Annotated in this window: 46 protein-coding genes (2 of these 46 only partly in view); 21 read left to right on the top strand and 25 right to left on the bottom strand. The window is 62.1% G+C overall.

Going from position 1 to position 57,671, the window contains the following annotated elements; translation table 11 throughout:
- The 6 genes from ACWNZ1_RS01945 to ACWNZ1_RS01970 form a co-directional block, all read right to left on the bottom strand.
- Window positions 1–1,699, bottom strand: partial view of a transporter substrate-binding domain-containing protein gene (locus ACWNZ1_RS01945; protein WP_256452400.1) — the beginning only. The gene continues 1,922 nt to the left of window position 1, outside the view; 1,699 of the gene's 3,621 nt are visible here — the first part of the coding sequence; its start codon is at window positions 1,697–1,699; the stop codon falls past the left edge of the window.
- An 11-nt stretch (window positions 1,700–1,710) separates the two neighbouring features.
- Window positions 1,711–2,337 carry a response regulator transcription factor gene (locus ACWNZ1_RS01950; protein ID WP_014337291.1) on the bottom strand — a complete coding sequence of 209 codons (627 nt, stop codon included), beginning with the start codon at window positions 2,335–2,337 and terminating at the stop codon, window positions 1,711–1,713.
- A 427-nt stretch (window positions 2,338–2,764) separates the two neighbouring features.
- A complete protein-coding gene (locus ACWNZ1_RS01955; RefSeq protein ID WP_135844435.1) occupies window positions 2,765–4,093 on the bottom strand; it encodes a deoxyguanosinetriphosphate triphosphohydrolase in 1,329 nt (442 codons plus the stop codon).
- Window positions 4,094–4,307: 214 nt separating this feature from the next.
- Window positions 4,308–4,643 (bottom strand): hypothetical protein, encoded by a 336-nt coding sequence (locus ACWNZ1_RS01960; protein WP_135844436.1) that lies wholly within the window; start codon window positions 4,641–4,643, stop codon window positions 4,308–4,310.
- Window positions 4,640–5,029 (bottom strand): phage holin family protein, encoded by a 390-nt coding sequence (locus ACWNZ1_RS01965; protein WP_135844437.1) that lies wholly within the window; start codon window positions 5,027–5,029, stop codon window positions 4,640–4,642. Before ACWNZ1_RS01965 ends, ACWNZ1_RS01960 begins: the two co-directional genes overlap by 4 nt.
- Window positions 5,030–5,031: 2 nt before the next feature.
- Window positions 5,032–5,346 carry a DUF883 family protein gene (locus ACWNZ1_RS01970; protein WP_135844438.1) on the bottom strand — a complete coding sequence of 105 codons (315 nt, stop codon included), beginning with the start codon at window positions 5,344–5,346 and terminating at the stop codon, window positions 5,032–5,034.
- Between the two features lie 339 nt (window positions 5,347–5,685).
- Between ACWNZ1_RS01970 and ACWNZ1_RS01975 the strand changes: the two genes are divergently transcribed.
- The gene (locus ACWNZ1_RS01975) at window positions 5,686–6,894 is read left to right on the top strand and encodes an ammonium transporter (RefSeq protein WP_265072839.1); all 1,209 of its coding nucleotides are present in this window, start codon (window positions 5,686–5,688) and stop codon (window positions 6,892–6,894) included.
- On the opposite strand, the gene ACWNZ1_RS01980 is transcribed toward ACWNZ1_RS01975, so the two are convergent.
- Window positions 6,891–8,603 carry a cation:proton antiporter gene (locus ACWNZ1_RS01980; protein ID WP_135844440.1) on the bottom strand — a complete coding sequence of 571 codons (1,713 nt, stop codon included), beginning with the start codon at window positions 8,601–8,603 and terminating at the stop codon, window positions 6,891–6,893. The two genes, ACWNZ1_RS01975 and ACWNZ1_RS01980, sit on opposite strands and share 4 nt — an antisense overlap.
- 188 nt (window positions 8,604–8,791) lie before the next feature.
- On the opposite strand from ACWNZ1_RS01980, the gene ACWNZ1_RS01985 reads away from it, so the two are divergent.
- From ACWNZ1_RS01985 to ACWNZ1_RS01995, 3 genes are all read left to right on the top strand, one after another.
- On the top strand, window positions 8,792–9,028 hold the full coding sequence (locus ACWNZ1_RS01985) for a glutaredoxin family protein (protein ID WP_135844441.1): 237 nt from the start codon (window positions 8,792–8,794) through the stop codon (window positions 9,026–9,028).
- A gap of 94 nt (window positions 9,029–9,122) precedes the next feature.
- On the top strand, window positions 9,123–9,443 hold the full coding sequence (locus ACWNZ1_RS01990) for a transcriptional regulator (protein WP_135844442.1): 321 nt from the start codon (window positions 9,123–9,125) through the stop codon (window positions 9,441–9,443).
- 71 nt (window positions 9,444–9,514) lie between these two features.
- On the top strand, window positions 9,515–10,405 hold the full coding sequence (locus tag ACWNZ1_RS01995) for a pseudouridine synthase (protein WP_256452402.1): 891 nt from the start codon (window positions 9,515–9,517) through the stop codon (window positions 10,403–10,405).
- Between the two features lie 78 nt (window positions 10,406–10,483).
- On the opposite strand, the gene ACWNZ1_RS02000 is transcribed toward ACWNZ1_RS01995, so the two are convergent.
- Window positions 10,484–10,705 (bottom strand): YgdI/YgdR family lipoprotein, encoded by a 222-nt coding sequence (locus ACWNZ1_RS02000; RefSeq protein ID WP_003183689.1) that lies wholly within the window; start codon window positions 10,703–10,705, stop codon window positions 10,484–10,486.
- A 75-nt stretch (window positions 10,706–10,780) separates the two neighbouring features.
- The gene (mobA, locus tag ACWNZ1_RS02005; RefSeq protein ID WP_256452403.1) at window positions 10,781–11,383 is read right to left on the bottom strand and encodes a molybdenum cofactor guanylyltransferase MobA; all 603 of its coding nucleotides are present in this window, start codon (window positions 11,381–11,383) and stop codon (window positions 10,781–10,783) included.
- A gap of 78 nt (window positions 11,384–11,461) precedes the next feature.
- On the opposite strand from mobA, the gene moaB reads away from it, so the two are divergent.
- The gene (moaB, locus tag ACWNZ1_RS02010; protein ID WP_210643570.1) at window positions 11,462–12,001 is read left to right on the top strand and encodes a molybdenum cofactor biosynthesis protein B; all 540 of its coding nucleotides are present in this window, start codon (window positions 11,462–11,464) and stop codon (window positions 11,999–12,001) included.
- Window positions 11,985–13,211 (top strand): molybdopterin molybdotransferase MoeA, encoded by a 1,227-nt coding sequence (locus ACWNZ1_RS02015; RefSeq protein ID WP_265072840.1) that lies wholly within the window; start codon window positions 11,985–11,987, stop codon window positions 13,209–13,211. The genes moaB and ACWNZ1_RS02015 overlap by 17 nt, the downstream gene beginning before the upstream one ends.
- A gap of 60 nt (window positions 13,212–13,271) precedes the next feature.
- Here ACWNZ1_RS02015 and ACWNZ1_RS02020 read toward each other — a convergent pair whose 3' ends face one another.
- Window positions 13,272–13,580, bottom strand: coding sequence for a hypothetical protein (locus ACWNZ1_RS02020; RefSeq protein WP_238346720.1), 309 nt, complete (start codon window positions 13,578–13,580; stop codon window positions 13,272–13,274).
- A 342-nt stretch (window positions 13,581–13,922) separates the two neighbouring features.
- Between ACWNZ1_RS02020 and yegS the strand changes: the two genes are divergently transcribed.
- The gene (gene yegS, locus ACWNZ1_RS02025; RefSeq protein ID WP_256452405.1) at window positions 13,923–14,840 is read left to right on the top strand and encodes a lipid kinase YegS; all 918 of its coding nucleotides are present in this window, start codon (window positions 13,923–13,925) and stop codon (window positions 14,838–14,840) included.
- Here yegS and ACWNZ1_RS02030 read toward each other — a convergent pair.
- The 3 genes from ACWNZ1_RS02030 to ACWNZ1_RS02040 all read right to left on the bottom strand — a co-directional run bounded on the left by ACWNZ1_RS02030 (window position 14,824) and on the right by ACWNZ1_RS02040 (window position 17,079).
- Window positions 14,824–15,483, bottom strand: coding sequence for a response regulator (locus tag ACWNZ1_RS02030; protein ID WP_135844448.1), 660 nt, complete (start codon window positions 15,481–15,483; stop codon window positions 14,824–14,826). The two genes, yegS and ACWNZ1_RS02030, sit on opposite strands and share 17 nt — an antisense overlap.
- Window positions 15,480–16,373, bottom strand: a complete 894-nt coding sequence (locus tag ACWNZ1_RS02035; RefSeq protein WP_135847965.1) for a sensor histidine kinase — start codon at window positions 16,371–16,373, stop codon at window positions 15,480–15,482. The genes ACWNZ1_RS02030 and ACWNZ1_RS02035 overlap by 4 nt, the downstream gene beginning before the upstream one ends.
- Window positions 16,374–16,605: 232 nt before the next feature.
- Window positions 16,606–17,079, bottom strand: a complete 474-nt coding sequence (locus ACWNZ1_RS02040) for a hypothetical protein (protein ID WP_135844449.1) — start codon at window positions 17,077–17,079, stop codon at window positions 16,606–16,608.
- 478 nt (window positions 17,080–17,557) lie between these two features.
- Here ACWNZ1_RS02040 and ACWNZ1_RS02045 point away from each other — a divergent pair, with 478 nt between their 5' ends.
- Both ACWNZ1_RS02045 and ACWNZ1_RS02050 read left to right on the top strand, forming a co-directional pair.
- Window positions 17,558–18,481 (top strand): chemotaxis protein CheV, encoded by a 924-nt coding sequence (locus ACWNZ1_RS02045; protein ID WP_135844450.1) that lies wholly within the window; start codon window positions 17,558–17,560, stop codon window positions 18,479–18,481.
- A 71-nt stretch (window positions 18,482–18,552) separates the two neighbouring features.
- A complete protein-coding gene (locus ACWNZ1_RS02050) occupies window positions 18,553–19,362 on the top strand; it encodes an MOSC domain-containing protein (RefSeq protein WP_256452406.1) in 810 nt (269 codons plus the stop codon).
- Window positions 19,363–19,486: 124 nt separating this feature from the next.
- Here the strand turns inward: ACWNZ1_RS02050 and ppnP are convergent, their stop codons facing one another.
- The 6 genes from ppnP to ACWNZ1_RS02080 form a co-directional block, all read right to left on the bottom strand.
- Window positions 19,487–19,771, bottom strand: a complete 285-nt coding sequence (gene ppnP, locus ACWNZ1_RS02055) for a pyrimidine/purine nucleoside phosphorylase (RefSeq protein ID WP_135844452.1) — start codon at window positions 19,769–19,771, stop codon at window positions 19,487–19,489.
- 94 nt (window positions 19,772–19,865) lie between these two features.
- A complete protein-coding gene (locus ACWNZ1_RS02060; protein ID WP_135844453.1) occupies window positions 19,866–20,408 on the bottom strand; it encodes an exonuclease domain-containing protein in 543 nt (180 codons plus the stop codon).
- A 62-nt stretch (window positions 20,409–20,470) separates the two neighbouring features.
- Window positions 20,471–22,441 (bottom strand): acetyl/propionyl/methylcrotonyl-CoA carboxylase subunit alpha, encoded by a 1,971-nt coding sequence (locus ACWNZ1_RS02065; RefSeq protein ID WP_265072841.1) that lies wholly within the window; start codon window positions 22,439–22,441, stop codon window positions 20,471–20,473.
- A gap of 134 nt (window positions 22,442–22,575) precedes the next feature.
- On the bottom strand, window positions 22,576–23,733 hold the full coding sequence (gene atuD, locus ACWNZ1_RS02070; protein WP_135844455.1) for a citronellyl-CoA dehydrogenase: 1,158 nt from the start codon (window positions 23,731–23,733) through the stop codon (window positions 22,576–22,578).
- A 33-nt stretch (window positions 23,734–23,766) separates the two neighbouring features.
- A complete protein-coding gene (gene atuC, locus ACWNZ1_RS02075) occupies window positions 23,767–25,383 on the bottom strand; it encodes a geranyl-CoA carboxylase subunit beta (protein WP_135844456.1) in 1,617 nt (538 codons plus the stop codon).
- 76 nt (window positions 25,384–25,459) lie between these two features.
- Complete coding sequence (locus ACWNZ1_RS02080) at window positions 25,460–27,250, bottom strand: acyclic terpene utilization AtuA family protein (RefSeq protein ID WP_135844457.1); 1,791 nt, start codon at window positions 27,248–27,250, stop codon at window positions 25,460–25,462.
- A 180-nt stretch (window positions 27,251–27,430) separates the two neighbouring features.
- Here ACWNZ1_RS02080 and ACWNZ1_RS02085 point away from each other — a divergent pair, with 180 nt between their 5' ends.
- The 3 genes from ACWNZ1_RS02085 (at window position 27,431) to ACWNZ1_RS02095 (ending at window position 30,031) form a co-directional block, all read left to right on the top strand.
- Window positions 27,431–28,057 carry a TetR/AcrR family transcriptional regulator gene (locus ACWNZ1_RS02085; protein WP_135844458.1) on the top strand — a complete coding sequence of 209 codons (627 nt, stop codon included), beginning with the start codon at window positions 27,431–27,433 and terminating at the stop codon, window positions 28,055–28,057.
- 113 nt (window positions 28,058–28,170) lie between these two features.
- Window positions 28,171–28,947, top strand: a complete 777-nt coding sequence (locus ACWNZ1_RS02090) for a substrate-binding periplasmic protein (protein WP_456027444.1) — start codon at window positions 28,171–28,173, stop codon at window positions 28,945–28,947.
- 70 nt (window positions 28,948–29,017) lie between these two features.
- Entirely contained in the window at window positions 29,018–30,031 is a 1,014-nt protein-coding gene (locus tag ACWNZ1_RS02095; RefSeq protein ID WP_456027317.1) for a GNAT family N-acetyltransferase, read from the top strand.
- Window positions 30,032–30,100: 69 nt separating this feature from the next.
- On the opposite strand, the gene ACWNZ1_RS02100 is transcribed toward ACWNZ1_RS02095, so the two are convergent.
- A complete protein-coding gene (locus tag ACWNZ1_RS02100; protein WP_024619408.1) occupies window positions 30,101–30,649 on the bottom strand; it encodes an RNA polymerase factor sigma-70 in 549 nt (182 codons plus the stop codon).
- Window positions 30,650–30,920: 271 nt separating this feature from the next.
- Between ACWNZ1_RS02100 and ACWNZ1_RS02105 the strand changes: the two genes are divergently transcribed.
- Together ACWNZ1_RS02105 and ACWNZ1_RS02110 are read left to right on the top strand one after the other, a co-directional pair.
- On the top strand, window positions 30,921–43,907 hold the full coding sequence (locus ACWNZ1_RS02105) for a non-ribosomal peptide synthetase (protein ID WP_456027318.1): 12,987 nt from the start codon (window positions 30,921–30,923) through the stop codon (window positions 43,905–43,907).
- Between the two features lie 198 nt (window positions 43,908–44,105).
- Entirely contained in the window at window positions 44,106–44,912 is an 807-nt protein-coding gene (locus tag ACWNZ1_RS02110) for an alpha/beta fold hydrolase (RefSeq protein ID WP_135844461.1), read from the top strand.
- 120 nt (window positions 44,913–45,032) lie between these two features.
- On the opposite strand, the gene dsbG is transcribed toward ACWNZ1_RS02110, so the two are convergent.
- From dsbG to dsbD, 3 genes are read right to left on the bottom strand one after another with little or no spacing between them, the layout of a single operon-like run.
- The gene (dsbG, locus tag ACWNZ1_RS02115; protein ID WP_256452411.1) at window positions 45,033–45,800 is read right to left on the bottom strand and encodes a thiol:disulfide interchange protein DsbG; all 768 of its coding nucleotides are present in this window, start codon (window positions 45,798–45,800) and stop codon (window positions 45,033–45,035) included.
- Complete coding sequence (locus ACWNZ1_RS02120) at window positions 45,776–46,645, bottom strand: prolipoprotein diacylglyceryl transferase family protein (RefSeq protein ID WP_456027319.1); 870 nt, start codon at window positions 46,643–46,645, stop codon at window positions 45,776–45,778. The genes dsbG and ACWNZ1_RS02120 overlap by 25 nt, the downstream gene beginning before the upstream one ends.
- Entirely contained in the window at window positions 46,645–48,375 is a 1,731-nt protein-coding gene (gene dsbD / locus ACWNZ1_RS02125; RefSeq protein ID WP_135844464.1) for a protein-disulfide reductase DsbD, read from the bottom strand. The genes ACWNZ1_RS02120 and dsbD overlap by 1 nt, the downstream gene beginning before the upstream one ends.
- 175 nt (window positions 48,376–48,550) lie before the next feature.
- On the opposite strand from dsbD, the gene ACWNZ1_RS02130 reads away from it, so the two are divergent.
- The 5 genes from ACWNZ1_RS02130 to ACWNZ1_RS02150 all read left to right on the top strand — a co-directional run bounded on the left by ACWNZ1_RS02130 (window position 48,551) and on the right by ACWNZ1_RS02150 (window position 53,042).
- A complete protein-coding gene (locus ACWNZ1_RS02130) occupies window positions 48,551–49,231 on the top strand; it encodes a response regulator (RefSeq protein ID WP_256452414.1) in 681 nt (226 codons plus the stop codon).
- Window positions 49,228–50,559: an ATP-binding protein gene (locus ACWNZ1_RS02135; RefSeq protein ID WP_256452415.1), complete on the top strand. Its 1,332-nt coding sequence runs from the start codon at window positions 49,228–49,230 to the stop codon at window positions 50,557–50,559. Before ACWNZ1_RS02130 ends, ACWNZ1_RS02135 begins: the two co-directional genes overlap by 4 nt.
- 135 nt (window positions 50,560–50,694) lie before the next feature.
- Complete coding sequence (locus ACWNZ1_RS02140) at window positions 50,695–51,216, top strand: GNAT family N-acetyltransferase (protein ID WP_135844467.1); 522 nt, start codon at window positions 50,695–50,697, stop codon at window positions 51,214–51,216.
- A 101-nt stretch (window positions 51,217–51,317) separates the two neighbouring features.
- Window positions 51,318–52,730 carry an aspartate aminotransferase family protein gene (locus ACWNZ1_RS02145; protein ID WP_135844468.1) on the top strand — a complete coding sequence of 471 codons (1,413 nt, stop codon included), beginning with the start codon at window positions 51,318–51,320 and terminating at the stop codon, window positions 52,728–52,730.
- A gap of 84 nt (window positions 52,731–52,814) precedes the next feature.
- Window positions 52,815–53,042, top strand: coding sequence for an MbtH family protein (locus ACWNZ1_RS02150; RefSeq protein WP_135844469.1), 228 nt, complete (start codon window positions 52,815–52,817; stop codon window positions 53,040–53,042).
- 129 nt (window positions 53,043–53,171) lie between these two features.
- Here the strand turns inward: ACWNZ1_RS02150 and ACWNZ1_RS02155 are convergent, their stop codons facing one another.
- Complete coding sequence (locus ACWNZ1_RS02155) at window positions 53,172–54,068, bottom strand: LysR family transcriptional regulator (protein ID WP_456027320.1); 897 nt, start codon at window positions 54,066–54,068, stop codon at window positions 53,172–53,174.
- Window positions 54,069–54,171: 103 nt separating this feature from the next.
- Here ACWNZ1_RS02155 and ACWNZ1_RS02160 point away from each other — a divergent pair, with 103 nt between their 5' ends.
- Entirely contained in the window at window positions 54,172–55,017 is an 846-nt protein-coding gene (locus ACWNZ1_RS02160; protein ID WP_135844471.1) for a type 1 glutamine amidotransferase domain-containing protein, read from the top strand.
- 124 nt (window positions 55,018–55,141) lie between these two features.
- Here ACWNZ1_RS02160 and ppsR read toward each other — a convergent pair whose 3' ends face one another.
- Window positions 55,142–55,960, bottom strand: coding sequence for a posphoenolpyruvate synthetase regulatory kinase/phosphorylase PpsR (ppsR, locus tag ACWNZ1_RS02165; protein ID WP_014337326.1), 819 nt, complete (start codon window positions 55,958–55,960; stop codon window positions 55,142–55,144).
- A gap of 176 nt (window positions 55,961–56,136) precedes the next feature.
- Here ppsR and ppsA point away from each other — a divergent pair, with 176 nt between their 5' ends.
- Window positions 56,137–57,671, top strand: the 5' portion of a protein-coding gene (gene ppsA / locus ACWNZ1_RS02170; RefSeq protein WP_135844473.1) for a phosphoenolpyruvate synthase. Its footprint extends 841 nt past the window's final position; the window shows 1,535 of its 2,376 coding nt (coding positions 1–1,535); its start codon is at window positions 56,137–56,139; its stop codon lies off the right edge, out of view.

The raw sequence follows: 57,671 nt of genomic DNA on the forward strand, positions 1-57,671 counted from the left end.
GCCTGATCTGGCGCTGCATGTAGGCATTCCATGCCAGCGACAGCAGCAGCAACAGGCCGACGCCTGCAACGATCTGGAAGAACAGGCGGTTATAGGTGCGCCAGGTGTGTTCCGATGCCGAGACGTAACCGCGCCAGCGGTTGTTGATGACCCCCAGGTCGTCGGGGTCGATGCTGATCAAGGCCTTGTCGAGAATGGAATTCAACTCTGGGGCATTTTTCCCGGTGGCCAGCGAGAACATGGCCTGCTGGGTGCCTACCGTGCTGCTGATTTGCAAGGTGTCTCGCTGCAAGTGAGACGAGATGAAGTAGTTGGCCATGACCAGGGAATGCACGCTGCCATCGACCTGGCCCTGGGCGAGGGTTTCAATGGCATGCAAGGGGTCGGTGGTTTCGATGATCTGGATACTCGGATACTGGTTGCGCAGCCATTCGATGATGGGGTTGCCCTTGTTGATCGCCAGGCTTCGGGCTCCGAACTGGTCGAGTGTCGCAGGTGTATCGGATTGCTTGCGGGTCAGTAGGACGAACGAGCTGTCGACATAGGGACGGCTGAATTTCAACTGTTGTTGTCGTTCGCTACTCGGCAGAAGTGCCGCGATCAGGTCGGCTTCACCCTTCAGGACCGCGGCAATCATTTCGTTGTCGTTCTGATACCGCTGGATGTCCAGGCGCAGGCCGGTATGCAGCCGGATCAACTCCAGCAGGTCTGCGCTGATCCCGTGGAAGTCGCCGTCCGAATCAAAAAAAGTGAAGGGGGCCGACGTTTCGTTCACCGCCACCCGAACCACCGGATGCCTGGCCAGCCACCGTTCTTCCCGGTCGGTCAGTTGTATCTTGTGCTCCATGAGAAACAGGTCACTGCCTGCGCTCCAGCGCTTGAAAATGGCCGCTTGCTCGGCGATGGAAATCTGGTTCAGCGTGGCATTGATGACTTCCAGCAGCCGGGGATCATTACGCCGCACCGCGAAGCCGAAGCCGTAGGACTCATGTTTGCCGAAGCTGGCCATGCGGATATTGTTCAGATAACCCTTGTTGATCATGTAATGGGTGGAAATCGTATCGCCGAGAAATACATCGGCCTGGCCGAAGGCGACGGCGTTTATGGCGTTCTGGTAGGAGGGATAGGTGGTGATGAGCGCTTCGGGGTACAGCTTTTCGATTTCCGCTGGCGGCAGGTAGTGATAGACCATGCTTAGCCGCAGGCCCTTGAGGTCTTCAGTCAAGGATCGGCTTTCATTCGCCCGAGTCACCAGAACGGGTTGGTCTACGGCGTACGGCATCGACAGGATGATACCGGGGGTGCGAGCTTCGAAACCGTTGGCGGTCCCCAGCATGTCGATTTGCCCATTCTGGAGCGCAGTGATGGCCGCCTCACGGGAAGCGAAGCGCAGGACCTTCATGGGCAGGCCGCTGGCTTTGGCGATGATGCCGGCGTAGTCGGCGCTCATGCCTTCGTAGTCGCGCCCGCTGGTGGAGAGATCGAAGGGCGGATAGTCCGGCGCGGAGGTTCCCAGAACCAATTCCTGTCGGTCCTCTAGCCAGGCACGGTGGGTGTCATCGAGCCTGACCTCGCTATGGGCCGGGGTCGAGCGTCCCAGAAGCGTGTAGGTCTCGGGCATGCCCGAGGCCGCGGCGAGCGCCCCTGCATATAACCCTGCGCTCAACAGCAAGAGCCATCCCTTTATGCATTTGAGCATCCTGTCCTGTCTCATACCAGCGCGTTGCGCTTCGCCATTTCAATCAGCTCTACCAAAGATTTGACTTTGAGTTTCTGCATGAGCCGTTTTTTGTAGGTGCTGACGGTTTTATTACTTAGAAACATGCCTTTGGCTATTTCTTTGTTGGTGCGGCCCTGGGCAAAAAGTTGCAATACCATCAGTTCCCGATCATTGACGCTCTTGAAAAGATCCAGCTCTATACTGCGCGGGTCATCCGGACGTACCGGATTCAGCGCCTGGCTGGGGAAATAGTTGTAGCCGGACAATACGGCTTTGATCGCGCTGACAAGTTCGCTGAGGTCTTCTTGTTTACATACGTAACCGGAGGCACCGGACTGCATGCATCGGATACCGAAGAGCGTTGGTGATTGTGCCGTTAGCACCAACGTTTTGAGGGGCGTGGTCATGGCATTGAAGCGCGAAAGGATTTCCAGCCCGTCAAGTTTGGGAATGCTGATGTCCAGGATGACCAGGTCGGGCATGCATTCGCGCACCATTTGCATCGCGTCGACGCCGTTGTCAGTTTCCCCTACGACCTTATAGCCCTCATGCTCCAGGAGCATGCGAACGGCGAGGCGGATGACCGGATGATCGTCGACAATGAAAACGGAATTCATGAATAAAGTATCCCTACGAGCTTAAATAAAGCGCGCACCTTAGCCCAGTTAAAGCTGGGGCCGTACGAGGAGAACGGCATGCTTCTTCAGTTTCAGATGTTTCCTACAAAAAAAGAGGCAAGGTACTACGTTGTAATTGGGTTTTTAGTAGGCGGATGAAATAGGAAGGGGGATTTGTCGGCAGTTTGTGAAAGGATGTTTCTTTGAATAAGTTGTTTGTTCAAACAAGTTGTGAAGGGTTTTGTTTATCAGGGCTGGAGTACATCTCATGTGAACTTGCGCGACGAGCCCATTGTGGGAGCGGGCTTGCTCGCGAAGGCGCAGGCTCATTCAGCATTGTCGCAGGCTGAACAACCGCTTTCGCGAGCAAGCCCGCTCCCACAGGTTTTGTGTCAGACACAGAACCCTGTCGCGCCGCCCACGCAGCTCACTGCCGGGTGCGGCCTGTCATCTCCTGGGCCATTTCGCTGGCGTAACTGTCGGTCATCCCGGCGATGAAATCGATCATGCGCAGAAAAGCGCTGTGCAGCGGGCCATTGGGATCGGGGGCGTTGTTGCCCAGCAGATCAAGGATGCGACGATTCTTGAACGAAGGCGTGCGGCCGCCGTGCTGCTCCAGAGCGGCTCCACAAAAGCCGTTGAGCAGGATTTCCAGCGTGGTGTAGGCACCGATCTCGTGCAGGGTCTTGCGCTTGTCCTGGAATATTTTCTTGCGGGCCATGTCCTTGGCATTCAGCACGCAGCGCTTGGCCGGACCATGCATGTGCTCCACCAGGTCGCCCGGCAGCGTGCCGGCCAGCAACGCCTCCTGCTGCTCGACGAATGCCCTCGCGGCGGCGTTGGTCAGGTGCTCGATGGCCTTGCCCCGCAGGATCGCCAGTTTGCGCCGCCGCGAATCCAGTGGCCCCAGTTGACGGTAGGTGTCTGGAAGATCGTCGCCCACCAGGTCCAGGAGCAGCGACTCCACCTGTGGGTATTCCAGAAGATCCATTTCCACGCCGTCTTCCAGGTCGATCAGCGCGTAGCAGATGTCATCGGCGGCTTCCATCAGGTACACCAGCGGATGCCGCGCCCAGCGTTGGTCCTCGATCTGTGGCAGGCCGAGTTTGTGGGCGATCTGCTCCAGCAATGGCAGTTCGCTCTGGTAGCAGCCGAACTTGTGTTTCTTGTAGCCCAGGGAGTCGGCGTGACGGGCGGTCCAAGGGTATTTCAGGTAGGTACCGAGGGTGGCATAGGTCAGCCGGGTGCCGCCGTCGAACTGATGGTATTCAAGTTGTGTCAGGACCCGGAACCCTTGGGCGTTACCTTCGAAATTGAGGAAATCGTTGCGCTCGGCTTCGCTCATGGCGTCAAGCCAACCGCGGCCTGCGGCTTGCTGGAACCAGTAGCGAATAGCGTCTTCGCCGGAATGGCCGAACGGCGGGTTACCAATGTCGTGGGCCAGGCAGGCCGATTGCACCACCATGCCCAGGTCACTGGGTTCGCACCAGTCGGGCAGGGCGCTGCGGATGGTTTCCCCCACGCGCATGCCCAGGGAGCGTCCGACGCAACTGACTTCCAGCGAATGGGTCAGGCGCGTGTGGATGTGGTCGTTGCTGGAGACCGGATGCACCTGCGTCTTGCGCCCGAGGCGACGGAAGGCTCCGGAAAAGATGATGCGGTCGTGGTCTTTGTGAAAAGGGCTACGGCCCAGTTCTTCCGGGCTGTGCAACGTTTTTCCGAGGCGTTCGCGAGTCAGCAGGGTATGCCAATCCAAGGCCGGTTACTCCGTTTGATGAGGACGATGCCCTAGCTTCCCGGTTCCCGGGGCGCCCTGCAAGGGCTATGGGGTCGTGCACAGAGGAGGATGGTCAAGCACAAAACCCTGTGGTGAGGGAGCCTGCTCGCGCCGGACTGCGCAGCAGGCCCATTCTTGTGAGTGCTTCGCACTTCAAGCGCGAGCAAGCTCCCTCGCCACGATGTGTGGTGCCTCAGGGCTTGCCCACGCTCTTGGCCAATTTGATCAACGGCAGCAGCGTCGTTGCCAAGCGGATCAGGCTTGTCACGCCGCCGGCGCCTCCGCTGCGACTGCGTTTGCCGGTGATGAAGCCGAGCAAGGTCACTGCGGCTACGCCCCAAAGCGGCGCATGTTTGATGCCGAATCCTTCATGCCAGCTTTGCGTCAAGCCGCGAACCCGTTGCAGGGGTTGCAACAACTGACGCGTTTCCTGGCGGATTTCCTGGCGGTGCATTTCCATACGCAGGCGCACCAGCGCCTTGCGCATTTCCTGGCGGGTCCGGGCTTGAGGAATATCAGGCAAGCTCATGGCAGCAGGCGCTCCCGATCATTGGCCAATTCTTCGAGGGTGGCATGGAAGGGGGACGATTCGTCAAAGATCGCTGCCTTGAGCCGAAGACCGCAGAACAGCGCCGCCAGTAGATAAAACAGACACAGGCCGATGATTCCCGCCAGCCGATAGGTGTCCCATACCAGGATCAGCACCAGTGCCGAAAGCCCGACCAGCAGCAGCAGACCGAACACCAGCGCAAGCCCGGCGAACAGCAGCAGGCTGACGGTACGGGCCTTTTGTTCCTGCAATTCGATGCCGAACAGTTCGACATGGCTGTGCAGCAGGCCAAGGAATGCCGCGCCCAGGCGGCGCGCCGTAGGTTGTGTGCCCGCTTCGGACGAGCCCGGTTGTTCGATACCCATGATCAGCGCCGTGTTGCCAGCAGACCAATCAAAAAGCCCACGCCTGCTGCAATGCCGACGGATTGCCAAGGGTTGGCCTGTACGTATTCTTCGGTGGCGGTTACTGCGGCCTGGCCCCGTTCGCGTACCGAGTCTTCGGTCAACTTGAGGGTTTCACGGGCGCGCAATAGCGTTTCGTGAATCTGGCTGCGCAATTCATCCGCCTGGTCACCTGCCAGCGTCGCGGTGTGATCCAGCAACCGTTCGGTGTCGCTGACTAGCGTCCGAAAATCTTCCATCAGGATTTCTTGAGCAGTCTTTGCCTGGGTTCTGGCCATGGGGTGAATCTCCGTAAGTGACGTCTGAAGCGTTCGAGTATGAGCCTTGTCGGAAGGTTCAGTGAAAGTGACTGGTACAACTTTTGCTCAGGCTTTGCCATGTACTGGTGCGACACCCTGCGCCGGTGCGCTGAAGCTGGGCACAACCCCGCGAAACCTTAACCCAAATAATCACAACCCGCGAAGCACCTCGAGCGGGACGTTGTTTTGCGCGGTCTCTCGCACCAAATCGGTTCGCAGGTCTTTGCCAGGCAAATGGGCTGTTTCAACTTGGTGCGCTGGCGGGGCGAGTGAACCGGCTTGGTGCTTTTTTCAACTTTTTTCAGGTCTGCCAACACCATGGAAAATATGCAAAGCGCTGTGGACAGTCTCGTCCACAGCTCCAATACGTTGTTCATCCTGCTGGGTGCGGTCATGGTTCTGGCGATGCACGCCGGTTTTGCGTTCCTTGAAGTGGGAACCGTCCGGCAAAAGAACCAAGTCAACGCACTGTCCAAGATCCTCAGCGATTTCGCCGTCTCGACCCTGGCCTATTTCTTTATAGGCTACTGGATTTCCTACGGCGTGACCTTCCTGCAACCGGCAGCGGTGCTCAGCGCCGATCATGGTTATAGCTTGGTGAAGTTCTTCTTCCTACTGACATTTGCCGCCGCGATCCCGGCGATCATCTCCGGTGGGATTGCCGAACGTGCCCGATTTGCGCCGCAGTTGTGCGCCACGGTACTGATCGTGGCATTTGTTTATCCGTTCTTCGAAGGCTTGGTCTGGAACGGCAATTTTGGCCTGCAAGCCTGGTTGCAAGCCAGGTTCGGGGCCAGTTTCCATGACTTCGCCGGCTCCGTGGTGGTGCATGCCATGGGTGGCTGGCTGGCGTTGGCCGCGGTGCTTTTGCTCGGGCCGCGTAACGGTCGCTACCGGGATGGCCGCCTGGTGGCGTTCGCGCCGTCGAGTATTCCGTTCCTGGCCCTGGGCTCGTGGATCCTGATTGTTGGCTGGTTCGGTTTCAACGTGATGAGTGCCCAGACTTTACCTGGAGTGAGCGGACTGGTGGCGGTCAATTCGTTGATGGCCATGGTCGGCGGTACCGTGGCGGCATTGATTGTCGGGCGCAATGACCCTGGCTTCCTGCACAACGGCCCATTGGCCGGGCTGGTGGCGGTCTGTGCCGGCTCCGACCTGATGCATCCGGTAGGCGCATTGGCCACCGGAGCCATTGCCGGTGCCTTGTTTGTCTGGTGTTTCACCGCGGCCCAGGGCAAATGGAAGATCGACGATGTGCTCGGGGTCTGGCCTCTGCATGGCCTGTGTGGCGTCTGGGGTGGTATTGCCTGTGGCATCTTTGGCCAGGGCGCTTTGGGCGGCCTGGGTGGGGTCAGCCTGGTCAGCCAATTGATCGGCACGGCGCTAGGGGTTGTCATCGCCCTGGCCGGCGGCTTCGCGGTCTACGGCGTGATCCGGGCTGTGCTGGGCCTGCGCCTGACCCAGGAAGAGGAGTACTACGGCGCCGACCTGTCGATTCACAAGATCGGCGCAGTCAGCCAGGACTAAGGCTCCTTGTCCTGATTGCCAGGGTAAAAGCCATGCAGCAGTCGATAGCGGTCGTGACGGACCTGATCCACATGATGCCGGACCTGCTGCTCGGGCAGGCCCAGCATGATCAGGGCGTGCGAAGCCAGCATCAGGCTTGACTCCAGCAGTTCCGGGACCACCTCGCTGGCCCCGGCAGCCTGCAACTCGGCCAGTTGACTGTCATCGCGGGTGCGCACCAGGATCGGCACCCGCGGGTTGAGCCGCCGGGCTTCCTTGAGCACGGTGATCGCGATGTCCGTCTTGTCGACCGCAATCACCAGCAACCGGGCACGGCTCAGGCCTACAGCGCCAAGCAGGTCGCCGCGTCGCGAGTCCCCATAATGCACGCAGTGTTCCCCGACGGTGGCTTCCTGGATGATCACCGGGTCGTCATCCAGGGCGACGAATGCCTGGCCTTCACGGCGCAGGAAGCGCCCGATGGATTGGCCGACGCGCCCGTATCCGCAAATGATTACATGGCCAGACAAGCCGGCGTTGAGCGCGATGATCTGCTCCAGCTGCGCCTCTTCGTTGGGTTTGCGATGCAGGCGGGCGGCGACGTGTGGCGCGGCGCGCAGCAACAGCGGGGTCAGTAACATGGAACAGAAGGTCGCCGCCAGCAGCAGGCCGCTGATGTCGGCGGGCATGAGGCGGTTCTGCTGCATCAGTGCCATCAGGGCAAAACAGAATTCGCCACCCTGGGCCAGGGCCAGGCCACTGCGCCAGGCGGTTTCACCGTCGCTGCCGCGCCATTTCACCAGCACGGCGACCACGCACCCCTTGATGAGCATCAACCCCAGGGTCAACCCCAGGATCAGCAAGCCGTCATCGAAGAACAGCTGCAGATCGATCAACATGCCGATACTGACGAAAAACAGCCCGAGCAGGATGTCGCGGAACGGACGGATATCGGCCTCGATCTGATGCCGGTAATGGCTTTCCCCCAGCAGCATGCCCGCCAGAAACGCCCCCAGGGCCGGTGACAGGCCGAGCAGATGGGTCAGCCATGCCGTCAGCAACACGATCACCAGGGCCAGCAGCACGAACAGTTCTGCGGACCGGGACGCGGCCACTTCATGGAACAGCCGGGGCAACAGCAGGCGGCTGGCCAGCAGCAGGCCACCGAACAACACCAGGGTCTTGCCCAGGGTCAAGGGCAGCGCCAAGTACCACGGGTGTTCGCTGCTGCCGGCGAATACCGGTACCAGGGTCAACAACAGCACTGCGACCACATCCTGGAACAGCAGCACACCGATGGCGTTCTGGCCATGGCTGCTGAAAATCTCCCCCAGGCTGGTCAACTCCTTGCTGACAATCGCGGTGGACGACAAGGCCAGCCCTGCGCCGAGCAACAGCGCGGCTATCACCGGTGCTCCGGAGAACGCGAGCAATGCCGCCAGGAGCGCGCCCGAACACAGCACCTGCAAGCTGCCGAGGCCGAACACGACCCGGCGCAGTTCGAGCATTTTCGACAGGGAGAACTCCAGCCCCAATGAGAACAGCAGGAAAACCACGCCGAACTCGGCCAGGTCTGGCAGTTCTTCGCTGTCGTTCACCCAGTCCAACGCAGTCGGTCCGACCGCGAGCCCGACGCAGAGGTAACCCAGCACCGGTGGCAGGCGCAGTCGCCTGAACAGGGCGATGACCACCAGGGACGAGGCAAGAATGATCAGTAGATTGGCAAACAAGGGGCACTCCGATTCAAGGCTCTGACACACAGCGTAGAGGGAAAAAAGCGTTAAGCATCGCCGGAAAAACTTTAGCGTTCAGTGATTTGCATCAGCGTTTTACCGAAACACCCCGAAGCGAGGCGGCGGCTCGACGGTTTCCCGGGGCGGGCCTAGAATGACCGTCTCTCTTTTGTGGGTCTACCGTCATGCCTCCTGAATGCCAGCTATTCGGCACCCTGGGTTGCCATCTCTGTGAAGTGGCCGAATCGGAGTTGATGCCTTTGGTTGAACATGGATTGTTGGTGGAGCTGGTGGATATCGCCGAGAGCGAAGCGACAGCTGAAACCTATGGGTTACGTATCCCGGTCCTGCGCAGAATCGATACTGGCGCAGAGCTGGACTGGCCTTTTGATACCGAACAGGTTGTAGCGTTTCTGCGCTGATAGGCTCTCCATTCATCGTATCCGCGCGCAGCCATTGGCGAAAATCGCAGTCTTCGGTTACTGTATGCCCATACAGCTATCTGGAGTGCATCCCTTGGTCAATGTCGAACAACTGAAAAACAGCGTGAACCGGATGTCCGTGGACGTTGTGCGCGAGGCCGTCCAGGAGTTACGCCTGGACGGGCTGGTGACCGAAGGCAAGACACCCTTCAACAAACTGCATTTCAATACCTGTTTCGCCGAGATCGAAGCGTTGTTCCAGCGTGCCGGCTATCACAAGCAGTTGGATGTGGTGGGTTACCAGGGCCTGTTGTACGCGTTGTACGATCCGGGTCGTTGGGAGGCGGTGGAGGTGCTGCGCTGGTTGAAGGAATTCACCGAAGCGGCGGCTAAGCCGACGTCAATCCCGGCCTGAAGCAATCATTGCTGGGCTGGCTTGCGCGACTGGCAGATAATGCTGCCCTGCAAAATGGCTAAGGGTCTTCAATGTCCGGTTCCTCGTTCTCCGCCGCCCATCATCAAGCCAGCACGTTGTATCTGCCGCCCGGCGCCTGGCAGACAGTGCTGGAATGCCTGTGTGAGCACTTCAGCGCCATCAGCCGCGAGCAGTGGCTGGACCGGATCGCCCGGGGCCGAGTGCTGGATGGGGAGGGCAAGGCCATTCGTGTCGACTTGCCTTACCGTGAAGGCCTGCGCATCCACTACTTCCGTGAAGTACCGGACGAGAAGCCCATCCCGGTGCTGGAGTCGATTCTGTACGCCGATGAGCACTTGGTGGTGGCAGACAAACCGCATTTTTTGCCCGTCACCCCGGCGGGCGAATATGTCGAGCAAACCTTGTTGCGACGGCTGATCCGGCGACTGGACAATCCCCATCTGGTGCCCTTGCACCGTATCGATCGGCACACGGCCGGACTGGTGCTGTTTTCCGCCAACCCGCACACCCGGTCGGCGTATCAGTCGCTGTTTCCGACGCGGCAGATCGAGAAGCGCTACCAGGCCATTGCCCGTGCCTTGCCTGAATTGACCTTTCCCCGGGTGCATAAAAGCCGAATGATCGATGGCGAACCGTTCTTCCGGATGCAGGAAGGCCCGGGCGAACCCAATACCGAAACGGCCATTGAGGTGCTGGAAAGAAACGGCGAGCTGTGGCGCTACGGCCTGTACCCGGTCACGGGCAAGAAGCATCAGTTGCGGGTTCATATGAACGCCCTTGGCGCAGCCATCTGTAACGATCCGTTTTACCCTGATGTGCTTCGGGATACGGCGGATGATTATGCCAATCCGCTTAAATTGCTGGCCCAAGGATTGCGTTTCATCGATCCCGTCACTGGCCTGCAACGTGTTTTCGAGAGCGACATCAGGTTGCAGTGGTAGCCCTTCCGACTTTCTGACAGGCATAAAAAAGCCCGCAAATATTGCGGGCTTTCCTGTATCAGGTCGCCACGTCGAAGATTACAAATCTTTAACGGTACGAACCTGATCCTTGTTCACGCGAGTCTGCTTGCCATCCAATTGCTCAAATTCGTAGAAGCCGCTTTCTTCGTCGTACTTGGGCGTGTCGACGGCTTGGATTTCGCGACCGTCATTCAAGGTGATCACTGTTGGCGATGCGCAACCGGCGAGAGTGGCAAGGCCCAGTGCGAGCATGAAAGTGGCGAGGGTCCGTTGAGTCATGGTGTTTCTCCGAAATGGATTCTTCAAGTTACTAACCTTCAGACGTATACATCGCATGCAAGTTCCTGGCTAGTGTCAATCTGACACGCCTTTGTGTGCGGCCAGTAGTTCCGGCGTATTCAGGTTGGCCAGCCGAGGATCGTTGGCCGGGCATTGCAATGCAACCGCATGGAGTCTGCGCATGATTCGGCCCGGGCTGCGTTCGCCTTCGCTCCAGGCCTGCTCGAAGGTCCCTGCCAGAGCCCGGGGAATGACGCACAGCAGCGGTTCCCAATGCTCGCCGTGACGCACCATGAGCGGCTTGTCGGGATGCAGGCTGGCCGTTTCGCGCATGCTGTCGAGCAGGCTGGAGTCGATTTGCGGAACGTCGCATGGCAGCACCAGCAGATACGCATGCCTTGCCGCCTTGAGGCCTGCGCGGATCCCCGCCAGCGGTCCGGGAAAGTCGCCTTCGTCGTCATGCACCAATTGATCGGCATATAACGCATAACGTTCCAGGTTGCGGTTGCAGGAGATAATCAGGTCATCGCTCATGGCCCGGGCCTGTCGATGGAGATGGGCAATCAACGGTTCGCCCTGCCACTCCACCAGGCCTTTGTCCTGGCCGCCCATGCGTTGCCCGCGCCCGCCGGCCAGGAGCAGAATGGAGCAGGGGGGCAAGGGCTTATTCGAGGTCATGGCGTGTCTCCGCACGGGCGAAAAAATGAAGCGCTGTGATATAACACCGGGCTGTTTCCCCTACAACTGGACGAGCCTATGAAAGCCAAGGCTGATGTACCTTTCGTGCCGCTCAATATCGCGGTGCTGACTGTCAGTGATACCCGTACCCTGGAAACCGACACGTCCGGGCAGGTTTTTGTCGACCGACTCACGGCAGCCGGCCACAACCTGGCGGCGCGGGTCCTGCTCAAAGATGATTTGTACAAGATTCGGGCACAAGTCGCGACCTGGATTGCCGAGGACGTGGTGCAAGTGGTGTTGATCACCGGTGGCACCGGTTTCACCGGTCGCGACAGCACCCCGGAAGCCGTTGCGTGCCTGCTGGACAAGCAGGTTGACGGTTTCGGTGAGTTGTTCCGGCAGATTTCCGTCGCTGATATCGGCACCTCCACGGTCCAGTCCCGGGCGCTGGCAGGCTTGGCCAATGGCACGCTGGTGTGCTGCTTGCCGGGCTCCACCAATGCGGTGCGCACCGGCTGGGACGGGATCCTCGCCGAGCAATTGGATGCACGGCATCGCCCGTGTAACTTCGTGCCCCATTTGAAACAGGCCGCTGCTTGTGAATCCCGTGGGTAAACCGGGTAAGGCCGGCGCCTTGATAGCCGTCGAGGTTGCGTTGGAGCGACTGCTCGAAATGGCAGCGGCCACGCCGATTGTCCAGCGCGAGCGTTTGCCCTTGGCTGCCGCACAAGGGCGGGTGCTCGCCGAGGATCTGGTATCGACCCTTGATTTGCCACCATGGCCTAACAGTGCGATGGACGGCTATGCCTTGCGATTGGCTGACTGGAACGGCGAGCCGTTGCAGGTCAGCCAGCGGATTTTCGCCGGGCAGGCCCCGGAGCCGCTGGCCGTCGGAACCTGTGCGCGGATATTCACTGGGGCACCAGTCCCTGCTGGCGCCGACTGCGTGGAGATGCAGGAAAACGTCGTGGTGGAAAGTGACCAGCGGGTACGGTTTATCGAATCGATGGTCAGCGGACAAAACATTCGTCCTCAAGGGCAGGAAACCACCGTTGGCGAGCAGGTCCTCTCAGCCGGGACTCGCCTGGGGCCCATCGAGCTGGGGTTGGCGGCGTCCTTGGGCTGTGCGTCGTTGGAAGTGGTGCGCAAGGTACGCGTTGCCGTCCTGTCCACCGGTGACGAACTGATCGAGCCCGGAAGTGTATTGGGGCCGGGCCAGATCTATAACAGTAATCGCGTGTTGCTCTGTGGTTGGTTGCAGCGCCTGGGCTGTGAAGTCGTGGATGCGGGTATCCTGCCTGACGACTTGCCGACTACCCGCGAACGCCTGGCGCAGTTGTCAGATGTCGACCTGATCCTGTCCACGGGTGGCGTATCGGTGGGGGAGGCGGACTTTTTGGGCATCGCGTTGCGCGAGGAAGGAGAGTTGGCACTTTGGAAGCTCGCCATCAAGCCTGGGAAACCGCTGACGTTCGGGCATTTCCGTGGCGTGCCTGTGATAGGCCTGCCTGGAAACCCCGCCTCGACACTGGTGACATTCGCACTGTTGGCGCGGCCTTACCTGCTACGGCGCCAAGGTGTCCAGTCGGTAGCGCCGCTCAAGTTCACAGTGCCGGCCGGGTTCACCTGGCCGAAGGCTGGCGGTCGACGAGAGTACTTGCGAGGCCGCATGGAGAATGGTCGCGCGATTATCTACCGAAACCAAAGCTCCGGTGTCCTGCGCAGCGCAGCCTGGGCTGAAGGACTGGTCGAAGTGCTCGAGGGGCAAACACTGGTCGAGGGTGACCAGGTAGGCTTTATCCCCCTGAGCGAAGTCCTGGGCTAGCGGTGGCGCGATAACGTGCTCCGGCCCGAGTGGAATACTTGGGCCTTCATGGCCGTGCCTTTATCGCGAGAGCAGCGTCACCAACTGATCGAAGCGACTGTTTGCAATCCACCCCAGCAGGCCGAGGACCACTGCCGCCGCGCCTGCCGAATAGGCTAGCCTGTGGCGGATCACCTTGACGTCAGTGCGAATTTCATCCATGTCTTTGCGGATGTATTTGAGGTGGGTTTCCAGTTCAACGACGCGCGGTTCCAAATCAATTCCTCCAGCGGGATTACTGCAACTTTTGCATTCGTTTTGGGTATCGGCCCGCTCGCTTCCAAAAGACGCGAATTGCCGGGGCGAAAGCCTGTATTCGTGGCTACGCATGGGATGCTCCATCCCTTTGGTCGTCAATGTTCGAACCACTGACCAGGCCCCTGCGGGCCCTGACATATCCATTCATGAGTGAGTACATCCTTGTGTAATGAGGGTTTTAAGGGTCCAGCACAACAGAATGCCAAGGTGTCTCAATACGGCTAGAGGGTCAATTGAGCGGATTCGCCAAGTCTTGTAGGAAAATTCTTCGAATGGAGACGTATCGATCGAGTGAGCTGCTTCGGCGTTTCCTCCTGGGGCGAGACGTGGTGTTTTTTTAAATTGAGTCGTGCCGGGCTTTTTCGGTCGAATGAGCGGTCCCATTCCCAGAACCTTCCAATGACGGAGAAAACGATGAGCAAGGGCAAGGCGCTGATGATTTTGCATGGCAAGCAAGCGCTCAACGACGAGGTTCGCGCTGCGGTGATGCTCAAGCGCAAGCAGGGCTGGGATCTGGCGGTACGGTTGACCTGGGAGGCCGGCGATGCCCGACGATGCGTTGATGAGGCACTGGACGCCGGTTACACGCGACTGATCGCCGGCGGCGGTGACGGGACCTTGCGTGATATCACCGAGGCTATCGTCCATAAGTCGAGTGACGCCAGCCTGGTGTTGCTGCCGCTGGGCACTGCCAATGATTTTGCCCGGGCCGCCGGTGTCCCGCTGGAGCCGGCCCAGGCTCTGGACTTGCTGGATATTGCGCCGCACGCCGTTGATGTGGGTGAGGTTGGCGGGCAGGTGTTCCTGAACATGGCCACGGGTGGTTTTGGCAGCCAGGTGACGGCAAACACCTCCGAAGATCTGAAAAAAGTCCTGGGGGGCGCCGCTTACTTGTTCACCGGCTTGTCACGCTTCAGTGAGTTGAGTGCGGCCTATGGCGAGTTGCAGGGGCCTGGCTTTCAGTGGAAGGGCGATTTGCTGGCGCTGGGCATCGGCAATGGCCGACAGGCCGGAGGTGGCCATGTGCTGTGCCCGGAGGCACTGGCTGACGACGGATTACTGGACATCAGCATCCTGCCGGCGCCTCAGGAAGTGGTCAGCACGCTGAAGGATTTGCTGGCTGGTGGCTTGGGTATCGACAACATGTTTATACGCGCGCGCTTGCCGTGGGTGGAAATCAAGGTCGCCCAGGGTTTGGATATCAACCTTGATGGCGAACCGTTGCAGGTCGAAAGCCTGCGTTTCACGGTGCGTGCGAAGGCGTTGCGCCTGCACCTGCCGTCCGATTCACCGCTGCTTGGCGCGTCGGCGGCGCTCAATCGTCCAGGCTGATGATCTGTTCGCGCACGGCAAACAGCACCAGCCCGGCCACGTCATGAATTTGTAGTCGCTTCATGATTTGTGCTCGGTGGGTTTCCACGGTCTTGATGCTCAGGTTCAGGCCGTTGGCAATTTCCCGGGTGGACTTGCCGCGCACGATCAATCGCAGTATTTCCAGTTGGCGTGCGGTCAGGTTGTGGGTCTGGGCAGGGTTGGGCTGATGCTTTTGGACGCGGGTCAGGGCCTGGTTGATCACGGTGTGGGCGATGGCCGGGCTCAGGTAGCGTTCGTTGTGGCGCAATGCCTCCAGGGCGTGCTCCAGCTCGGTGGGCGTGGTGTCCTTGAGCAGGTAGCCATGGGCTCCGGATTCCAGGGCCTGCATGATCAACGCTGGATCGGTGTGCATCGATAGGATCAACACTTTACTGTGAGGACGCACCTGCTTGAGTTGTCGCAAGGCGTCCAGGCCGCTGGTGTTTTTCATTGAAATATCCAGCAGCACGATATCGGGGTTCAGCCGCTCCACCAGTTCCAGTAGTTGCGTGCCGTCATTGGCTTCGCCGATGACCGCGTAGCCGGGAAGATCCATGACCAGGGCGCGCACGCCGGCCCTGATCAGCGAGTGGTCGTCTACCAGAAGCAAATTACAAATCAAGGGAGAACCTTACTCTTGCTGGCTCGCTCCAGGGCTCGGGCCGCCCAGGGAAAGCGTGCTTCGATGTGTGTGCCTTTGCCGGCCTCGCTGGTGATCTTGAGGGTGCCGCCCAGTTGTTCGACCCGCTCCAGCATTCCGGCCATGCCGCGTTGTCCTTCGCGAGCGGGGTGGTCTGCGGGGGCAAACCCCTGGCCGTCGTCGCTGATCAGCAGCGTCAGGCCTTCGGGCAGGCGTTGCAGGCGCACCAGCAGATTTTTCGCTTGGGCATGGCGCAAGATATTGGTAACCGCTTCCTGGGTGATTCGAAAGGTTGCGACCGTCAGTTCTTCCGGAATGCCTGCCATGCGCTGTTGGCAATCGAGGCTCCATTTCACCGGGGTGTTGGCCAGTGTCTTGAGCAGGTGCGCACGCAGGCTGGCTTCAAGCCCCAGGCTGGTCAATTGCCTCGGGTTGAGGATCGCCGACACATCGCGGACCTTGTTGAGGGTTTCGTCCAGGGTTTCGCAAAGTATCGCGCATTGGCCCTGCAATTCTTCCGGCATCCGACGCTTGAGCCATTCGCTTTGCAGTTTCGCCGCGGTCAGCAGTTGGCCGATGTCGTCGTGCAATTCGCGGCTGAGCCGATGGCGCTCGTTTTCCTGGACCTCAAGCAGCCGATCGGCCAGTTCCTGAGGCTGGAACTTGATGGATTTGCGCGACAATCGATGGTGGATCCAGACGCAGGTCATGGCCGCGACATTCAGGGTCAACAGGCTCAGCGGCACCGTATGGGCGAACAGATAAGTCAGCAGGCAGCCGAGAGTCGAGCAGACGCACAACAATAATGTGAAGCGGCGGGCATTTTCTCGGGAGGGAGGCCAGGTGATGAATGACTTGAGGCTGGCGTACATAGCGGATGGAGCCAATGAATGTTCGCTGCGGGCAAGCCGGTCAGCGCATCTGACAGGCCGGGTCGGGTAAACGTTTCAGGTCGAAGGCATCTTCAGTTGGCGGCTTTTGCGCGCTGTCTGAAACGACTGACGCGCGAGATAGTACCACTTCACAAATCGTTGGTCGCGCTCGGCATGGCGGCAAGAAAACGCCATTCGTTACGCCTACCACCTTGCACCGGCATCATTGACATCAGGCTTGTTTCTGGGGGTGAGACACTAACGCTATCGGGCGCGATGCTGGCAATGCCTGGCAGGGGTTCTGGCCGACCTGGAACGCAAATGCTTCGATCAGTGAGGTCTGTTCGCTGTTGTCCAGACCGAGCTGGCCGGTGGTGTGGTCGACCAGTTCAAGTTGCCAGGCCATCAGGGTGAAGCAATCCTTCAGCGCGCCCAGTGCCTGATCATGCAGTTCCATGTGGTTTTGCGCGTGACTGCTAAGCAAACCATGGATATGCAATGAAAACTCCGAAACGGCTTCCAGCGCCAGGGCATTGGCCTTGTTTGCCAGCTTCAACAGGGTGCTGAGCATGCAGTCGATGGCGTCTTTGTCGTTGCTGATCAACTGCAAATGGCTCAGGCATTCCTCGGACTTGGCCAGAAGCATCTCGGCTTCGGTCAAAAACTCAGGAAGGCGCTGACTCCAGTTCTTACGATCGTTCGGCATGCTTATCTCCACAACATCATGTCAGGCGAAAGAAAATCGCGTGTGGCGAACGGCTGGACTGCACCGCCGGCAACGAACGAACGCACGTGTGCATGTCGTTGCCGTTCGGCAATGACAAAATCGCAAACGATTACATTGGCGGGATCGGTCCAAGGGCTGGAAGTCCGAAGTCCTGCGGTCGCGCACAAAGGCCTGACTCCATTCAGCAATGAGAATGGCGTCACATTAATGGCTATTGGATAGCGGGAATATCAGGTTAGACCTGATTGTGCCTAGGGGAATCCCTTAGGCAGGGGAACTTTGTGCGAAAACCGTAGTCGCGCAGCGGGGGAGATTGCGGATAAAACCGTGAAGCCAGTAAAGCATGATGTTAATGTGACATCAATGCCCTCAGCGTATTTTATCCAGGGTTCAAGATCCGGGGCACGCAGCCGATAGCCCTTTATAAGATTCATCTGAACAAGCCCAGGAGTCATCGATGGCCGGCATTCTCGATACAGTAGATCAGCGAACCCAACTGGTGGGTGAGAATCGCCTGGAAATTCTCATGTTTCGCCTGGCGGGGCGACAGCTGTTCGCCATCAACGTGTTCAAGGTCCAGGAAGTGCTTCAGTTGCCGAAGCTGACCTTGATGCCGCAACGTCATCCATTCGTGTGCGGTGTCGTCAATTTGCGCGGCCAGACACTGCCGGTGATCGACCTGTCCCAGGCCATTGGCATGCGTCCGCTGGTGCCGGGGGCCAACAGCACGATCATCGTCACCGAATACAACCGTTCGGTTCAGGCATTTCTGGTGGGCGGCGTGGATCGCATCGTCAACATGAACTGGGAAGCCATCCTGCCACCGCCGACCAGTGCTGGCCGTGAGCATTACCTGACGGCCATTAGCAAGGTGGACGATCAGTTGGTGGAAATCATCGACGTGGAAAAAGTCCTGGCCGAAATCGTGCCGTACAACGCCAAGGTCTCCCGCGAAAAGCTTGAAGACCCGGTGCTGGAGCGTGCCCGCGGACGCGAAGTGCTGCTGGTGGACGATTCCAACGTCGCGCTCTCGCAACTGCGTGACACCCTGGGACAGTTGGGTGTGAAAATGCACATCGCCAGCGATGGCTTGAAAGCCCTGAACATGCTCAAGGCCTGGGCCGATAGCGGCGAGGTGATGACCGATAAGTTGCTGATGATCTTCACCGACGCGGAAATGCCGGAAATGGACGGCTATCGCCTGACCACCGAAATCCGCAACGACCCGCGTTTGCGTGGGCTTTATGTGGTACTGCACACCTCGCTGTCCGGCAGCTTCAACGACTCGATGGTCAAGAAGGTCGGCTGCGACAATTTCCTCTCCAAATTCCAGCCGGACAAGCTGGTTGATGTGGTGCGCCAGCGGTTGATGCTCGACTGACGCGGATGGTGGTTTGCTTCAATGGCCGGCTCGTATAAGGTGGCATTTTTTCGCCACCAGGGAAGTTGACCATGTTGCGGCTGAGCGCGCTGTACCGTTATCCGTTGAAGTCCGGCAAGGGCCAGCCCCTGCAAGGGATTGGCCTGGACAAACTCGGGTTGGACGGTGACCGGCGCTGGATGCTGGTGGATGAGGGCACCGGTCGCTTCCTGACCCAGCGCGCCGTGGCGAAGATGAGCCAGCTCTCGGCATTGTGGAACGAGGCCGGCGGCCTGACGCTCAGCGCGCCGGGCCACGGCGCCATCGACGTGCCATTGCCGGCGGCCCTCGAAGAGCAGCGCCGTGGAGTGATTATCTGGCGCGACACCTTGCGCGTGCCGGATGCCGGCGACGAGGCGGCGGCCTGGGTCAGTGCATTCATCGGCAACCCCACCCGGCTGGTGCACGTGCCGGTGGAACTGGCGCGCACCACTGCTGCCGGCTATGGCAAGGATGACGACAAAGTCGCCTTCGCCGATGGCTTTCCACTGCTGCTGATTGGTCAGGCCTCCTTGCAGGACCTGTCGAACCGAGTCGGCCGCCCGTTGGAAATGCTGCGCTTTCGTCCCAATCTGGTGGTCGAAGGCAGCGAGGCGTTTGCCGAGGATGGGTGGAAGCGCATTCGTATCGGCGATGTGGAGTTCCGGCTGGTCAAGCCCTGCTCGCGTTGCATCATGACCACGGTCGATCCGCAGAGCGGCGAACGCGATCCGAACCGCGAACCCTTCGCGACGTTGCAGCAGTATCGTTCGACACCGGACGGTGCGATGTTTGGCCAGAACCTGGTCAACGACAGTAACGGTCGGCTTGAGGTCGGCATGTCGGTTGAAGTGCTCGAGTAAAAAAGATCCGTGAATAAAAATGCCCGTGTCGCTGGACACGGGCATTTTTATTCATCACGCAACAGCTCTTGTGGCGAGGGAGCTTGCTCCCGCTGGGCTGCGCAGCAGCCCCTATACCTCAGGCTCAGCCACGGTATTCGCACAGGTAAGCCGTGTCGACGGCCACCTTGAGCTGGAACTTGCTGTTGGCCGGTACATTGAACTGGCTGCCGGCCTCGAAGGTTTCCCAATCGGTGCTGTCAGGCAGTTTCACGATCAGGGCGCCGGAGACAACGTGCATGATTTCTCGCTGGGCCGTACCGAATTCGTATTCGCCCGGGGCCATGACGCCGATGGTCGCAGGGCCTTCGGCAGTGCCAAAAGCGATCGACTTGACGGTGCCGTCGAAGTACTCGTTGACTTTAAACATGGGCGATTCCTCGAAAAAGGGGCTGAAAAGGGCCGGCCAGTATGCACAAGGCGTCAACGTTCGTCATCTGCCGCGCCGGGGTAGGGTCCGCCGCTCAGCCGGGAAGCACCAGGGGCAGCAACCGTGCCGTATTGCGTGCATCCTCCAGGGCGCGGTGCTGTTGACCGCAAAATTGCAGGCCAGCCAGTTGCAGTGCCGCATTGAGCCCCAGCGGTCGCTCCAGGCGCCGGGCCTTGGCGAAGCGCTGCTTGAGGTTCATGTGTGGTACTTGGCCGAGCACACTGGACAGCCGTTGATCCTGCCACTCCTGAAGCAGTTGCTTGCGATCGTAGTCGCCCCAGCTGACCCAGCTTTCCAGGTTTGAGTGATACGGCGCCAACCAGCGTTCGAACGCCGGCCAGACCTCGGTCAAGGGCGCGGCGTTGTCGATGTTGGCCTGGGTGATGTGGGTCAGCTCGCGACAGAAAGGCGTGAGCAACGGTCGTCTCAAGGGCCGCACGAAACGCTGGAAATGATTGACCTCTCGGCCGTCACGGTTCACCAGTGTGGCGCCGATTTCGATAATTTCCATTTCGGTTACTGGCCAACCACCTTCATCGGTAGTGGCCTCCAGATCAATCACCAGCCAGTGAGGCATTGCAGGGTTCCCGGTATCGGCGCGCTGATGGGTTTGAGCGTAGTCAAACCCTGCGCATCCGCCTAGTGCCCTGTCTCGACCTGCAACAAAACCTGGCGATTTTTCACCTGATCGCCTGGTTTGACCTGTAATTGTCTGACTGTCCCGTCGATGCCGGCCTTGAGTGGGTGCTCCATTTTCATCGCTTCCAGGACCATCAGCCGTTGTCCCTGGCGCACCGCACAGCCTTCGCTGACCAGCAGCTCGACTATGACGCCGTCCATTGGCGCCTTGAGCATGCCGTCGCCGGGCCTGGTCTCGGGCGCGATGGGGAGCTGAGTCCGGTCTTGCAAGCACAGGCCGCCAGGGCCGGTGAACAGCCACAGGTCGGTGCCGTCGAGGCGCCAGGCATGGCGTTGGCGAATACCGTTGATCAGCAGCGTGGCGTCATATCGATCTACGTCGAGCAATTGCAGTTCGATCACACGCTCGGCGATGCGGATTGTGAGTTTTCCGTCGGTTTCGGCGGCCAGGGTCAGCGTCCAATCGCGTTCCTGCGCGCCAATCCGGTAGTGCAGCACCGCGCCAGCGTTGTTGCGCCAGCCGCCCAGGCCGGGAGCCTGTCGTGCGTGCGAAGCCTGATAAAACAGGGCCGTGGCGATGGCAAGCTGTTCGGTTGTGGGCTCGTGGGGCTGAAGGGCAGCGTGACCGGCGAAATGCTGCCCGATGAATCCGGTGCTGAAATCAGCGTCGATGAACCGCGGATGCGTCAGCAACCCCGCCAGCAATCGCTGATTGCTCTGGACGCCGAGCAGCAGGCAATCCTCCACCGCGCGCAACAATTTGCGTCGCGCCTCTTCGCGGGTGGCGCCGTGGGCGATGAGTTTGCCCAGCATCGGATCGTAGAACGGTGTGATGAACTGACCTTCCCGCAGGCCATGGTCGACTCGCACGCCGTCCCGGGTGGGCGGCTGCCAGCCGATCAACCGTCCGGTCTGAGGCAGGAAATCGGCGGCCGGGTCTTGCGCACAAAGCCGTACTTCCATGGCGTGGCCGCTGAACACGACCTGTTCCTGGCGCAGGGGTAACGGCAGGCCAGCGGCAATATCCAGTTGCCAGGCCACCAGGTCCAGGCCAGTGATCAGTTCGGTCACCGGGTGTTCGACCTGCAGGCGCGTATTCATCTCTAGGAAATAAAACCGGCCATCCGGGACAAGCAAAAATTCCACGGTGCCGGCGCCGACGTAATTCACCGCGCGGCCGGCCTTGAGCGCCGCCTCGCCCATGGCCTGGCGCAGTTCGCTGGTCATGACCGGGCAGGGTGCTTCTTCAATGATTTTCTGGTGGCGCTGCTGGATCGAACAGTCGCGTTCGCCCAGGTGGATCAACTGGCCGTGGTGGTCGCCGAAAATCTGCACCTCCACATGCCGTGGATTGATCAAGGCCTGTTCGAGAATCAACTCGTCGTTGTCGAAGCCGTGCAGTGCTTCGGAACGCGCGCTGCGCAATTGTTCCAGCAGGTCCTCGGCCCGCTGCACCAGGCGCATGCCTCGGCCGCCACCGCCGGCGCTGGCCTTGATCATCAGCGGGTAGCCGATGCGCGCGGCTTCGCGCTGCAGGGTGTCGTCGTCCTGGGCGGCGCCTTGGTAACCGGCAATGCAGGGTACGCCGACTTTGATCATGGTGATTTTCGAGCGGCGCTTGCTGCCCATCAGGTCAATGGCCTCGGGGCTAGGGCCGATGAATACCAGGCCGGCTTCTTGGCAAGCCTTGGCGAACCCGGCATTTTCCGAGAGGAAGCCGTAGCCGGGGTGGATTGCATCGGCGCCGCTGCGTCGGGCTGCATCGAGAATGGCCGGCTGGTTGAGGTATGACTGTTGCACTGAGGCCGGGCCAATCAGCACGGCTTCGTCGGCCATGCGCACATGCAGCGCGTCGGCGTCGGCCTCGCTGAATACCGCCACCGTGCGATAACCCAAGGCCTGGGCGGTACGCTGGATCCGGCAGGCGATTTCGCCACGGTTGGCGATGAGGATTTTGCTGAAGGCGGGCATGGGGTCATTCCTGGGTTTTAGTGGGGGCCGTCAGGGCCTCATCGCGAGCAAGCTTTGCTCCCACAATGCCCGGTGAGTGGATTCACCTGTGGGAGCAAAGCTTGCTCGCGATGGCGGTCTGGCAGGCGATGCACTCATGTTTTTTTCCCCGGCAAAATCCCCATGAGTTTGCAGATGATGCCCAGCATGATCTCGTCCGCACCGGCGCCGATGGACACCAGGCGCACGTCGCGATAGGCCCGCGCCACCGGGTTGTCCCACATGAACCCCATGCCGCCCCAGTATTGCAGGCAGCTGTCGGTGACTTCCCGGGCCAGGCGTCCGGCCTTGAGCTTGGCCATGGACGCCAGTCGCGTGACGTCCTGGCCGTGGATGTACTGCTCGGTAGCCTGATAGACCAGCGCCCGCAGGGATTCGATTTCGCTGGCCAGTTCCGCCAGGCGAAAGTGGATCACCTGGTTGTCGATCAGGGCCGTGCCGAAGGTCTTGCGCTCCTTGCAATACTCGATGGTGCTGTCGATGCAATACTCCAGGCCCTTGAGCATGTTCGCCGCGCCGAACAGCCGCTCTTCCTGAAACTGCAGCATCTGCATCATGAACCCGGCGCCTTCCTGGCCGATGCGGTTGCGTTGCGGCACCCGCACGTCGTCGAAGAACACCTGGGCGGTTTCCGAGCTGCGCATGCCGAGTTTATCCAGGTGCGCACCGAGGCTGATGCCAGGACTGTGCATCGGTACCACGATCAGTGATTTATTGATGTGCGGCTTGTCCTGCGACGTGTTGGCCAGCAGGCACATGAAGTCGGCGCTCGGTGCGTTGGTGATCCACATCTTGCTGCCGTTGATGACGTAGTCGTCGCCATCCTTGCGGGCGGTGGTCTTGAGGCCGGCGACGTCGGAACCGGCACCGACCTCCGAGACGCCGATGCACCCCACCTGTTCGCCACGGATGGCCGGACGCAGGAATTCTTCGCGCAACTCATCGGAGCCGAAACGGGCCAGGGCTGGGGTGCACATGTCGGTCTGCACACCGATGGACATCGGCACACCGCCGCAATGGATGGTGCCGAATGCCTCGGCGGCGACGATCGAATAGCTGTAGTCCAGGCCCATGCCGCCGAACTGCTGCGGCTTGGAAATCCCCAGCAGCCCCAGTCCGCCGGCCTTGCGAAAAATTTCGTGGATGGGGAAGCGCCCGGCTTTCTCCCATTCGTCGACGTAGGGGTTGATGTCATGGTCGACAAACTGGTGAACGGTGCGCCGCAGTGCTTCGTGTTCCTGGGTGAAGATCATTTTCAGTGTTCTCCTGTGAGCCGTGGAGCGTCCTCAGAAACGGGCCACGCCGAAGCTGTTGGGTTGCAGCGGCCGGACCTCGGCCTCGTGACAGATGTCCAGCAGATAGCCCAGCAACGTCCGGGTGTCTCGTGGATCGATGAGCCCGTCGTCCCACAGGTTGGCGCTGCCATAGAGGGCGGTGGACTGGCTGTCGAGTTTCTGCGCGGTGGTCTGCTCGAGCTGGTCGAGCATCTGCGGATCGGGGGGCAGGCCGTTTTTGATCTGCGTGGCCTCGGCGACGATACGCAGGACCTTGCCGGCCTGGGCGCCGCCCATCACCGCTGTGTGGCTGTTGGGCCAGGCGAAAATGAAGCGCGGGTCCAGCCCGCGACCGCACATGGCGTAGTTGCCGGCGCCGTAGGAACCGCCCACCACAACGGTGAGCTTGGGTACGCGGGCGTTGGCCACGGCCTGGATCATTTTGGCCCCGTGCTTGATCACGCCTTGGCGTTCCGCCTCGGTGCCGACCATGAACCCGGTGGTGTTGTGCAGAAACAGCAGTGGCGTGCGGCTCTGGTCGCACAACTGGATGAACTGCGCGGCCTTGCTGGCGCCCTTGGGCGTGATCGGTCCGTTGTTGCCGATCAGGCCACAGGCATGGCCGCGAATGTGCAAGTGGCCGCAGATCGTCTGGGCGTCGAATTCGCGTTTGAATTCGAGAAAATTCGAGTCATCGGCGATGCGGGCGATGATTTCTCGCACATCGTAGGGTTTCTTCGGATCGTCCGGGATCAGTCCCAATAATTCGTCGGCGGGGTAGCGTGGCTCTGTCCAGTTCCGTTGCGGCAGCGGTGGCAGTTGCGCGTTCCAGGGCAGCAGGCTGAGGATTTCCCGGGCCAGGCGCACGCCATCGGCGTCGTTCTGCGCCAGGTACTCGGCGGTGCCCGCCACTTGCGCATGCATCTGTGCGCCGCCCAGTTCCTCTTCGGTGGCGACTTCGCCGGTGGCAGCCTTGAGCAACGGCGGCCCGGCCAGGAATAGCCGCGCCTTGTCGCGCACCACCACCACGTAATCCGACAGCCCCGGCTGATAAGCACCGCCGGCGGTGGCCGAGCCATGCACCACGGTGATCTGCGGCAGGCCCATGGCCGACATCCGCGCCTGATTGGCAAAGCTGCGCGCACCTTCGACGAAAATCTGCGCGGCGTAATTGAGGTTGGCGCCACCGCTCTCGGCCAGGGTGACGACCGGCAGTTTGTTCTCCATGGCAATCTGTTGCAGGCGCAGGGTTTTGTGCAGGCCGCTGGGGGAGATCGTCCCGCCCTTGATCGCGCTGTTGTTCGCCACCACCAGTACCCGCACCCCGGACACATAGCCAATTCCCGCGATCAGGCCGCCGCCGGCCTGGCTGCCGTCCTTGTCGTCATGGAGTTTGTAGCCGGCCAGGCTTGCCAGTTCGAGGAACGGTGCGCCGGGGTCCAGCAGCAGGTTCAAGCGCTGGCGTGGCAGCAGTTGGCCGCGTTTGTCGAATTTACCTTGGGCCTGGGCGGCTTTCGCCAGCACGGCCTGTTCGAGCTGGCGCAGGTGTTCGACACCCGCCAGCATCGCCGCGTGATTGCGGGCGTAGTCGGCACTGTGCGGGTCAAGCTGCGATTCGATCACCGGCATGAGGATTCCTCTCACTCGAACGGACTAGCGCAGAACCTGTGTTTAACCCATGGGCATTCACCATGGCGACCGTCCTTTAGTTGAGCTGATCGGCGATGCTTTGCGGCACCGGTATCTGAATCTCCAGCAACTGCTGGGCAAATGCCTTGCCCTGGGGATCGATGCGCAGGCTGGCAACGCCACCGCCGCCGAGGGCGTTCTCCAGCAGGAAGTTCAGGCTATGGGTGCCTGGCAAATACCAGCGCTCGACGCGGCCCAGCCGTGGGTCGAGTACGTGGCTCATCCAGTCGACCATCACTTCCGGGGTCAGCGCCTCGGCGATCCACGGCAGGTATTCGGGTTCCCGGGCGATCACGCCGATGTTGCTGTGGTTGCCTTTGTCGCCGGAGCGGGCCACCGCCAGTTTCACCAACGGCACGCTGGCATCGGCCCGGCCGTGGGTTTTTGGCAGGTCCGGGGGGATCGGCAAGTCAATGGTTTCCAGCGGTTCAAGAGCCGGTAGGGGGCAGGGGTGAGGCTGGCCGTCGAGTTCGATGTAGAGCCGGCAGGTGGCTTTGTCGATCAGGAACGAGAACAAGCGAATCAACGGGGACACTGCCGGTCGGCCGCCGACCAGGCCGGTCAGCCCCGGCGCCATGCCGGTGGCGGCCTGGGCGATCTCCTTGGAAAACAGTACCAGCGCCACTCTATCCGGGTGCCGCACGGCAATTTTGATCACCACCTCGCGGCTGTCCTGACGCAGGCCGTGCTGGCCGTAAGTGGCTTCGCTGCCCAGCAGCTCGATATTCACTTCGCTGTAGGGCGCCCAGCCGCGTTGGCTGAACAGGTGCGAGGTCTTGGCGATGATCGCCTGGCTGACCCGTTCGGCCTTGGCCACCGCATCGATGCCGGCGATCAGGCAGGTGGCGGTGCAGCGAAAGCCGTCCAGCCACGTGGCGCTGACCTTGTATTGGTCGGTGGGTGGCAAGCCTTTGGCCCCGTGGACGCGCACCGCGTGCTTGCCTTGTTGGATCAGCCTGACCTGGCTGAAATCGCAGATCACGTCTGGCAAGAGGTAGCCTTGCGGGTCGCCAATTTCGTACAGCAGTTGCTCGCCGACGGTCAGTGGTGTGACCAGCCCGCCGGTGCCTTCGGCCTTGGTGACAATGAACTGGCCGTCGGCACTGACTTCAACGATGGGAAAACCGATGTGCTCGTAATCCGGTACCTCCCGCCAGTCGGTGAAATTGCCACCGGTGCACTGGGCGCCGCACTCGATCAGGTGCCCGGCCAGCGCGGCCTGGGCCAGTTTGTCATAGTCGTGCCAGGCCCAGCCGAACGCGTGCACCAGGGCGGCGCTGACCACGGCGCTGTCCACCACGCGACCGGTGATCACGATATCGGCTCCCAGGCGCAGCGCCTCGACAATGCCGGGCGCGCCGAGGTAGGCATTGGTGGAGACGCAGGCGGGCGGCAGGGGCTCGCCGCTGAACATCTCGCGGATGCCTTGGCCGGCGAGTTGTTCGAAGTGCGGTTGCAGGTCATCACCCCGTAGCACGGCGATCTTCAAGGGTACGCCAGCCTGATCGCAGGCCCTTTGCAGCGCCGCGGCGCAGGCCTGTGGGTTGACCCCGCCTGCGTTGCTGATAACGCCGATTCTGCCTTCGTGCAAGCGCTGGAGCAGGGGCGTGAGCACCTCGATGAAGTCCGTGGCATAGCCGCCCGCCGGGTCCTTCATGCGCGCCCCGGCCATGATCGACATCGTGACCTCGGCCAGATAGTCGAACACCAGGTAATCCAGTGCCCCGTTTTCCACCAGTTGCGCCGCAGCGGTACAGGTATCGCCCCAGAAGGCGCTGGCGCAACCGATACGGATCGTTTTTGGCATGGAGTTCCCTCCGACAAACGAAGCTCGAGACTACCAAGCAAGCGCTTGGTCTGTAAACGACCGCTGGTTCTTCTGCCCGAGCGCTTGCTAGGTTGCCCCGGCCGGCTTAAATTGCCCGCGTCACCCCGCCGCTTTGGTGCAGTGGCCGCACGCGGATTGATCGACTGTAGGAGAGAACGGGTGGATGAGCAAAAAGCCCTGAGCGTGATGCGTGAGCTGGTCGACCAAGGGCAACTGACCGATCCGGACAGCGCTCGTGGCAAACTGCTCCAGACCGCCGCTCACCTGTTTCGCAACAACGGCTTCGAGCGCACCACCGTGCGCGACCTGGCGAGCGCCGTGGGCATTCAATCGGGCAGCATCTTCCACCACTTCAAAAGCAAGGACGAAATCCTGCGGGCGGTGATGGAAGAAACCATCCGCTACAACACCGCGTTGATGCGCGCGGCCCTGGCCGAGGCGGGTAGCGTGCGCGAGCGGGTGCTGGCGCTGATCCGCTGCGAATTGCAGTCGATCATGGGCGGCAGCGGCGAGGCGATGGCGGTGCTGGTCTATGAGTGGCGCTCGTTGTCCCAGGAAGGGCAAAGGCAAGTGCTGGCCTTGCGTGATATTTATGAAGACTTGTGGCTCGAAGTCTTGGGCCAGGCCAAGGAGGCCGGGTATATTCGCGGGGACGTGTTCATTACCCGGCGTTTCCTCACTGGCGCGTTGTCCTGGACCACCACCTGGTTTCGCGCCGAAGGCAGCCTGAGCCTTGATGAGCTGGCCGAACAAGCCCTGATCCTGGTGCTTGAAGAACGGCAATAATCAGCGGCGCTTTAAATGGCCCAATGGCTGGCTAAGCGGCGGAAACCGCCTAGCTTCATTGTATTGACGATACTTTTGGGGAGTGGGTTATCTTGACGTTTTCGCCGATGGGGATGACCTCGCGTGTTCTGCTGGCTGCTCTGGCCATTTTCTTGATGTTGCCTGCCTCGGCGGCGCAATTGGTCCGGATCGGTGCAGCGCATTTTCCGCCCTATACCGTTCGCCCCGAAAACGGCGCCGACACCGGCTTGCTGCCGCAACTGGTCGAGGCCTTGAATCGCTCGCAAACCGACTACCAGTTTGTGCTGGTGCCGACGTCGATTCCGCGTCGTTTCAATGATTTCAAGCAGGGTCGGGTCGATATGGCGATTTTCGAGAACCCCGACTGGGGCTGGAAGGACGTGCCCCACACGGTAGTGGACATGGGCCTGGAGGATGCGGAGATCTTTGTCACTCAGCGCCAGCCGGATCGCCAGCAAAGCTATTTTGAAGACCTGCGGGGCAAGCGCCTGGCCCTGTTCAGCGGCTACCATTACGCTTTTGCCGAATTCAACGCCGACCCCAAGTTCCTCGCCGGCCAATACAACGCCACGCTGACTTATCCCCACGACAGCAACTTGCTGATGGTGCTGCGGGGGCGTGCGGACATTGCCCTGGTGACCCGTTCGTATCTCAGCGATTACGTGTTACGCAATCCCGACGTCGGCCCCCAACTGCTGATATCCGAGCGTATCGATCAGGTTTACCACCATTACGCGCTGATCCGGCCGCAGGCACCGATCTCCAGTGAAGCGTTTGGACTGTTGCTGCAGAAGTTGCGAGACGATGGTCAAATGCTGGCGATTTTCAGGCCTTACCAGATCAATGTGGTGCCAACGCACGACCATTGAATACGACACTAAATTTCCCTTCCCGGCTCACGTCACACGTTGACTACCGACGAATACGTGAGCCCCTTCCATGTCCAACCTCCACCACCCGACGATGCTGCCCTTGCCCGGCGGTCGTCGCCTCGGCGCCGATGAAACCGAACGCCACTTGAGCCTGCTGCTTGAAGGCGCGCCGCTGATCCGGCTGCGCCTGGAGCGCGGTCCTGAGCTGCATGTGCATTTGCAGGAAGTCCACGACCGCCCCGTCGGTCCGGCGCTATGGGCGGCCTGCTATTGGCTGTTTGCCCGCGATTGCGCCTGTCAGCGCCTGACCTGGCACCTCGCCGAGCATCCCGACGAAGCCTTGCTCAGTGGCTTGTTGACGAGTGCCGAGCGTCCCGGCGAATACGTCTGCGAGCGCACAATGTTCTGGCAACTGCCACAACCCTGGCTGGGGGAGTCGTTCAGCGGCAGTTACCCGCAACAGATGATCATCACCGACGGCAAGCGCCATCCTCGTCGGCCGGTGAAGCCACGAGGGGAAGTGTACCGGCGCTTCGATGCGCGGTTGGGCGCCTGGGTGTCCTTGCGCACCTTGGAAATCGAGCAGGACCTGACGCGTTTCAATCGCTGGCAGAACAGTCCCCGGGTAGCGAGTTTCTGGCAGGAGGAGGGCAGCCTGGAACAGCATCGCGAGTATTTGAGCACGCTGCAGAACGACCCTCGGGTCTTGACCTTGATCGGTTGCTTCGACGACCAACCGTTCGCCTATTTCGAAGCCTATTGGGCCAAGGAAGATCGAATCGCACCGTTCTATGACGCCGAGAACTACGATCGCGGCATTCACATGTTGGTGGGCGAAGAACAGCACCGGGGACCGCACAAGGTGGCGAGCTGGTTGTCGGCGCTGGTGCACTACCTGTTTCTCGACGACCCGCGTACCCAGCGTGTGGTGGCCGAGCCCCGGGCCGACAATGCGCGGATGATCGGGCATCTGCACAACCAGTGTTTCCATTGTGCGAAGGAATTCGATTTCCCCCACAAACGGGCGGCGCTGATGATCCTGGGGCGGGAGCGTTTTTTTGATCGGTGTGGGTTGATGTGAGGGTAGGGGCGGTCATCAGGCCGCCATCGCGAGCTTGCTCGCGATGGGGCCAGTAAAGCCACTGCAAAATCACCGCCGGGCGAAGGTATCCCCACGCACCCCGGACACCTTGCGGCAATGCACCAGGGCGTCGCGGATCATGAAATTCACCAGGGTCGGCGAGACCCCCAGTTCCTTGGCGATGTCTTTCTGTGGCACGCCATGCAGGCGGTACATCTCGAACGCGTATCGGGTGCGGCTGGGCAATTCGGTCAGCGCATCGGCGATGTGCTCCAGCGTCGAAAAATTGATGTGAGACGTTTCTGGCGAAGCCCCCTGGATCACCACATTCAAACCTTCCTCTTCCGGCCCCGAGTATTTCTGTTCCAGCGCCTGCTTGCGGTAGTGGTCGATCGCCAGGTTGCGCACGATCTGGAACAGATAGCTGAGCTGAGCCTTGAACGAGGAGGTGATCTGCGGCGCCGATTGCAGGCGGAAAAACGCGTCTTGCACCACATCTTCTGCGCGGGACCGGCAACCGGTGATGCGCGCTGCGATCTTGACCAGAATCAGCCGGTTATCGACGAACGCCTGAAGTAACGGTGAGTCGCACCTGCTTGTGGATACTTGTTCCGTCATGGAATTCACCTTGCTGCAAAAAGTTAGCAGGACGACCGGATTGCCGGACTTGTCCTACACATCGAGCGACAAATTAGGCTTAATGATAATGATTGTCAATTGAGAAAAAGAATTATTGATGTGTCGAAGTCCAGCGTGAGAAGCGCGGCCTATTGTCGCGGCCCGTGGCAGGCGAACGTTCTGGTGCAGGAGGTGGCTGACTAATTATTTACCGGTGATATCCGTTCCCATGGGTGACTACTTGCAAGCCGAATTTCAGGCAGGAAACCCCATGACCGACGCGTTCGAACTCCCCAGCACCCTGGCCCATGCCCTCCAGCGCCGCGCCGCGTTGACGCCGGATCGGGTGGCCTTGCGCTTCCTTGCCGACACCGCGGAGCAGGGTGTGGTGTTGAGTTATCGCGAGCTGGACCTGCGTGCCCGGACCATTGCCGCCGCGTTGCAGGCCGAAGCGGCATTTGGCGAGCGTGCGGTGCTGCTGTTCCCCAGCGGCCCGGATTACGTCGCGGCGTTTTTTGGCTGCCTGTACGCCGGGGTGATTGCCGTGCCGGCCTACCCGCCGGAATCCACCCGTCGCCATCATCAGGAGCGCCTGCTGTCGATCATCGCTGATGCCGAACCGCGTCTATTGCTCACCAGCAGCGATCTGCGTGAGCCGTTGCAAGCCATCGAATCGGCGCCGCCGGTGTTGTGCGTCGATACCCTCGACCCGGCCATTGCCGGGCAATGGCGGGCGCCGACGCTGCAGGATGATGACATTGCCTTTTTGCAATACACCTCCGGCTCCACCGCATTGCCCAAGGGCGTGCAGGTCAGCCACGGCAACCTGGTGGCCAACGAGTTATTGATCCGCCACGGCTTCGGCATCGACCTGAACCCCGATGACGTCATTGTCAGCTGGCTGCCGCTGTACCACGACATGGGCTTGATCGGCGGCTTGTTGCAGCCGGTTTTCAGCGGCGTACCCTGCGTGCTGATGTCGCCAGCGTACTTCCTGGCCCGGCCGGTGCGTTGGCTCGAAGCGATCAGCGAGTACGGTGGCACCATCAGCGGCGGTCCGGACTTCGCCTATCGGCTGTGCAGTGAGCGGGTCAGCGACTTGGCCCTCAAGCGTCTCGACCTGAGCGGCTGGCGCGTGGCCTATTCGGGCTCCGAGCCGATCCGTCTCGACACCCTGGAGCGATTCGCCGAGACATTCGCCCCGTGCGGCTTCACACCAGACAATTTCATGGCTTCCTATGGCCTGGCCGAAGCGACCTTGTTCGTCGCCGGCACGCCGCGCCGTCACGGCATTCCCGCGCTCCGGCTGGATGACGCGGCGCTGGCGCAAAACCGCGCCGAGGCGGGGCAGGGCAGCGCGGTGATGAGTTGTGGGGTCAGCCAGCCCGGGCACGCGGTGCTGATCGTCGAGCCCAGCACATTGCAGCCATTGGCCGACAATCAGGTGGGCGAGCTCTGGGCCAGCGGACCCAGCATCGCCCACGGCTACTGGCGCAACCCCGAAGCCAGCGCCAAGACCTTTGTGACGCACGAGGGTCGCACCTGGTTGCGCACTGGCGACCTGGGTTTCCTGCGTGACGGTGAGCTGTTCATCACCGGCCGTCTGAAGGACCTGCTGATCGTGCGCGGTCATAACCTCTATCCTCAGGACATCGAGCAAACCATCGAGCGCGAAGTAGACGTGGTGCGCAAGGGCCGGGTGGCGGCGTTCGCGGTCAACGACGGCGGTGAGGAAGGCATTGGCATCGCGGCGGAAATCAGCCGCAGTGTGCAGAAAATCCTGCCGCCCGAGGCCTTGATCAAAGCCATTCGCCAGGCCGTGGCCGAAGCCTGTCAGCAAGCGCCGAGCGTGGTGGTGCTGCTCAATCCCGGCGCGTTGCCCAAGACCTCCAGCGGCAAGTTGCAGCGTTCGGCCTGCCGCACTCGATTGGCGGACGGCAGCCTCGACAGTTATGCACTGTTCCCGTCGGCCGAGGTTGAAGACGCCCGTGAAGCCGGCTCGTCGTCGCAGTTGCAAACGCTGATCGGCCAGGTCTGGCGCGAGCAGTTGCAGGTCGAACAGGTCCAGGCTGACGATCATTTTTTCCTGTTGGGCGGCAATTCCATCGCTGCCACCCAAGTGGTTGCGCGGCTGGGTGAAACCCTGGGCCTGACGCTGAACCTGCGCCTGCTGTTCGAAGCCCCCACCCTGGCGGCTTTCGCGGCAGCGGTGGCGAACCAGCAACAGCATGGCGGCCAGGCCCCGGGCGCAATCAGCGCTTTGCCGCGCCATGAAGCCTTGCCGCAATCCCTGGCGCAGAACCGGTTGTGGATCACCTGGCAGCTCGATCCGGCCAGCCACGCCTACAACATTCCCGGCGCCTTGCACCTGCGCGGCGAGTTGGACGCAGACGCCTTGCGCGCCAGTTTCCAGCAACTGATCGAGCGCCATGAATCCCTGCGCACGCGTTTTCTGGAGCGTGACGGGCTGGCCCTGCAACAGGTCGACCCAGCCGGTGAATTCAACCTGCAACTGATCGACCTCAGCGGCTTGCCTGCCGACCAGCGCGAAGCCCGGGCGCGACAGGTTCGAGAAGATGAAGCGTCCACGCCGTTCGATCTGGAAAAGGGACCGCTGCTGCGGGTCACCCTGTTGCGCCTCGATGAAGACGACCACCAATTGCTGGTGACCCTGCACCACATCATCGCCGACGGCTGGTCGATGAACCTGCTGATCGATGAGTTTTCCCGGTTGTACGCCGCAGCCTGCCAAGGGCAGGTCGCCGCGTTGGCGCCGTTGCCGTTGCAGTACGCCGACTACGGCAATTGGCAGCGCCAGTGGCTGGCCCAAGGGGAGGCCGAGCGTCAGCTGAGCTACTGGAAACAGCAACTGGGTGATGAACATCCGACCCTGGCGCTGGGCACGGATCATCCCCGCAGCGCCCAGCACCAGCGCAGTGCTACGCGCCATAGCCTGCGCCTGGACAAAGGGCTCGGCGATGCCCTGCGCCAAGTGGCCCAGGCCCACGACGCCACCCCGTTCATGCTGTTGCTGGCAGCCTTCCAGGCGCTGTTGCAGCGCTACACCGGCCAGTCCGACATCCGCATCGGCGTGCCCAACGCCAACCGTCCGCGCCTGGAAACCCAGGGGCTGATCGGCTTTTTCATCAACACCCAGGTGCTGCGCGGGCAGGTCGATTCGCGCCAGCCGTTCGCCGCACTGCTGGCCCAGGCCCGGGAGGCCACGCTGGGGGCCCAGGCCCATCAGGACCTGCCGTTCGAGCAACTGCTCGAAGCGTTTCCAGAAGCTCGGGAACATGGCCTGTTCCAAGTGATGTTCAACCATCAGCAGCGGGATTTGAGCGCTTTGCGCCGCTTGCCGGGGCTGTTGGCCGAGGAGTTGCCATGGCACAGCCGCGAAGCCAAGTTCGACCTGCAACTGCACAGCGAAGAAGATCGCAACGGTCGGCTGACACTGTCGTTCGACTATGCCGACGAGTTGTTCGAGGCGGCGACCATCGAGCGGTTGGCGGCGCATTACTGCAACCTGTTGCGGGCCATCTGCGCCGATCCGCAACAAGCCATCGGCGATGTGCAGCTATTGACCGCCGATGAACACACCCAACAGCAGCAGTGGGGCGCGGCCCCGTGCGCGCCGGCCAGCCAATGGTTGCCGGAGCTGTTGAACGAGCAAGCCCGGCGCACGCCGCAAGGCACCGCGCTGCTGTGGGACGGCGGCGGCCTGGACTACGCCGAGCTGCACGCCCAGGCCAATCGCCTGGCCCATTACCTGCGGGACAAAGGCGTCGGCCCGGACGTGTGCGTGGCGATTGCCGCCGAGCGTTCGCCGCAGTTGCTCATCGGCGTGCTGGCGATCATCAAGGCCGGTGGTGCCTACGTACCGCTGGATGCCGACTATCCGGCCGAACGCCTGGCCTACATGCTTGCCGACAGCGGCGTTGATTTGCTGCTGACGCAAACCGGGTTGCTCGAACGCTTGCCGGCCTGCGAGGGCGTCAGCGTCATCGCCATGGACGCCTTGCATTTGGAGCAATGGCCGAGCAACCCGCCGGGCCTGCACCTGCACGGCGATCACCTGGCTTACGTGATTTACACCTCCGGCTCCACCGGTCAGCCCAAAGGTGTTGGCAACACCCACGCGGCCCTGGCCGAGCGCCTGCAATGGATGCAGGCCACCTACGGGTTGGATGAAACCGATGTGCTGATGCAAAAAGCGCCGATCAGCTTCGACGTGTCGGTGTGGGAATGCTTCTGGCCGCTGATCACCGGCAGCCAACTGGTACTGGCCGGCCCTGGCGAACACCGCGACCCGCACCGTATCGCGCAATTGGTCCAGCAATTTGGCGTGACCACGCTGCACTTCGTGCCGCCGCTGCTCAGCCTGTTTATCGATGAGCCCCTGAGCGCCCGCTGCACCAGCCTGCGCCGGGTCTTCTCCGGCGGCGAAGTCTTGCCCGCCGAGCTGCGCAACCGGGTGCTGGCGCAACTGCCGTCGGCCCGATTGCACAACCGCTACGGCCCGACCGAAACCGCCATCAACGTCACCCATTGGCATTGCACGGACGCCGACGGCGAGCGCTCGCCGATTGGTCGGCCGCTGGGCAACGTGCTGTGCCGCGTACTGGATGGCGAACTCAACGCCGTTCCGGCCGGCGTGCCGGGCGAACTGTGCATCGGCGGTCTCGGGCTGGCGCGGGGTTATCTCGGACGTCCGGGCCTGAGCGCCGAGCGTTTTATCGCCGACCCGCTGGGGCCGGCCGGGGCGCGGCTGTACCGGACCGGCGACCGGGCACGCTGGACCAGCGATGGGGTGATCGAGTACCTCGGCCGCCTCGACCAGCAGGTCAAGCTGCGTGGCTTTCGGGTCGAGCCACAGGAAATCGAAGCGCGCCTGCTGGCCCAGGACGGCGTCGCCCAAGTGGCGGTGCTGGTGCGCGACACCTCGGCCGGCGCGCAACTGATCGGTTATTACACCACCGCGGATGTCGCTGAAAGCGAGGATGCCCAGAGCACTCGTCTGAAAACCGCCCTGGCCGCCGAACTGCCGGAATACATGGTGCCTGCGCAACTGCTGCGCCTGGACGCCATGCCCCTGAGCCCGAGTGGCAAACTCGACCGCCGCGCCTTGCCCGAACCGCAATGGCAGGTACGCGAGCATGTCGAGCCGGTCAGTGCCCTTGAGCAGCAGATCGCGGGTATCTGGCGCGATGTGCTGGGCCTTGCGCGCGTCGGCCTGCGGGATGACTTCTTTGCCTTGGGCGGCCATTCGTTGTTGGCGACCCAGATCATTTCCCGCACGCGCCAGGCCTGCGACGTCGAACTGCCGCTGCGCACGTTGTTTGAGGCCAGTGAGCTCGGGGCGTTTGCCGAACAGGTGCGCTTGATCCAGGCCAGCGGCCAGACCAACCGCCAGCCGCCGATCGAGAAAGTCGATCGCAGCCAACCGGTGCCGTTGTCCTATTCCCAGCAGCGCATGTGGTTCCTCTGGCAGATGGAGCCGGACAGCCCGGCCTACAACGTCGGCGGCATGGCGCGCTTGCGCGGGGTGCTGGATGTCGGGCGCTTCGAGGCAGCCTTGCAGGCGTTGGTCCTGCGTCACGAAACCCTGCGCACCACGTTCCCGAGCGTCGATGGCGTGGCCCGGCAACAGGTGCACGACGCCACCGGCCTGGGCATGGATTGGAAGGATTTCTCGATGCTGGCTGCTGAGACCCGCGAACAGCGGGTCCAGCAACTGGCGGACAGTGAGGCTCACAAACCCTTCGACCTGGAGAGCGGACCGCTGCTGCGGGCCTGCCTGGTCAAGACCGCCGAGCATGAGCATTACCTGGTACTGACCCTGCACCACATCGTCACCGAAGGCTGGGCGATGGACATTTTCGCTCGCGAGCTCAGTGCGCTGTACGAAGCCTTTATCGACGACCGCGAATCGCCCCTGGAACCCTTGCCGGTGCAGTATCTGGACTACAGCGTCTGGCAGCGCCAATGGCTGGAATCCGGTGAGCGTCAACGGCAACTGGACTACTGGACCGCGCAACTGGGCCGTGAACATCCATTGCTGGAATTGCCCGGCGATCGCCCGCGTCCGCCAGTGCAAAGCCATCGCGGCGAGCTGTGGCGTTTTGACCTCAGCGATGACCTGGCCGCCCGGGTCCGCGCTTTCAACGCGCAACAGGGCTTGACCCTGTTCATGACCATGACCGCCGCCCTGGCTGTTTTGCTTTATCGCTACAGCGGCCAGACCGACCTGCGCATCGGCGCGCCGGTGGCCAACCGCATCCGCCCGGAAAGCGAAGGGCTGATCGGTGCGTTCCTCAACACCCAGGTGTTGCGTTGCCAGCTCGACGGGCAAATGTCGGTGAGCGAGTTGTTCGAGCAGGTGCGCCACACCGTGATCGAAGGCCAGTCCCATCAGGACTTGCCGTTCGATCATCTGGTGGAAGCCCTGCAACCACCGCGCAGTGCCGCCTATAACCCGCTGTTCCAAGTGATGTGCAACGTGCAGCGTTGGGAATTCCAGCAGAGCCGCACCCTGGCCGGCATGACCGTCGAGTACCTGGCCAACGACGCCCGGGCCACCAAGTTCGACCTCAACCTGGAAGTCACCGACCTCGACCATCGCCTGGGCTGCTGCCTGACCTACAGCACCGATCTGTTCGACGAACCGCGCATCGCCCGCATGGCCGGGCACTGGCGCAATCTGTTGGAAGCGCTGCTGGCCGACCCGGCCCAACGCCTGAGCGAACTGCCGTTGCTGGAAGCTGGCGAGCAGCAACAGATGCTCGACAGCCTCGGTGTCGAGCCCGGTGAGCATCGCCTGGATCAATGCATTCACGAACTGTTCAGCGAACAGGTCGAGGCTCGACCCGACGCGCCGGCGCTGACGTTTGCCGGGCAGACCCTGACTTACGCGCAACTGGACAGCCGCGCCAATCGCCTGGCCTGGATGCTGCGCGAGCGTGGCGTCGGCCCGCAGGTGCGGGTGGGCCTGGCCCTGGAGCGTTCGCTGGAAATGGTCATCGGCCTGCTGGCGATTCTCAAGGCCGGCGGCGCCTACGTGCCGCTGGACCCGGAATACCCGCTGGACCGTTTGCACTACATGATCGAGGACAGCGGCGTCGGCTTGCTGCTCAGCGACCGGGCGATGTTCCAGGCCCTCGGGACATTACCGGAGGGCGTCGGCTGCTGGTGCCTGGAAGATGACTCGGTGGCACTGGCGCAGTACCCGGACCAGGCGCCACCGTCGATCAACCTGCCACAGCATCAGGCCTACCTGATCTACACCTCCGGCTCCACCGGCAAGCCCAAGGGCGTGGTGGTGTCCCACGGTGAAATCGCCATGCATTGCCGGGCAGTGATCAAGCGCTTTGGCATGCGAGCGGACGATTGCGAGCTGCATTTCTATTCCATCAACTTCGACGCCGCCACCGAGCGCCTGTTGGTGCCGCTGCTCAGTGGTGCCCAAGTGGTGTTGCGGGCCCAGGGACAGTGGGACGCCGAGGAGATCTGTGGGCTGATTCGCGAGCATGGCGTCAACATCCTCGGTTTCACCCCCAGCTACGGCAGCCAGTTGGCGCAATGGCTGGCGACCCAGGGGCAAACCCTGCCGGTGCGCATGTGCATCACCGGCGGCGAAGCCCTGACTGGCGAGCATCTGCAACGCATTCGTGCCGCCTTCGGTCCGAGCCTGTTTTTCAACGCCTATGGCCCGACCGAAACCGTGGTCATGCCGTTGGCGAGCCTGGCCCCGGAGCAACTGGAGGAGGGCGTGGCCAGCGTGCCGATTGGCAGCGTGATCGGCGCTCGGGTGGCGTACATCCTCGATGCCGATCTGGCCCTGGTGCCGCAAGGCGCCACGGGTGAGTTGTACGTCGGCGGCGCGGGATTGGCCCAGGGCTATCACCAGCGTCCTGGCATGACCGCCGAGCGCTTCGTCGCCGACCCATTCGCCACCGACGGCGGACGGCTGTACCGCACCGGCGATCTGGTGCGCCAGCGCGTCGACGGTTTGGTGGAGTACCTGGGACGCATCGACCATCAGGTGAAAATCCGCGGTTTCCGCATCGAACTGGGGGAGATCGAAACCCGCCTGTTGGAACACGGCGCCGTGCGCGAAGCCGTGGTGCTGGCCCTTGGTGCGCCAGGTGGCAAGCAACTGGCCGGCTACCTGGTGACCGACGTCGCCGAACAGGACGCCGAGCAACAAGCGACCCTGCGCGATGCACTGAAAAACCACCTCAAGGCACAGTTGCCGGACTACATGGTGCCCACGCACCTGATCCTGCTGGCGAGCATGCCGCTGACCGCCAACGGCAAGCTCGACCGTCGTGCCTTGCCGATGCCCGATCCTGAACTCAATCGCCAACACTACGTGGCGCCGAGCAATGCCCTGGAGCAGACCCTGGCGGCGATCTGGTGCGACGTGCTGAACGTGAAACAGGTGGGGCTTAACGACAACTTCTTTGAACTGGGCGGCGATTCGATCCTGTCCATTCAAGTCGTCAGCCGTGCCCGGCAGCAGGGCATTCATTTCACGCCTCGCGACCTGTTCCAGCACCAGACCGTGCAGACCCTGGCCTTTGTTGCCACCCGCAGCCAGCAGGTAAGCGCCGAGCAGGGCCTGTTGGACGGTGAGTCTGCGCTGACGCCGATCCAGCACTGGTTCTTCGACAGCCAGATGCCCAACCGTCATCACTGGAACCAGGCATTGCTGCTGGAGCCGGCCATCACCCTCGACCCGCCACTTCTGGAGCAGGCACTGCGCGCCGTCTTCCAGCACCACGATGCCTTGCGCCTGGGCTTCGACGAACACGCCGGCCACTGGCGCGCCGAGCACCAGCCATTGTCCGAGGCGGGGCTGTTGCAGACGGTGTCCGTGGAGAGTGTGCAAGCCAGTGAAAGCCTGTTCGCCGAGACGCAGCGCAGTCTGAACCTGCCAACCGGGCCGCTGCTGCGCGCTGTGCTGGCGCAGTTGCCCGATGGTCGTCAACGGCTGCTGATCGTCATCCATCACCTGGTGGTCGACGGTGTGTCGTGGCGGGTGCTGATGGACGATTTGCAAAGCGTCTACCGCCAGATCGCCGCTGGGCAAACCGCCCGATTGCCGGCCAAGACCAGCCCGTTGCGTGATTGGGCCGCGCGCTTGCAGGCTTACGCCGGCAGCGAGTCCCTGCGCGAGGAACTGGGCTGGTGGCAAGCGCAGTTGAGTGGCCCGGATGTGGCGCTGCCTTGCGCGCATCCTGATGGCGGGCGCCAGGAGCGTCACGCTCAAACGGTCAGCGTGCGCCTGGACGCCGAGCGCACCCGGCAACTGCTGCAACAGGCGCCGAGTGCCTACCGGACTCAGGTCAATGACCTGCTGCTCACGGCGCTGGCCCGGGTGCTGTGCCGCTGCAGCGGCCAGGAATCGGCCCTGGTCCAGCTCGAAGGCCATGGCCGCGAGGCGCTGTTCGAGGACATCGACCTGACTCGCACCGTGGGTTGGTTCACCAGCGTCTATCCGGTACGCCTGAGCCCTGCGGGCGAGGACTTCAGCGCGTCGATCAAGGCCATCAAGGAGCAGCTGCGCACGGTGCCCCACAAGGGCCTTGGCTATGGCGTGCTGCGCTACCTGGCCGACCCGGCGAGTCGCGCGGCAATGGCCGGCCTGGCGCAAGCGGCGATCACCTTCAACTACCTCGGCCAGCTCGACCAGACCCTGGGCCATGACGCGTTGTTCCAGCCGTTGGACGAACCGCTGGGCGCGATCCACGACCCCGATGCGTCGTTGCCCAACGAGCTGAGCGTCGACAGCCAGGTCAGCGGCGGCGAGCTGGTGTTGCGCTGGACCTTTAGCCGCGAACGCTACGACAGGCAGGCTATCGCCACCCTGGCCGAGGCCTACCTCGATGAGCTGCAACGCCTGATCGAGCATTGCCTGACGGACGAGGCGGGCGGCCTGACACCGTCGGACTTCCCCCTGGCGAAACTGACCCAGGGCCAGCTCGACAGCCTGCCGGTGCCGGCCGGGCAGATCGAAGATGTCTACCCGCTGACTCCGATGCAGGAAGGCATGCTCTTGCACACCTTGCTGGAACCGGGCACCGGCCTGTACTACATGCAGGACCGCTACCGCATCAACAGCGAACTCGATCCGCAACGTTTTGCCCGGGCCTGGCAAGCGGTGATCGCCCGTCATGAAGCCTTGCGCGCGTCATTCTGCTGGAACGTCGGCGAAGACATGCTGCAAATTATCCACAAGCCCGGTAGCACGCCGGTGGATTACCTCGACTGGTGCGAGGTGCCCGAAGACCAGCAAGAGGCCAAGCTGCAAGCGTTGCTCAAGGGCGAGCGCGAGGCCGGTTTCGATCTGTTGAACCAGGCGCCGTTCCATCTGCGGTTGATCCGGGTCGGCGCGGCGCGCTACTGGTTCATGATGAGCAACCACCACATCCTGATCGATGCCTGGTGCCGTTCGCTGTTGATGGACGATTTCTTCGAGATCTACACCGCCCTGGGTGAAAACCGCGAACCGCAGTTGGCCGTGCCGCCGCGTTATCGCGATTACATCGGCTGGTTGCAGCACCAGAGCCTGGCCGAAGCCCGGCAGTGGTGGAAACGCAACCTGCAAGGCTTCGAGCGGACTACGCCGATCCCCGGCGACCGACCGTTCCTGCGTGAACACGCCGGTGACAGTGGCGGCATGATCGTCGGCGACTGCTACACCCGCCTCGATGCCCAAGACGGCGTACGGCTGCGGGAACTGGCCCAGGCCCATCAATTGACGGTCAACACCTTCGCCCAGGCGGCGTGGGCCCTGGTACTGCGGCGCGTCAGCGGTGATCGCGACGTGCTGTTCGGTGTCACCGTCGCCGGACGTCCGGTGGAATTGCCGCAGATGCAACGCACGGTGGGGCTGTTCATCAACAGCGTCGCCTTGCGGGTGCAGATGCCCGAGGACGATCAGCCGTGCAGTGTGCGCCAGTGGCTCGGCGGCTTGCTGGACAGCAACATGCAACTGCGTGAGTACGAATACCTGCCGTTGGTGAGCATCCAGGAAGTCAGCGAACTGCCCAAGGGCCAGCCGCTGTTCGACAGCCTGTTCGTGTTCGAAAACGCGCCGGTGGAAGTCTCCGTACTGGATCGCGCCCAAAGCCTCAACGCCACGTCGGACTCGGGCCGCACCCACACCAACTTCCCGCTGACGGCGGTCTGCTATCCAGGGGATGACCTGGGGCTGCACCTTTCGTATGACCAGCGTTACTTTGATGAGTCCACCGTCCAGGGCTTGCTCGGCGAGTTCAAGCGCTTGCTGCTGGCGCTGATGGAAGGTTTCCACGGTGATATGGCCGAGCTGCCGCTGATTGGCGCCGAGGAACAGGACTTCCTGATCCACGGCTGCAACCAGAGCGAGCACGCCTATCCGTTGGAGCAGAGTTACGTCGAACTGTTCGAGGCGCGAGTTGCCGCCCATCCGCAACGCATCGCCGTCAGTTGCCTGGACGCGAGCTACAGCTACGCCGAGTTGAATGCCCGCAGCAACCGCCTCGGCCACGCCTTGATCGCTTCCGGCGTCGGGCTCGATCAGCCGGTGGCGCTGCTGGCCGAACGAGATGCGGAGCTGCCAGGTATGATCATTGGCAGCTTCAAGGCGGGTGCCGGTTACCTGCCACTGGAGCCGGGCCTGCCGAGCCAGCGCCTGAGCCGCATCATCGAACTGAGCCGCACGCCGCTGCTGGTCTGCACCCAGGCCTGTCATGCCCAGGCGCTGGCACTGCTGGATGAGTTTGCCTGTGCCGGGCGGCCGAAGTTGCTGGTGTGGGAAGCCATCCAGGCCAGCGCTGTGTCGCAGGAAAACCCCGGCGTCTACAGCGGGCCGGACCACCTGGCCTACGTGATCTACACCTCCGGCTCCACCGGCCTGCCCAAAGGCGTGATGGTGGAACAGCGCGGCATGCTCAACAACCAGCTCAGCAAAGTGCCGTACCTGGCGCTGAGCGAGGCGGATGTGATCGCCCAGACGGCGTCCCAGAGCTTCGATATTTCGGTGTGGCAGTTCCTTGCCGCGCCGTTGTTCGGCGCCCGGGTGGACATCGTGCCCAATGCCATCGCCCACGACCCGCAAGGGCTGCTGGAGCATGTGCAACACCAGGGCATTACCGTGCTGGAAAGCGTGCCATCGCTGATCCAGGGCATGCTCGCCCAGGACCGAATCGGTCTGGACGGCCTGCGCTGGATGCTGCCCACCGGCGAAGCGATGCCGCCGGAGTTGGCCCATCAATGGCTGTTGCGCTACCCGGACATCGGCCTGGTGAACGCCTACGGTCCGGCGGAATGCTCCGATGACGTGGCGTTCTTCCGTGTTGATATGGCCTCGACTCGCGGCACGTATCTGCCGATTGGCACACCCACCGACAACAACCGCTTGTACCTGCTCGACGGCGCGCTGGACTTGGTGCCGCTTGGCGCGGTGGGTGAGTTGTGCGTGGCGGGAACCGGGGTTGGGCGCGGCTATGTCGGCGATCCGTTGCGCACCGCCCCGGTGTTTGTGCCCAATCCCTTCGGCGCACCGGGAGAGCGCTTGTACCGCACCGGCGACCTGGCGCGGCGACGCAGCGACGGGGTGTTGGAGTACGTCGGGCGCATCGACCATCAGGTGAAGATTCGTGGCTACCGCATCGAACTGGGGGAAATCGAAGCGCGGCTGCATGAACAGCCAGAGGTGCGCGATGGGGCGGTGAGCGTGCAGGAGGGCGCCAATGGCAAACATCTGGTGGGCTACCTGGTGGCTGCCGACACGGCACTGAACCCGACCGAACGCCTGGAGCGCATCAAGCAGCGCCTGCGCAGCGAACTGCCGGAATACATGGTGCCGCTGCACTGGCTGTGGCTTGATCGCCTGCCCCTCAACGCCAACGGCAAACTCGACCGCAAGGCCTTGCCGGCCCTGGAGATCGGCCAGTTGCAAAGCCAGGACTACCAGGCGCCCGGCAACGCGCTGGAGCAGACCCTGGCGGACATCTGGGCCCAGGTGCTGAAAGTCGAGCGAGTGGGTGTGCGCGACAACTTCTTTGAACTGGGCGGCCATTCCCTGCTGGCGACGCAAATCGCCTCGCGCGTGCAAAAAGCCCTGCAACGCAACGTGCCGCTGCGGGCGATGTTCGAATGCAGCACGGTGCAGGAACTGGCCGAATACATCGACGGGCTGGCGGCCAGTGAGATCACTGAGGAGAAGGTGGATCGGTTGAATGATTTGATGGCGGAACTGGAAGGATTGTAGTTTTGCGGCGTCTATAGAGGCCTCATCGCGAGCAAGCTCGCTCCCACAGGGGGTTTGTGTTCACCGCGAATCCAGTGTGGGAGCGAGCTTGCTCGCGATGGCGTCATTACTAACACCGAGAAGCCCGCGGTTGACGCCTCGCCCTGCGCAGCTCAGTCTTCCCAAGGCTTTCCCCCAGTCAAAACAAGGAAATCATCAATGCCCTTTTCAACTATTGACGGACAACAGCTTCACTATCTGGACCAAGGCCAGGGCCCTGCGGTGCTGCTGGGTGGCAGCTATCTATGGGACCACACCATGTGGGCGCCGCAGATCGAGCTGTTGTCCCGCAATCACCGGGTGATCGCCCCGGACCTGTGGGGCCACGGCCGGTCCGAGCAGTTGCCTGAGGGCACGACTTCACTGGATGACCTGGCCCGCCAGGCCTTGAGGTTGATGGATGAACTGAGCATTGACTGCTTCAACCTGGTAGGGCTCTCGGTCGGCGGGATGTGGGGCACCCGGCTGGCACTGGCGGCGCCGAAGCGGGTCAAGGCGCTGGTGCTGATGGACACCTACGTGGGCGTCGAACCGGAGATGACTCGCCAGTATTACTTCTCGCTGTTCGACAAGATCGAAGCCAGCGGCAGCGTTCCCGAACCGTTGCTGGACATCATCGTGCCGATCTTCTTCCGGCCGGGCATCGATCCGCAGTCCGCGCTCTACCAGCAGTTGCGCGCCACACTGGCGGCACTGCCGGCTGATCGCCTGCGCAACAGCATCGTGCCGCTGGGGCGGATCATTTTCGGGCGGGACGATCTCCTGCCGCGGCTGCATGAGCTGGATGCCAAGAATACCGTGGTGATGTGTGGCGACGAGGACAAACCGCGTCCACCGTCCGAGTCCCTGGAAATGGCCGAGCTGATCGGTTGTTCCCATATTCTGATTCCGCAGGCGGGACATATCTCCAACCTGGAGAATCCGGAATTCGTGAATCGGATGTTGCTGGGATTTTTGCGTAGCTGACCTAAAACTGTGGGAGCGGGCTTGCTCGCGAATGCGGTGGGTCAGTCACAGCTGTATTAACTGATCCTGCGCGTTCGCGAGCAAGCCCGCTCCCACAGGGGGATCTGCTGTGGGGGCCAGTCACTTCGGCCCGAGAATCTTCACCAACTTGTCTGGCGACGGCGCGCCTTGCTGCTGTTGCAGTTCGCCTTTGTCATCCAGGTAGAAAATCGCCGGGGTGGCGGACAGTTCCAGCTCGTCCATCAACTGTTGGTTGGCGTCGAGTTTGGCCTGGATGGCCGCCGGGATGTCCTTGACGGGCTTGAGCGCGCTGCCCTTGCCGGCCTTTTCATGCTCCGCCAGGGCTTTTTCAGGGTCCTTGGCGGCCAGTAAGGCGGCGGATTTACCGGGACTGTCTTCGCGGATGATGCCCACCATGATGTGACGCAACTGCACCTTGCCGGCCTTGACCCATGGCCGTGCCTGTTCCCAGAACATGTTGCAGTACGGGCAGTTAGGGTCACTGAACAGGTACACCGTGCGCGGTGCGTCCTTGCTGCCGTCGGCGATCCAGTTGCTCGTCTCCATCTTCGCCCATATTGCCTTGGCCATCGGTGCATAGACCAGTTTTTGCAGCGGCTCCGCGCTCAGGTCCTTGCCGTCGGCGTCGTACAAGTTGCCCAGCAGGACATGCTGGCCATCCGGCGTCAGGTACAGCGCCATGCCACGGTTCTGGTATTGCGCCGCGTAACCGCGCAGGCCGTCCGGCGCGTCGAAGGTGCCGACGATTTTCGCACCCTTGGCTTCGATCTTCTTGATGGCGGCCGGCAGTTCTTCGGCCTGGAGCAGCGGTGCCTGCGACAGTGCGGCGGCTACGGCCAGGGTCAGCAGGTGGCGGAGGCGGGGCATGGCGGTTTCCTTGTGGCGGTGTGGGGCGCCGCGGTCGAGCCCGGCGTTTCGAAGTGTTCCAGGGCACGGGCCAGGCTCGCTTCCGAGAGTTCACCCAGGTGGCTGCCCAGCAGACGGCCGTCGGCGCTGTAGAACAGGGTCGTCGGCAGGGCCATGGAGCCGACGGCCTGACCGAGACGGCCACTGCCATCGAACAATACGTTGGTCAAGCTCAGGCCCTGGGTGGCGAGGTAGGTGCTGACGCTTTGCATGCTTTCGGCCTGGTTGACGAACAGGAAGGTCAGGTCTGGGCGCAACTGCTGGGCTTCTTCGAGCACCGGCATTTCCCGTCGGCAGGGTGGGCACCAGGTGGCCCAGAGGTTGATCACCAGAGGGCCGCCCTGATAATCGGTGAGTTTCACGGTTGCGCCATCGGCGGTGCGCAGGTTGATGTCCGGCAGCCGGGTGCCTTGTTCATAGATCGTCAACGACATGCTCGCCACCAGCCAGAATAGCAGGCCGCTGCCGACGCCCAAGCCCAGTGACTTGCGCAGTGGCGGTCGGCGCCGCGCCCAGAGCAACGCGCCAATCACCAGCGCCACGACGCCCGGCCAGGCCAGGAAACCACCGTCGCGCAGATCGACAACCTGCCACGGGTCGTCCTGGTAATGTTGCCAGTAGGCGGCGACAAAGCCGATTCGCGCAGCCAGCAGCCCGAGCAAAAACAGCACGAACAGCACTGATTCGGGGTTCTCGCCACCGCGCTTGGCCACCCGCCATCCGACAAAGGTTGCCAGCGCCAGGGCGCTGATCAGCAACAGATGATTAAGGGCGATGGCAAAGGTGCCGAGGGTGAACGTCAGCATCAGCGCGCGTCCCGGGTGATGTTCCAGCGCTCCAGGAACACCTTGGCATTGACTTCCCCAGTGATCCGCTGACTGCGGCGCTCTTCACCGTCGGTGCCGATCCACAGCAGGCTCGGAGGCCCTGGCACCCGGTAACGGCTCAGCAGTTCGCGACTGGCGGCGTTATCGGCGGTGACATCGAGGCGTACCAGGCGCACATCTTTCAAGGCGTCGAGCACCTCTGCGCGGCCGAATACCTGTTTTTCCATGATCTTGCAGGACACGCACCAGTCGGCGTAATAGTCCAGCAGCACCCATTGGCCCTGGGCCTTGGCCGCGTCCAGTTCCCGTTGCAGGGCGGCAGGTTCACTGATGGTGACGAAAGCATCATCGGCGCTGACGGTCGCGCTGCCCTCGGTGCCGGCGTACACCTTCAGGGGCTGGAAGAAATCATCGCCGCCGCCCGCTGCGCCAATCACCAGCAGGCTGCCCCACAAGCCGAATAGCAACGAGGCGCTGCCGCAGACATAGGCGATGCGGCCGAAGCCCTCGGTCTGGCGCCAGGCACTGTAGGCGGCAATCAACAACAGCACGCCCCACAGACCGACCCACAACGAACCGTCGATGACCGGACGAATCATCAGCAACGCAGTGCCCAGGAACAAAAAGCCGAACACGCCCTTGAGCAGGTTCATCCAGGCGCCGGGCTTAGGCAGGAAGCGGTTGCCCACGGTCACCAGCAGCAACAGCGGCAGGCCAATGCCGACGCCCATGGCAAACAGGATCAGCCCACCGTGCAGCGCGTTACCGCTCTGGGCGATGTACAGCAGCGCGCCTGCCAGCGGGGCGGTCATGCACGGGCCGACCAACAGGCCGGACAGCGCTCCGAGAACGCCAGCGCCCAGCAGACTGCCGCCGCGTTGCTGGCGCCCGGCGTTTTCCAGGCGGTCGCGCAGGGCGGCGGGCAATTGCAATTCGAAGAAGCCGAACATGGGCAGCGCCAACAACACGAATATTGCCGCGAAGGTGCCCAGCAGCCATGGCTGCTGCAGCAGCGCCTGGAGATTGGCCCCCAGCAGCGCGGCGAGCACGCCCATGGCGGCGTACACCAAGGCCATGCTGATCACGTAGCTGCCGGCCAATGCCAGGCCGCGCCGGGGCCCGGCGCCGCTGCCCACCACCAGCCCGGCCAGGATGGGCAGCATGGGCAGCGAACACGGCGTGAACGCCAGCAACAACCCCAGGCCGAAGAACACCAGCAGGCTCCAGCCCAATGCCCGTTGTTGCAGGCCGCTGGCCAGGGCCTGGTCCGGTGCCTCGCTGCTATTGGCTGTTGCGGGTGCGTTGCCACCGAGGTCGACCACTTGGGTCTGGGGTGGATAGCACAGGCCCGCGTCGGCACAACCCTGGAAGCCGACCTTGATCTTGCCGCTGGCGCCAGCCGGGATCTTCAGTTCCAGCGCCTGGCGATAGACTTGCTGGTCGCCGAAAAACTCATCGCTGTGGGCTTCACCCTCCGGCAGCTTCGGTTTTTGCGCCTCGGCAAGGCCATCGAACTTGAGCCGTTGCTGATAGAGGTAATAGCCATCGGCGATCTGCCAGAACAGCTGGGTTTCACCGGTGTCCAGGCGTTCGGAGGTAAACACGAACGCCTTTTCCACCGGCAGGAAATCGGGTTTGGTCTCGAAGGGATTGGCGGCCTGGGCCAGGCCCGAGATCAGCAGCAGCCACAGCAAAAACAATCGACGCATGGATAAAGCCTTAGAACGAAGCAAGTGGAAAGCACAATGGCGCCTGGCGATTAACCGTCGATTAACCCGGCGACGACCGGCAGGCAGCAATGATCGCCCATGTTTGCCGTACTCGTCGCATAATGTCGGCTTAATCGGCCAGCGGCCTAATGTACCTTTTTCCACGGGGCTTACCATGCACGTACTGGTCTGCGAAGACGATGAGTTGATCGCCAGCGGGATCGTCGCCGGGCTCACGGCCCAGGGCCTGACTGTCGAGCACGTCGCCACGGCATCGGCGGCGCGGGCGATGGTCGGCGTGGCCGAGTTCGACGTCATGGTGCTGGACCTCGGGCTGCCCGACGAGGATGGCCTCAAATTGCTCAAGCAACTGCGCCAGCAAGGCCTGGAGATTCCGGTGCTGATCCTCACCGCCCGGGACTCGGTGACCGACCGGGTCGACGGCCTGCAGGCCGGTGCCGATGACTATCTGCTCAAACCCTTCGACCTGCGCGAACTCGCCGCGCGCCTGCACACGCTGCTGCGGCGTGTGGCGGGGCGCAGCGTCAATCTGATCGAGCATGGCCGCCTGACCTACGACCCCAGCAGCCGGGAAACCACGCTGGGTGGGCAGCCAGTGGATTTATCCCGTCGGGAGCAGTCACTGCTGCAAGCGCTGTTGCACAACCGCGGCCGGGTGCTGTCCACCGAGCAACTCAAGGACAGCGTCTACGGGTTCAATGACGAGCTGGAAAGCAATGCCCTCAACGTCCACATCCATCACCTGCGGCGCAAACTCGGCAACGGGATTGTCGAGACGGTGCGCGGGCTGGGTTATCGCCTGGGGCCGGCCGACGGCGGGGAATCTTCCAAGTGATGAGCCTGCGACTGCGCCTGAGCCTGACCCTCGGCGCGGCCTTCGCCCTGATCTGGGCCTTGGCCGCGGCGTGGATGCTCAGCGACCTGCGCAACCAGATGATGTTCTCCCTCGACCAGCGCCTGGTGGCCTCGGCGCGGATGGTCGCCGGCCTGCTGGAACAGCTGCCGCCGTTGTCCAGCAAGGGTGAAGGCACGCATTTGAGTGCAGAGCAATTGAGCATTCCCGGGGGCATGGCCTGCCAGGTCAGCTCCTTGCGCGGCGAGATTCTGGCCCGCAGCCACGGCACTCCGGAACAAGTCCTGGAAGCCGAGAAGATGGGCTTTCGCGACCAGATGATCGACGGTGCGCCCTGGCGCAGCTTCACCCTGGCCCGAGGCGATCTGCGCATTACCACCGCCGACCGCCAGATCGAACGCGAAGCGCTGAACATGTCGATACTGCTGGCGGCCTCGGTGCCGGTGGGCGTGGCGTTGCTCGGATGCCTGTGCTTGCTTTGGCTGGGCATCGGCCAGGGGCTGGCGCCGCTCAATCGCATGCGCGATGCGCTGATGCGGCGCAATGCCGATTCCCTGGAACCCTTGCAGATTCATCCGCTGCCCAGCGAGTTGCGGCCACTGTTGGAAACCCAGAACCAGCTGTTCCAACGCATCGGCAAGACCATTGAGCGTGAGCGTCGGCTGACTGGCGATGCCGCCCACGAACTGCGCAGCCCGTTGACGGCGATCAAGACCCACCTGCAGGTGGCGCGCATGACCGAAGGCGCCGCCCGCGACCAATCCCTGGCCCGGGCCGAGGAGGGCGCCGACCGTTTGCATCGCACGCTCGAGCAGTTACTGTTGCTGGCCCGTGTCGAAGGCAGCCTGTCGTTCGACGATGGTGTGCAGTGCAACGCCGAGCAGGTTGCGCGCCTGGCGATTCAGGACGCGGCCAGCAGTGATTCCCGGCGGATCAAGCTGCACGTATCCCCCGGGTTGTCCGACGCCCCGGTGCAGATGCCGGCGGTGCTCTCCATCGCCGCCTTGCGCAATCTGCTGGACAACGCCCTGCGCCACACCCCGGCAGATACCGATGTGGAGCTGAGGCTGGAGATGATCGGCCAGCGCGTGCGTTTCCAGGTCCGTGACCATGGCCCTGGCATTGCTGCCGACGATATCCAGCACCTGACCCAACGCTTCTGGCGCAATGGCCAGAGCACCGGCTGCGGGTTGGGGCTGGCGATCGTCCAGGCCATCGTCCAGCGTTGCGGCTGCGGCCTGCATTTCGACAGCCGCCCTGACGGGCTGCGGGTCGAGTTGACGATGCCGGTGCAGGTGTTGCCGGGTTAGTCCCCTGTAGAAATAGAGCTTTGCTCCCACAGGCTCTGCTATGTACATCTGCTGTAACGACCTGCCATTGGCGCGCCCACCTGATCCGGGTCTATGTTTTTTCAGCTCGACTCAAGGACTGAGGAAAACCGCGCCATGGACACGCTCATCGAAATCAGCACGGCCTCGCCCAGCGATGCCGGCATCATCAGCCGCATCGCCGAACGCTCGATCCGGGTCGGTTGCGCCGTCGAACACCGTAACGATCCGCGCATCGTGGCGGCCTGGACCCGCAACAGCGCCCTTTCCCAGATCCAGCCCTGGCTGGTCGACCCCAGGTTACGCCTGACCCTGGCGCGTTTGCAGGGGCGACCGGTGGGCACCGCCATGGCCTCGGTCAATGGCCGGATAGCGTTCTGCTACGTGCAACCGGAATGGTTTCGCCGCGGTGCCGGACAGGCACTGGTGCGCGACATCGAGGCCTGGCTGCAGGCGCGTGGGGTGGTTCAGGTGCGACTCAACAGCACCCGCACCAGCCATGCGTTCTACCGGCACCTGGGATTCGAGCAAAGCGCCGAGGCCTTCGCCATCGGCGGCGTCATGGCCATTGCCATGCACAAGCCGCTGATCGACCCCGCCGGGAATGTTCGGCCCGAGGGTAAATCCTTGCCGCGTTGATGCGTTTCCACAACAGGAAACCTGCACGTGCGCCCCAACCGGATGCGCACCTGCCCGGTGTGTCATTGGGTCACCACTTCAATGTATTGCGGGGTCGAGAGATGTCAGTCGCCAACAGCCTTATCGAAGCACAGCCGGCCCGGATCAGCGCCGCGCCGGTCGAGACGCTCTACCGGTTCAATGAATCGCCACTGCTGGCCCGCCAGAGCCGCCAGGAGTCCAACGCCCGCAGCTATCCGAGACGCATTCCCCTGGCCCTCAAGCGTGCCAAGGGGTTGTATGTCGAGGACGTCGAAGGGCGTACTTTCATCGACTGCCTGGCCGGGGCTGGCACGCTGGCGCTGGGGCATAACCACCCGGTGGTGATCGCGGCGATCCAGCAAGTGCTGGCCGATGAGCTGCCTTTGCACACCCTGGACCTGACCACGCCGGTCAAGGATCGCTTTGTCCAGGACCTGTTCGGCCTGTTGCCGGCGGGCCTGGCCGACGAGGCGAAGATCCAATTCTGCGGCCCCACCGGCACCGACGCGGTGGAAGCCGCGCTCAAGCTGGTGCGCACTGCCACCGGGCGCAGCACCGTGCTGTCGTTCCAGGGCGGCTACCACGGCATGAGCCAGGGGGCTTTGAGCCTGATGGGCAGCCTGGGGCCGAAGAAACCCCTGGGCGCCTTGCTCAGCAGCGGCGTGCAATTCATGCCATACCCCTACGATTACCGTTGCCCGTTCGGGCTGGGCGGCGCCGAGGGGGTGAAGGCCAATCTGCATTACCTGGAAAATCTGCTGAATGACCCCGAGGCCGGCGTGCAATTGCCCGCGGCGGTGATCGTCGAAGTGGTGCAGGGCGAGGGCGGGGTGATCCCGGCTGATCTGGATTGGCTGCGTGGCTTGCGGCGCATTACCGAGCAGGCCGGCGTGGCGCTGATCGTCGACGAAATCCAGAGCGGTTTCGGCCGCACTGGCAAAATGTTCGCGTTCGAACATGCCGGGATCATCCCGGACGTGGTCGTGCTGTCCAAGGCCATCGGCGGCAGCCTGCCGCTGGCGGTGGTGGTTTATCGTGACTGGCTTGACACCTGGCTGCCGGGTGCTCATGCCGGAACCTTTCGTGGCAATCAAATGGCCATGGCCGCCGGTTCCGCGGTGATGCGCTATCTGGTTGAGCACAACCTGCCCGCCCATGCCGCCGCCATGGGCGAGCGCTTGAGCGAACACCTATACATCCTGCAGCGGGACTTCCCGCAACTGGGCGACATTCGCGGTCGCGGTTTGATGCTCGGTGTCGAACTGGTGGACCCGACGGGTAAGCCAGATGCCCAGGGCCATCTGCCGGTGCATGCACGACTGGCGCCACGCCTGCAGCGTGAATGCCTCAAGCGTGGCCTGATCCTGGAATTGGGCGGCCGTCAGGGCGGTGTGGTGCGTTTCCTGCCACCGCTGATCATCACAGCGGCGGAAATCGATCGGGTCGCCGAGATCTTCGGACGCGCCTTGAAGGCTGCCGTCGCCGACGCCTAATTTTCAGCCGGCCCCGTACGTTCCTTTCATATCCTGGCTGCGCATGTGTTGCAGCAAACCTCGAGCAAAGATGGAGAGACACCCATGACTTCAGTATTCGACCGCGAGGACATCGTCTTTCAGGTCGTGGTCAACCACGAAGAACAGTATTCGATCTGGCCCGACTACAAGGCCGTTCCCGAAGGCTGGCGCACCGTCGGCAAAAGCGGCTTCAAGAAGGAATGCCTGGCCTACATCGAAGAAACCTGGACCGACATGCGCCCGTTGAGCTTGCGCAAGAAGATGGAAGAGCAGGCGGCTGCGATTCATTGAATGTAGAACCTGTGGCAGCAAGGAGGCTTTTCACAGGACGGCTGCGGGAGGATGCAGATCTTGCAGCCACATCGAAACCCATGGGGGAGCGAGCAAGCTCGCTCCCCCATTAGGGGCCGGCGTTGTTGGTTATTGTCCCATCAAAAAATCAATCAATGCCCGTGCCGCCGCCGGCAATTGTCGATGGGGCGGGTAGATGATTGAAAACGGTCGGCTGCGCCCGCCAACGTCCTCCAGCAACGCCACCAGTTCCCCTCGCTCGATTCGCTCCCGGACGATGAAGTCATAGGTCTGGCAGATCCCCATCCCGGCCTGGGCCAGGGATACGATACCCAGCACATCGTCGGACACCTGGACATTGCCCGCTGGCAGCCATTCCCGATCTTCATGGTTTATGCGAAACAGCCAGGGCGCGATGCGTCCGCTGCTGGGCATCACGAAGGGCAGGCAGACGTGGGTGGCCAGTTCGTCGAGGTGCCGGGGCGTTCCGGCGCGTTCCAGGTATTGCGGCGCGGCCACCAGGCAAAGGCGGGCGTCTTCGAGCTTGCGGCCGACCAGTCCGCTGTCCGGCAGCGGCCCGAGACGGATCGCCAAGTCATACCCCTCAGCCACCATATCGACATTGCGGTTGGTAATGCTCAGCTCGACCCGCACCTGTGGAAAAGCCTGGCCGAAGCACGACAGCAGCGATGGCAGGCGGTAATGGCCGTAGGTGGTCGGCACGCTCAGGCGTACGCGACCGGACAAGACGCCGTCCTGGCCCTGGATTCGCCGTTCGACATCGTCAATCAGGGCAAAGGCCGAGCGCGACTGTTCCAGGTACAAGGCCCCGGCATCGGTCAGGTTCAGCCGCCGGGTCGTGCGTCGTAGCAGTTGCACCCCGAGCCGGGCTTCGAGGCGGGAGATGGCGCGGCTCAGGACCGAAGGCGTGGTCCCCAGCGCCACGGCACCGGCGCTGAGGGTGCCTTTTTCCACGACCGTGACAAAGGCTTCCACGTCGGCCAGGTAATCAAATCGACGGGGCATTGTTGCCTCCAGAGGCCAGGTGATGTTCCGAGGCGCCAGTTTATCGCCGGTAAGCGCATCAATACAGTGAGCGCCTCTTTTATCGAAGCGTCCTGGAGTCATCATGAAAAAGCTCACGACCTTGGCAACATCGGTTGTTCTGGCAGGCATCAGTGTCGCGGCCCATGCCGATAACGTGCTGGTGGTCCTGTCCGATTCCGATCATCTGGATCTGAAAAATGGCAAGGTCTTCTCCACCGGGTTTTACCTCAACGAATTGCTGCAACCGGTGAAACTGTTGCTGGATGCCGGTCACCAGGTGACGTTCGCGACGCCCGAGGGCAAGGCGCCGACGCTGGACCGGTCCTCGGTGGACAAGATGTACTTCAATAACGACTCGGCGGAGCTGGAGCGCTATCAGGCGTTGCTGGCGCAGTTGAAGATCACGTCGGCCAAGGACTCGCCGGTAGTCAGCCTGGCCCGTGCCGAGCAGATCGGCCTGGAGCAGTTCGACGCCCTGTACATCCCCGGCGGGCATGCACCGATGCAGGATTTGCTCACGAGCGCCTCATTGGGGCGGGTGCTGACGCACTTCCACGACCAGGGCAAGACCACCGCGCTGGTTTGCCACGGACCAATAGCGTTGCTCTCGACCCTGCCCGATGCCAAGGGCTTCACTGGCCAGTTGGCCACCAATGGCCAGGCCTCGGCCCAGGCCGATTGGATCTACGCGGGGTACAAGATGACGGTGATCAGCAATCAGGAAGAAGAGCTGGCCAAGGGGCTGCTGGGCGGCGGAAACATGAAGTTCTATCCGCAAACCGCGCTGGAGCAGGCGGGTGGGCACTACAGCAGCAATACCTCGCCGTGGACGTCCCATGTGGTAACGGATCGGGAGTTGATCACGGGCCAGAACCCGGCGTCGGCGGTGGCGGTGGGGCAGGCGTTGCTCAAGCGGTTGAAGCGCTGACCCAGGAACACCCTAGCTTTCCTTGTGGGAGCGGGCTTGCTCGCGATAGCGGCGGATCAGCAACATTGATGCCGGCTGACACTCCGCAATCGCGAGCAAGCTCGCTCCCACAGGGACTGTTGGTTTATTTGAACCGCCGCTCCACCCCTTTCTCCACCAGAATCTTCGCCGAAATCTCTTCCACGGAAAAATGCGTGGAATTGATATGGGGAATGTTCTCCCGCCGGAACAGGTTTTCCACCTCGCGCACTTCGAATTCGCACTGGGCGTAGCTCGAATAGCGGCTGTTGGGTTTGCGTTCGTTACGGATCGCGGTGAGGCGGTCCGGGTCAATGGTCAGGCCGAACAGCTTGTGCTGATGGGCGCGCAGGGCGCTGGGCAGTTGCAGGCGCTCCATGTCGTCTTCGGTCAGTGGATAGTTGGCTGCACGGATGCCAAATTGCATCGCCATGTACAGGCACGTCGGCGTCTTGCCACAGCGCGACACCCCCACCAGGATCAGGTCGGCCTTGTCGTAATAATGCGTGCGGGCGCCGTCATCGTTGTCCAGGGCGAAGTTGACCGCCTCGATCCGCTCCATGTAATTGGAGTTGTGGCCAATGGAATGGGACTTGCCGACCGAGTAGGACGAGTGCTCGCTCAGTTCCTGCTCCAGGGGCGCCAGGAAGGTGGAAAAAATGTCGATCATGAAACCATTGGACGTTGCGAGAATCTCACGGATGTCCTGATTGACGATGGTATCGAAGATAATCGGACGAAAACCGTCGGTTTCGGCGGCTTTATTGATTTGCTGTACCATGGCCCGCGCTTTGTCGACGTTGTCGATGTACGGACGTATGAATTTGGCGAAGGTAATGTTTTCGAATTGCGCCAACAGGCTTTGGCCTAGCGTCTCGGCCGTGATGCCGGTGCCGTCGGAGATAAAGAAAGCAGATCGTTTCATTTGCGCCTTGGGCCTTAAGCTAGTGACGATTCTTGGATATGATAGGCGCGATTTGCTGGCCGCCAGTGGTCCGCATTCTCACTTATTTTCCAGGTCCAGGCCATATCGCCGGCAATCGCTCCCCTGGAGCCGTCGGTGCCTTGAGCTTTTCCAACACAGTTAGTGGAGAGATCACCTTGGTAGAGTACGTAGTTTCCCTCGATAAGCTCGGCGTCCATGATGTGGAGCATGTGGGGGGCAAGAACGCATCCCTGGGCGAGATGATCAGTAACCTCGCCGGTGCCGGCGTATCGGTGCCAGGTGGCTTCGCCACGACCGCTCAGGCTTATCGTGACTTTCTGGAACTGAGTGGCCTGAACCAGCAGATTCACGATGCGCTCGATGCCCTGGACGTCGATGACGTCAATGCCCTGGCCAAGACCGGTGCCCAGATCCGCCAATGGATCATGGAAGCCGAGTTCCCCGAGAAACTGAACGCCGAAATCCGTACCGCATTCGCCAAGTTGTCCGAAGGCAATCCCGACATTGCCGTCGCCGTGCGCTCCTCGGCCACCGCCGAAGACCTGCCGGATGCCTCCTTCGCCGGTCAGCAGGAAACCTTCCTGAACATCCGTGGCGTGGAAAACGTCATCCGTGCCGCCAAGGAAGTCTTCGCCTCTCTCTTTAACGACCGTGCCATTTCCTATCGCGTGCATCAGGGCTTCGACCATAAGCTGGTCGCCCTGTCCGCGGGTGTGCAGCGCATGGTCCGCTCCGAAACCGGTACCGCCGGCGTGATGTTCACCCTCGACACCGAATCGGGTTTCCGTGACGTGGTGTTTATCACCGGCGCCTACGGCCTGGGTGAAACCGTCGTGCAGGGCGCGGTGAACCCGGATGAGTTCTACGTCCACAAGGGCACGCTGGAAGCCGGTCGTCCAGCGATCCTGCGGCGCAACCTGGGCAGCAAAGCCATCAAGATGATCTACGGCGACGAAGCCAAGGCCGGTCGTTCGGTGAAAACCGTCGACGTGGACAAGGCCGAGCGCGCACGTTTCTGCCTGAGCGACGCCGAAGTCAGCGAGCTGGCCAAGCAGGCGATGATCATCGAGAAGCACTACAAGTGCCCGATGGACATCGAATGGGCCAAGGACGGTGACGACGGCAAGCTGTACATCGTGCAGGCCCGTCCGGAAACCGTGAAGAGCCGCACCCAGGCCAACGTCATGGAGCGCTACCTGCTCAAGGAAACCGGCACTGTGCTGGTGGAAGGCCGTGCCATCGGCCAGCGCATCGGCGCCGGCAAGGTGCGGATCATCAAGGACGTCTCGGAGATGGACAAGGTCCAGGCCGGCGACGTACTGGTCTCCGACATGACCGACCCGGATTGGGAACCGGTGATGAAGCGTGCCAGCGCCATCGTCACCAACCGTGGCGGGCGCACCTGCCACGCGGCGATCATCGCCCGTGAACTGGGCATCCCGGCTGTGGTGGGTTGCGGCAACGCCACCCAGTTGTTGAAAGACGGCCAGGGCGTGACCGTTTCCTGCGCCGAAGGCGATACCGGTTACATCTTTGAAGGCGAGCTGGGCTTCGACATCAAGAAGAACTCCGTCGATGCCATGCCGGACCTGCCGTTCAAGATCATGATGAACGTCGGCAACCCGGACCGCGCCTTTGACTTCGCGCAGTTGCCCAACGCTGGCGTGGGCCTGGCCCGCCTGGAATTCAT

It is taken from the genome of Pseudomonas sp. CFBP 5748 (assembly GCF_053850495.1).

Excerpts from the sequence above, each read along its gene's own strand:
- ACWNZ1_RS01950 (WP_014337291.1), bottom strand. The coding sequence starts at position 2,337 with ATGAATTCCGTTTTCATTGTCGACGATCATCCGGTCATCCGCCTCGCC.
- ACWNZ1_RS01960 (WP_135844436.1), bottom strand. The coding sequence starts at position 4,643 with ATGAGCTTGCCTGATATTCCTCAAGCCCGGACCCGCCAGGAAATGCGC.
- ACWNZ1_RS01965 (WP_135844437.1), bottom strand. The coding sequence starts at position 5,029 with ATGGGTATCGAACAACCGGGCTCGTCCGAAGCGGGCACACAACCTACG.
- ACWNZ1_RS01970 (WP_135844438.1), bottom strand. The coding sequence starts at position 5,346 with ATGGCCAGAACCCAGGCAAAGACTGCTCAAGAAATCCTGATGGAAGAT.
- ACWNZ1_RS01975 (WP_265072839.1), top strand. The coding sequence starts at position 5,686 with ATGGAAAATATGCAAAGCGCTGTGGACAGTCTCGTCCACAGCTCCAAT.
- ACWNZ1_RS01985 (WP_135844441.1), top strand. The coding sequence starts at position 8,792 with ATGCCTCCTGAATGCCAGCTATTCGGCACCCTGGGTTGCCATCTCTGT.
- ACWNZ1_RS01995 (WP_256452402.1), top strand. The coding sequence starts at position 9,515 with ATGTCCGGTTCCTCGTTCTCCGCCGCCCATCATCAAGCCAGCACGTTG.
- ACWNZ1_RS02000 (WP_003183689.1), bottom strand. The coding sequence starts at position 10,705 with ATGACTCAACGGACCCTCGCCACTTTCATGCTCGCACTGGGCCTTGCC.
- mobA (WP_256452403.1), bottom strand. The coding sequence starts at position 11,383 with ATGACCTCGAATAAGCCCTTGCCCCCCTGCTCCATTCTGCTCCTGGCC.
- moaB (WP_210643570.1), top strand. The coding sequence starts at position 11,462 with ATGAAAGCCAAGGCTGATGTACCTTTCGTGCCGCTCAATATCGCGGTG.
- ACWNZ1_RS02020 (WP_238346720.1), bottom strand. The coding sequence starts at position 13,580 with ATGCGTAGCCACGAATACAGGCTTTCGCCCCGGCAATTCGCGTCTTTT.
- yegS (WP_256452405.1), top strand. The coding sequence starts at position 13,923 with ATGAGCAAGGGCAAGGCGCTGATGATTTTGCATGGCAAGCAAGCGCTC.
- ACWNZ1_RS02035 (WP_135847965.1), bottom strand. The coding sequence starts at position 16,373 with ATGTACGCCAGCCTCAAGTCATTCATCACCTGGCCTCCCTCCCGAGAA.
- ACWNZ1_RS02040 (WP_135844449.1), bottom strand. The coding sequence starts at position 17,079 with ATGCCGAACGATCGTAAGAACTGGAGTCAGCGCCTTCCTGAGTTTTTG.
- ACWNZ1_RS02045 (WP_135844450.1), top strand. The coding sequence starts at position 17,558 with ATGGCCGGCATTCTCGATACAGTAGATCAGCGAACCCAACTGGTGGGT.
- ACWNZ1_RS02050 (WP_256452406.1), top strand. The coding sequence starts at position 18,553 with ATGTTGCGGCTGAGCGCGCTGTACCGTTATCCGTTGAAGTCCGGCAAG.
- ppnP (WP_135844452.1), bottom strand. The coding sequence starts at position 19,771 with ATGTTTAAAGTCAACGAGTACTTCGACGGCACCGTCAAGTCGATCGCT.
- ACWNZ1_RS02060 (WP_135844453.1), bottom strand. The coding sequence starts at position 20,408 with ATGCCTCACTGGCTGGTGATTGATCTGGAGGCCACTACCGATGAAGGT.
- ACWNZ1_RS02065 (WP_265072841.1), bottom strand. The coding sequence starts at position 22,441 with ATGCCCGCCTTCAGCAAAATCCTCATCGCCAACCGTGGCGAAATCGCC.
- atuD (WP_135844455.1), bottom strand. The coding sequence starts at position 23,733 with ATGATCTTCACCCAGGAACACGAAGCACTGCGGCGCACCGTTCACCAG.
- atuC (WP_135844456.1), bottom strand. The coding sequence starts at position 25,383 with ATGCCGGTGATCGAATCGCAGCTTGACCCGCACAGTGCCGACTACGCC.
- ACWNZ1_RS02080 (WP_135844457.1), bottom strand. The coding sequence starts at position 27,250 with ATGCCAAAAACGATCCGTATCGGTTGCGCCAGCGCCTTCTGGGGCGAT.
- ACWNZ1_RS02090 (WP_456027444.1), top strand. The coding sequence starts at position 28,171 with ATGACCTCGCGTGTTCTGCTGGCTGCTCTGGCCATTTTCTTGATGTTG.
- ACWNZ1_RS02095 (WP_456027317.1), top strand. The coding sequence starts at position 29,018 with ATGTCCAACCTCCACCACCCGACGATGCTGCCCTTGCCCGGCGGTCGT.
- ACWNZ1_RS02100 (WP_024619408.1), bottom strand. The coding sequence starts at position 30,649 with ATGACGGAACAAGTATCCACAAGCAGGTGCGACTCACCGTTACTTCAG.
- ACWNZ1_RS02105 (WP_456027318.1), top strand. The coding sequence starts at position 30,921 with ATGACCGACGCGTTCGAACTCCCCAGCACCCTGGCCCATGCCCTCCAG.
- ACWNZ1_RS02110 (WP_135844461.1), top strand. The coding sequence starts at position 44,106 with ATGCCCTTTTCAACTATTGACGGACAACAGCTTCACTATCTGGACCAA.
- dsbG (WP_256452411.1), bottom strand. The coding sequence starts at position 45,800 with ATGCCCCGCCTCCGCCACCTGCTGACCCTGGCCGTAGCCGCCGCACTG.
- ACWNZ1_RS02120 (WP_456027319.1), bottom strand. The coding sequence starts at position 46,645 with ATGCTGACGTTCACCCTCGGCACCTTTGCCATCGCCCTTAATCATCTG.
- dsbD (WP_135844464.1), bottom strand. The coding sequence starts at position 48,375 with ATGCGTCGATTGTTTTTGCTGTGGCTGCTGCTGATCTCGGGCCTGGCC.
- ACWNZ1_RS02130 (WP_256452414.1), top strand. The coding sequence starts at position 48,551 with ATGCACGTACTGGTCTGCGAAGACGATGAGTTGATCGCCAGCGGGATC.
- ACWNZ1_RS02140 (WP_135844467.1), top strand. The coding sequence starts at position 50,695 with ATGGACACGCTCATCGAAATCAGCACGGCCTCGCCCAGCGATGCCGGC.
- ACWNZ1_RS02145 (WP_135844468.1), top strand. The coding sequence starts at position 51,318 with ATGTCAGTCGCCAACAGCCTTATCGAAGCACAGCCGGCCCGGATCAGC.
- ACWNZ1_RS02150 (WP_135844469.1), top strand. The coding sequence starts at position 52,815 with ATGACTTCAGTATTCGACCGCGAGGACATCGTCTTTCAGGTCGTGGTC.
- ACWNZ1_RS02155 (WP_456027320.1), bottom strand. The coding sequence starts at position 54,068 with ATGCCCCGTCGATTTGATTACCTGGCCGACGTGGAAGCCTTTGTCACG.
- ACWNZ1_RS02160 (WP_135844471.1), top strand. The coding sequence starts at position 54,172 with ATGAAAAAGCTCACGACCTTGGCAACATCGGTTGTTCTGGCAGGCATC.
- ppsR (WP_014337326.1), bottom strand. The coding sequence starts at position 55,960 with ATGAAACGATCTGCTTTCTTTATCTCCGACGGCACCGGCATCACGGCC.